The sequence below is a fragment of the Bradyrhizobium sp. IC4060 genome (assembly GCF_020193715.1).
Taxonomy (GTDB): Bacteria; Pseudomonadota; Alphaproteobacteria; order Rhizobiales; family Xanthobacteraceae; genus Bradyrhizobium; species Bradyrhizobium yuanmingense.
This window is the reverse complement of record NZ_JADYVJ010000001.1, coordinates 1-55,668: the sequence shown is the minus strand read 5'-3', so window position 1 is coordinate 55,668 and position 55,668 is coordinate 1. Positions and strand designations below refer to the sequence as shown.

Annotated in this window: 57 protein-coding genes and 2 tRNA genes (1 of these 59 only partly in view); 20 read left to right on the top strand and 39 right to left on the bottom strand. The window is 64.8% G+C overall.

Going from position 1 to position 55,668, the window contains the following annotated elements:
- The 22 genes from I6F16_RS00295 to pncA form a co-directional block, all read right to left on the bottom strand.
- A protein-coding gene (locus I6F16_RS00295) for a DUF1476 domain-containing protein (RefSeq protein WP_225112897.1) crosses the window boundary here: on the bottom strand, positions 1-3 show its 5' end (the start). It extends 318 nt beyond the left edge of the window; only the first 3 of its 321 coding nucleotides appear in the window; its start codon is at positions 1-3; its stop codon lies off the left edge, out of view.
- Positions 4-217: 214 nt separating this feature from the next.
- Positions 218-409 carry a hypothetical protein gene (locus tag I6F16_RS00290; protein WP_035999201.1) on the bottom strand — a complete coding sequence of 64 codons (192 nt, stop codon included), beginning with the start codon at positions 407-409 and terminating at the stop codon, positions 218-220.
- A gap of 170 nt (positions 410-579) precedes the next feature.
- Complete coding sequence (locus tag I6F16_RS00285; protein WP_057029206.1) at positions 580-1,254, bottom strand: endonuclease/exonuclease/phosphatase family protein; 675 nt, start codon at positions 1,252-1,254, stop codon at positions 580-582.
- Positions 1,254-3,287 carry a VTT domain-containing protein gene (locus I6F16_RS00280; RefSeq protein ID WP_225112898.1) on the bottom strand — a complete coding sequence of 678 codons (2,034 nt, stop codon included), beginning with the start codon at positions 3,285-3,287 and terminating at the stop codon, positions 1,254-1,256. The genes I6F16_RS00285 and I6F16_RS00280 overlap by 1 nt, the downstream gene beginning before the upstream one ends.
- Before the next feature lie 192 nt (positions 3,288-3,479).
- On the bottom strand, positions 3,480-3,776 hold the full coding sequence (locus I6F16_RS00275; RefSeq protein WP_035999192.1) for a hypothetical protein: 297 nt from the start codon (positions 3,774-3,776) through the stop codon (positions 3,480-3,482).
- A gap of 789 nt (positions 3,777-4,565) precedes the next feature.
- Positions 4,566-4,655: transfer RNA gene (locus I6F16_RS00270), tRNA-Ser, on the bottom strand.
- Positions 4,656-4,774: 119 nt separating this feature from the next.
- Positions 4,775-5,119 (bottom strand): hypothetical protein, encoded by a 345-nt coding sequence (locus I6F16_RS00265; protein ID WP_036028056.1) that lies wholly within the window; start codon positions 5,117-5,119, stop codon positions 4,775-4,777.
- Between the two features lie 122 nt (positions 5,120-5,241).
- The gene (locus I6F16_RS00260; protein ID WP_036028057.1) at positions 5,242-5,565 is read right to left on the bottom strand and encodes a hypothetical protein; all 324 of its coding nucleotides are present in this window, start codon (positions 5,563-5,565) and stop codon (positions 5,242-5,244) included.
- A 315-nt stretch (positions 5,566-5,880) separates the two neighbouring features.
- Positions 5,881-6,330 (bottom strand): hypothetical protein, encoded by a 450-nt coding sequence (locus I6F16_RS00255; protein ID WP_225112899.1) that lies wholly within the window; start codon positions 6,328-6,330, stop codon positions 5,881-5,883.
- A gap of 258 nt (positions 6,331-6,588) precedes the next feature.
- A complete protein-coding gene (gene ilvD / locus I6F16_RS00250; RefSeq protein ID WP_225112900.1) occupies positions 6,589-8,439 on the bottom strand; it encodes a dihydroxy-acid dehydratase in 1,851 nt (616 codons plus the stop codon).
- 291 nt (positions 8,440-8,730) lie between these two features.
- Positions 8,731-9,588, bottom strand: coding sequence for an ABC transporter permease (locus I6F16_RS00245; protein WP_225112901.1), 858 nt, complete (start codon positions 9,586-9,588; stop codon positions 8,731-8,733).
- Positions 9,585-10,514, bottom strand: coding sequence for an ABC transporter permease (locus I6F16_RS00240; protein WP_225112902.1), 930 nt, complete (start codon positions 10,512-10,514; stop codon positions 9,585-9,587). Before I6F16_RS00240 ends, I6F16_RS00245 begins: the two co-directional genes overlap by 4 nt.
- Positions 10,514-11,500 carry an oligopeptide/dipeptide ABC transporter ATP-binding protein gene (locus I6F16_RS00235; protein ID WP_225173353.1) on the bottom strand — a complete coding sequence of 329 codons (987 nt, stop codon included), beginning with the start codon at positions 11,498-11,500 and terminating at the stop codon, positions 10,514-10,516. The genes I6F16_RS00240 and I6F16_RS00235 overlap by 1 nt, the downstream gene beginning before the upstream one ends.
- Complete coding sequence (locus tag I6F16_RS00230) at positions 11,497-12,480, bottom strand: ABC transporter ATP-binding protein (protein WP_225173352.1); 984 nt, start codon at positions 12,478-12,480, stop codon at positions 11,497-11,499. Before I6F16_RS00230 ends, I6F16_RS00235 begins: the two co-directional genes overlap by 4 nt.
- A gap of 2 nt (positions 12,481-12,482) precedes the next feature.
- Positions 12,483-14,120, bottom strand: coding sequence for an ABC transporter substrate-binding protein (locus I6F16_RS00225; protein ID WP_225112905.1), 1,638 nt, complete (start codon positions 14,118-14,120; stop codon positions 12,483-12,485).
- Between the two features lie 30 nt (positions 14,121-14,150).
- A complete protein-coding gene (locus I6F16_RS00220) occupies positions 14,151-14,966 on the bottom strand; it encodes a sugar phosphate isomerase/epimerase family protein (protein ID WP_225112906.1) in 816 nt (271 codons plus the stop codon).
- Between the two features lie 455 nt (positions 14,967-15,421).
- Entirely contained in the window at positions 15,422-16,717 is a 1,296-nt protein-coding gene (locus I6F16_RS00215) for a DUF1236 domain-containing protein (RefSeq protein WP_225115029.1), read from the bottom strand.
- Between the two features lie 104 nt (positions 16,718-16,821).
- Entirely contained in the window at positions 16,822-17,001 is a 180-nt protein-coding gene (locus I6F16_RS00210) for a hypothetical protein (protein ID WP_225115030.1), read from the bottom strand.
- Positions 16,998-17,201 (bottom strand): hypothetical protein, encoded by a 204-nt coding sequence (locus I6F16_RS00205; RefSeq protein WP_225115031.1) that lies wholly within the window; start codon positions 17,199-17,201, stop codon positions 16,998-17,000. Before I6F16_RS00205 ends, I6F16_RS00210 begins: the two co-directional genes overlap by 4 nt.
- Before the next feature lie 30 nt (positions 17,202-17,231).
- Positions 17,232-19,265, bottom strand: a complete 2,034-nt coding sequence (locus I6F16_RS00200; protein WP_225115032.1) for an NAD(+) synthase — start codon at positions 19,263-19,265, stop codon at positions 17,232-17,234.
- A gap of 142 nt (positions 19,266-19,407) precedes the next feature.
- Positions 19,408-20,523 carry an alpha/beta fold hydrolase gene (locus I6F16_RS00195; RefSeq protein ID WP_225115033.1) on the bottom strand — a complete coding sequence of 372 codons (1,116 nt, stop codon included), beginning with the start codon at positions 20,521-20,523 and terminating at the stop codon, positions 19,408-19,410.
- A gap of 16 nt (positions 20,524-20,539) precedes the next feature.
- A complete protein-coding gene (gene pncA, locus I6F16_RS00190; RefSeq protein WP_036028076.1) occupies positions 20,540-21,166 on the bottom strand; it encodes a bifunctional nicotinamidase/pyrazinamidase in 627 nt (208 codons plus the stop codon).
- Positions 21,167-21,432: 266 nt separating this feature from the next.
- Here pncA and glk point away from each other — a divergent pair, with 266 nt between their 5' ends.
- A complete protein-coding gene (glk, locus tag I6F16_RS00185) occupies positions 21,433-22,404 on the top strand; it encodes a glucokinase (protein WP_036012393.1) in 972 nt (323 codons plus the stop codon).
- Between the two features lie 136 nt (positions 22,405-22,540).
- The gene (locus I6F16_RS00180) at positions 22,541-22,753 is read left to right on the top strand and encodes a hypothetical protein (protein ID WP_036012396.1); all 213 of its coding nucleotides are present in this window, start codon (positions 22,541-22,543) and stop codon (positions 22,751-22,753) included.
- 33 nt (positions 22,754-22,786) lie between these two features.
- Here the strand turns inward: I6F16_RS00180 and I6F16_RS00175 are convergent, their stop codons facing one another.
- Positions 22,787-23,164, bottom strand: coding sequence for a response regulator (locus tag I6F16_RS00175; protein ID WP_036012398.1), 378 nt, complete (start codon positions 23,162-23,164; stop codon positions 22,787-22,789).
- 112 nt (positions 23,165-23,276) lie between these two features.
- Complete coding sequence (locus I6F16_RS00170; RefSeq protein ID WP_036012400.1) at positions 23,277-24,080, bottom strand: Spy/CpxP family protein refolding chaperone; 804 nt, start codon at positions 24,078-24,080, stop codon at positions 23,277-23,279.
- Positions 24,081-24,556: 476 nt separating this feature from the next.
- Between I6F16_RS00170 and I6F16_RS00165 the strand changes: the two genes are divergently transcribed.
- The 6 genes from I6F16_RS00165 (at position 24,557) to I6F16_RS00140 (ending at position 30,671) form a co-directional block, all read left to right on the top strand.
- On the top strand, positions 24,557-25,897 hold the full coding sequence (locus I6F16_RS00165; RefSeq protein WP_036012401.1) for an extracellular solute-binding protein: 1,341 nt from the start codon (positions 24,557-24,559) through the stop codon (positions 25,895-25,897).
- A 117-nt stretch (positions 25,898-26,014) separates the two neighbouring features.
- Positions 26,015-26,953 carry a sugar ABC transporter permease gene (locus tag I6F16_RS00160; protein WP_057029220.1) on the top strand — a complete coding sequence of 313 codons (939 nt, stop codon included), beginning with the start codon at positions 26,015-26,017 and terminating at the stop codon, positions 26,951-26,953.
- Positions 26,953-27,864: a carbohydrate ABC transporter permease gene (locus I6F16_RS00155; protein WP_036012407.1), complete on the top strand. Its 912-nt coding sequence runs from the start codon at positions 26,953-26,955 to the stop codon at positions 27,862-27,864. The genes I6F16_RS00160 and I6F16_RS00155 overlap by 1 nt, the downstream gene beginning before the upstream one ends.
- 20 nt (positions 27,865-27,884) lie before the next feature.
- Positions 27,885-28,985, top strand: a complete 1,101-nt coding sequence (gene ugpC / locus I6F16_RS00150; RefSeq protein WP_036028079.1) for a sn-glycerol-3-phosphate ABC transporter ATP-binding protein UgpC — start codon at positions 27,885-27,887, stop codon at positions 28,983-28,985.
- A gap of 37 nt (positions 28,986-29,022) precedes the next feature.
- Positions 29,023-30,012 carry a hydroxyacid dehydrogenase gene (locus I6F16_RS00145; protein ID WP_225115034.1) on the top strand — a complete coding sequence of 330 codons (990 nt, stop codon included), beginning with the start codon at positions 29,023-29,025 and terminating at the stop codon, positions 30,010-30,012.
- Positions 30,013-30,179: 167 nt separating this feature from the next.
- Positions 30,180-30,671 carry a hypothetical protein gene (locus I6F16_RS00140; RefSeq protein WP_036012421.1) on the top strand — a complete coding sequence of 164 codons (492 nt, stop codon included), beginning with the start codon at positions 30,180-30,182 and terminating at the stop codon, positions 30,669-30,671.
- A gap of 4 nt (positions 30,672-30,675) precedes the next feature.
- Here I6F16_RS00140 and I6F16_RS00135 read toward each other — a convergent pair whose 3' ends face one another.
- A complete protein-coding gene (locus tag I6F16_RS00135; protein WP_225115035.1) occupies positions 30,676-31,173 on the bottom strand; it encodes a DUF1993 domain-containing protein in 498 nt (165 codons plus the stop codon).
- Positions 31,174-31,473: 300 nt separating this feature from the next.
- Here I6F16_RS00135 and I6F16_RS00130 point away from each other — a divergent pair, with 300 nt between their 5' ends.
- Together I6F16_RS00130 and I6F16_RS00125 are read left to right on the top strand one after the other, a co-directional pair.
- Complete coding sequence (locus I6F16_RS00130; protein ID WP_225154099.1) at positions 31,474-32,343, top strand: DUF2147 domain-containing protein; 870 nt, start codon at positions 31,474-31,476, stop codon at positions 32,341-32,343.
- Between the two features lie 178 nt (positions 32,344-32,521).
- A complete protein-coding gene (locus tag I6F16_RS00125) occupies positions 32,522-32,878 on the top strand; it encodes a hypothetical protein (RefSeq protein WP_225115000.1) in 357 nt (118 codons plus the stop codon).
- 139 nt (positions 32,879-33,017) lie between these two features.
- Here I6F16_RS00125 and I6F16_RS00120 read toward each other — a convergent pair whose 3' ends face one another.
- The gene (locus I6F16_RS00120; RefSeq protein WP_036012436.1) at positions 33,018-33,422 is read right to left on the bottom strand and encodes a cupin domain-containing protein; all 405 of its coding nucleotides are present in this window, start codon (positions 33,420-33,422) and stop codon (positions 33,018-33,020) included.
- A 23-nt stretch (positions 33,423-33,445) separates the two neighbouring features.
- On the bottom strand, positions 33,446-34,144 hold the full coding sequence (locus I6F16_RS00115) for a ribonuclease activity regulator RraA (protein WP_036012452.1): 699 nt from the start codon (positions 34,142-34,144) through the stop codon (positions 33,446-33,448).
- Positions 34,145-34,399: 255 nt separating this feature from the next.
- On the opposite strand from I6F16_RS00115, the gene I6F16_RS00110 reads away from it, so the two are divergent.
- The 3 genes from I6F16_RS00110 to I6F16_RS00100 are packed head-to-tail and all read left to right on the top strand — an operon-like array spanning position 34,400 to position 36,968.
- The gene (locus I6F16_RS00110; RefSeq protein ID WP_036012438.1) at positions 34,400-35,131 is read left to right on the top strand and encodes an allophanate hydrolase subunit 1; all 732 of its coding nucleotides are present in this window, start codon (positions 34,400-34,402) and stop codon (positions 35,129-35,131) included.
- The gene (locus tag I6F16_RS00105; protein ID WP_225114999.1) at positions 35,128-36,165 is read left to right on the top strand and encodes a biotin-dependent carboxyltransferase family protein; all 1,038 of its coding nucleotides are present in this window, start codon (positions 35,128-35,130) and stop codon (positions 36,163-36,165) included. Before I6F16_RS00110 ends, I6F16_RS00105 begins: the two co-directional genes overlap by 4 nt.
- A 32-nt stretch (positions 36,166-36,197) precedes the next feature.
- A complete protein-coding gene (locus tag I6F16_RS00100) occupies positions 36,198-36,968 on the top strand; it encodes a 5-oxoprolinase subunit PxpA (RefSeq protein WP_225114998.1) in 771 nt (256 codons plus the stop codon).
- 109 nt (positions 36,969-37,077) lie between these two features.
- On the opposite strand, the gene I6F16_RS00095 is transcribed toward I6F16_RS00100, so the two are convergent.
- From I6F16_RS00095 to I6F16_RS00070, 6 genes are all read right to left on the bottom strand, one after another.
- Positions 37,078-37,230 (bottom strand): hypothetical protein, encoded by a 153-nt coding sequence (locus I6F16_RS00095; RefSeq protein ID WP_036028094.1) that lies wholly within the window; start codon positions 37,228-37,230, stop codon positions 37,078-37,080.
- 225 nt (positions 37,231-37,455) lie between these two features.
- Entirely contained in the window at positions 37,456-39,072 is a 1,617-nt protein-coding gene (locus I6F16_RS00090; protein ID WP_036012449.1) for a sulfite reductase subunit alpha, read from the bottom strand.
- The gene (locus I6F16_RS00085) at positions 39,069-40,853 is read right to left on the bottom strand and encodes a NirA family protein (protein ID WP_225114997.1); all 1,785 of its coding nucleotides are present in this window, start codon (positions 40,851-40,853) and stop codon (positions 39,069-39,071) included. Before I6F16_RS00085 ends, I6F16_RS00090 begins: the two co-directional genes overlap by 4 nt.
- 334 nt (positions 40,854-41,187) lie before the next feature.
- Complete coding sequence (locus I6F16_RS00080) at positions 41,188-42,351, bottom strand: CmpA/NrtA family ABC transporter substrate-binding protein (protein ID WP_225114996.1); 1,164 nt, start codon at positions 42,349-42,351, stop codon at positions 41,188-41,190.
- Positions 42,348-42,938 carry an ANTAR domain-containing protein gene (locus I6F16_RS00075; RefSeq protein WP_036012463.1) on the bottom strand — a complete coding sequence of 197 codons (591 nt, stop codon included), beginning with the start codon at positions 42,936-42,938 and terminating at the stop codon, positions 42,348-42,350. Before I6F16_RS00075 ends, I6F16_RS00080 begins: the two co-directional genes overlap by 4 nt.
- 247 nt (positions 42,939-43,185) lie before the next feature.
- Positions 43,186-43,746, bottom strand: coding sequence for a hypothetical protein (locus I6F16_RS00070; RefSeq protein ID WP_225114995.1), 561 nt, complete (start codon positions 43,744-43,746; stop codon positions 43,186-43,188).
- A 161-nt stretch (positions 43,747-43,907) separates the two neighbouring features.
- On the opposite strand from I6F16_RS00070, the gene rimO reads away from it, so the two are divergent.
- Positions 43,908-45,227 carry a 30S ribosomal protein S12 methylthiotransferase RimO gene (gene rimO, locus I6F16_RS00065; RefSeq protein WP_225114994.1) on the top strand — a complete coding sequence of 440 codons (1,320 nt, stop codon included), beginning with the start codon at positions 43,908-43,910 and terminating at the stop codon, positions 45,225-45,227.
- A 100-nt stretch (positions 45,228-45,327) separates the two neighbouring features.
- Here rimO and I6F16_RS00060 read toward each other — a convergent pair whose 3' ends face one another.
- Positions 45,328-46,269 (bottom strand): hypothetical protein, encoded by a 942-nt coding sequence (locus I6F16_RS00060; RefSeq protein ID WP_225114993.1) that lies wholly within the window; start codon positions 46,267-46,269, stop codon positions 45,328-45,330.
- A gap of 123 nt (positions 46,270-46,392) precedes the next feature.
- Between I6F16_RS00060 and I6F16_RS00055 the strand changes: the two genes are divergently transcribed.
- From I6F16_RS00055 to I6F16_RS00040, 4 genes are all read left to right on the top strand, one after another.
- The gene (locus I6F16_RS00055; RefSeq protein ID WP_225173351.1) at positions 46,393-47,052 is read left to right on the top strand and encodes a tetratricopeptide repeat protein; all 660 of its coding nucleotides are present in this window, start codon (positions 46,393-46,395) and stop codon (positions 47,050-47,052) included.
- Between the two features lie 97 nt (positions 47,053-47,149).
- Positions 47,150-47,791, top strand: a complete 642-nt coding sequence (locus tag I6F16_RS00050) for a hypothetical protein (protein ID WP_036028106.1) — start codon at positions 47,150-47,152, stop codon at positions 47,789-47,791.
- Between the two features lie 270 nt (positions 47,792-48,061).
- Positions 48,062-49,252: an acetylornithine transaminase gene (locus I6F16_RS00045; protein ID WP_225173350.1), complete on the top strand. Its 1,191-nt coding sequence runs from the start codon at positions 48,062-48,064 to the stop codon at positions 49,250-49,252.
- Positions 49,253-49,368: 116 nt separating this feature from the next.
- Positions 49,369-49,444 (top strand) — tRNA-Arg (locus tag I6F16_RS00040).
- 1 nt (position 49,445) lies between these two features.
- Here I6F16_RS00040 and I6F16_RS00035 read toward each other — a convergent pair.
- The 3 genes from I6F16_RS00035 to pcsA form a co-directional block, all read right to left on the bottom strand.
- The gene (locus I6F16_RS00035; protein ID WP_036012480.1) at positions 49,446-50,420 is read right to left on the bottom strand and encodes a quinone oxidoreductase; all 975 of its coding nucleotides are present in this window, start codon (positions 50,418-50,420) and stop codon (positions 49,446-49,448) included.
- An 85-nt stretch (positions 50,421-50,505) separates the two neighbouring features.
- Positions 50,506-51,231 carry a TerC family protein gene (locus I6F16_RS00030; RefSeq protein ID WP_036012482.1) on the bottom strand — a complete coding sequence of 242 codons (726 nt, stop codon included), beginning with the start codon at positions 51,229-51,231 and terminating at the stop codon, positions 50,506-50,508.
- Positions 51,228-51,965, bottom strand: coding sequence for a phosphatidylcholine synthase (gene pcsA, locus I6F16_RS00025; protein ID WP_225114990.1), 738 nt, complete (start codon positions 51,963-51,965; stop codon positions 51,228-51,230). Before pcsA ends, I6F16_RS00030 begins: the two co-directional genes overlap by 4 nt.
- A gap of 129 nt (positions 51,966-52,094) precedes the next feature.
- Here pcsA and I6F16_RS00020 point away from each other — a divergent pair, with 129 nt between their 5' ends.
- Complete coding sequence (locus tag I6F16_RS00020) at positions 52,095-53,279, top strand: UbiH/UbiF family hydroxylase (protein WP_225131998.1); 1,185 nt, start codon at positions 52,095-52,097, stop codon at positions 53,277-53,279.
- Positions 53,280-53,506: 227 nt separating this feature from the next.
- Here I6F16_RS00020 and I6F16_RS00015 read toward each other — a convergent pair whose 3' ends face one another.
- Positions 53,507-54,460 carry an AEC family transporter gene (locus I6F16_RS00015; protein WP_109143702.1) on the bottom strand — a complete coding sequence of 318 codons (954 nt, stop codon included), beginning with the start codon at positions 54,458-54,460 and terminating at the stop codon, positions 53,507-53,509.
- Positions 54,461-54,566: 106 nt separating this feature from the next.
- On the opposite strand from I6F16_RS00015, the gene hspQ reads away from it, so the two are divergent.
- A complete protein-coding gene (gene hspQ / locus I6F16_RS00010; RefSeq protein WP_024341905.1) occupies positions 54,567-54,899 on the top strand; it encodes a heat shock protein HspQ in 333 nt (110 codons plus the stop codon).
- A gap of 73 nt (positions 54,900-54,972) precedes the next feature.
- On the opposite strand, the gene I6F16_RS00005 is transcribed toward hspQ, so the two are convergent.
- On the bottom strand, positions 54,973-55,668 hold a 696-nt coding region (locus I6F16_RS00005), incomplete at its 5' end, for an invasion associated locus B family protein (RefSeq protein ID WP_225114987.1).

The window sequence follows — 55,668 nt, the reverse complement described above, 5'->3', positions numbered from 1 at the left end:
CATGGTCAGCTCCATTCTGCGTCGCTGATGAGGATCGCACTTGCTGGGAGCGAACGTATCCATGGTTCAGGTCACTTTTGAGCTTCCTCCCGGAAGCGAAGCGCCGTCAAGCCTGCCGATGGGAAGCAGACACCCAAGCGGCATTGGCGGCCGACAATCAAATGCAGGCCGCCAGCAGATGCGATTTTTTGGTAATTGCGCGGCTAAGCGCGTTCGCTCAGCCCTTCGCCGCCGCCGCTTCGCGCGCCAGCCGCTCGGCCTTCAGCCGTTCCTTGTTGGCATAGAACGCCTTCTGCGCCGCTTCGTGATCGCGCATGGCCTTCTCGGCCTCGATCCGCCGAGCCGCATCGCGAGCGTGGCGCTGTTCGGGAGTCAGGGGTTTGCGTCGGAAGGAAAGGTCTTCAGTCATGCTGAATGAACGTGGCCGTGAGGAAAAAGTTCCGCATGGTCCTTTTCGAGACTGTCGGCCGCAGGCATAAAAGTTGTCTGAAAACAACCCCATGCACAGTAGCTAAGTTCCTCTAGCACAACGCTTTTCTCAATGAGGGCCAGAGATCCGCACTCCGGTCGCTGGAACCGTTAGATCGCGATGTCCGCGATCACGGGCAAATGGTCGGAATAGGCGCGCGCCGCATGGTCGGTCCAGACTTTCTCGATCCGGCTGTCACGCGTTGCGTAGATCCGGTCGAGCCGCATGAGGGGCAAGCGCGATGGGAAAGTCCGCAACCGCGTCCGGTTCGGGCAGGCCTGCGCGAGCACGCGCCGCACCGATTTCACCCAAAACCAATCGTTGAAATCGCCGAGGACGACGGTCCTTTCCGGCTTCACCAGGCTCACCACGGCCTGAGCCTGCGCATAACGCTCGTGGATGCTGAGGCCGAGATGAGTGGCGACCACGCGGACGTCGCCGAAAGGCGTCAGCAATCCCGTCGCGATCGCCCTGCGCGGCTCCCGCTCTCGATACGACACGTCTACGATCTCGGGCACGCTGGAGAACGGAAAGCGGCTCATGAGCATCTGGCCGTAGTCACCGTCCTCCGTGACGATCGACTTGGCATGAACGCGATGATCGCCGACGACGCGCGCCAGCTTCGCGAACGGATCGTCCGACCGCGATCGGGAATCCACCTCCTGGAGCGCGACGACATCCGGCGACCATTTGCGAATGATGGAGCAAACACCTTCCAGATCGAACGTCGGATTGAGATTGAACGTGCCGTGCACGTTCCACGTCATGAAGCGCATCGGCGCCATCAGCGCCTCCCGGCGAGCCACGTCGCGAGGAATTGAGCGCCCGCACAGACGCCGAGCCAGCCCAGAAATGCCAGCGTGAGCAGCAATACGCTGCTCCAGGACGCATTCCTGGCCAGATCGGCGATCTGCGCTCCCAGAACGGCCATGGCGAGAATGCCGGGCATCATGCCCAGCAGCGTTCCAACCAGGAAATCACGGAGCGGCAGCGTGCTCGCGCCAGCCGCGACGTTCACCAGCGAGAATGGTGCGATCGGAATCATCCGGATGACGACGACGGCCAGGATTCCCTTGCCGACAACGCGCTCCTGGATGCGCGCCGCACGGCGTCCCAGCAAGCGCTGAAGGCGCTCTCGGCCCAGGAACCGTCCGATCGCAAAAAGGAGGAGCGCGCTGAGCAAGACGCCCGCCATTGCGGTGACGAAACCCAGCCAGGGCCCCAGGGCGGCGGCAGTCGCAGCAATGAGCACGAGAACCGGAAAGATGACCAGCCCGCCGACGACAAAGGCCGCAATTGCGAATGGCGGTCCCCAAACGGACTGCGAATAGGCAGACAGGAACGACGAGATCCGGCCCGTATCGGCGTAATCGCTGAGGGACGTGTACGACCAGGCCAGCGTCAGTCCAAGAAGCGCCAGCGCGATCGAGGCGATCCCGATGATCGTCTTCGTGCTCCACATGCGCGATGCCGCCCGCTCGAGATGAAGAGGCAGCTCAGGGTCCGCCACCGGCTGAACCAGGGTGGCCAGCGTGCTGGTCAGAACCGAGGACTCCACTTTTCGCAGCGTCTTCGCCCCACCCTTTTTCGACACCTGGTCCAGCAGGGCGAACAGCCGATGCTCGTTTTGCGTGACGGCCTGCTCGTCGAGACCGCAGAAATGAGCGATGAGCCGACGGCGGACCGAGGCGATGAAATCCCGATGCTGCTCGGATTCAGCTTCAAAGATGAGGTCGCATTCGCTGTCGGCGCCCATGGAACGATTGTTCAGATTGGCCGAGCCGATCCGCAAGATCCTGTCATCGACGATCATGAGCTTGCTGTGCACCATCACCGCGGCTTCCTTATTGCCGCTGCGGGAGATCGGATAGACGAAGCGGATGCGATCGGCCACGCCAGCTGCGCTGAAGCAGTCGATGAAGGCGCCACGGCCGTTCTGCATGGCCTGGGACTCAAGCCACGAGGAATGCAGTTTCGGAGCGACGACCAGAACCCGAAGCGACGGCACGCGACACATCTGCTCCGCGAGTTCGTGCGCCATCCTGGTCGCGCTGGTGAATTGATTTTCGATGTACACGAAGCTCGTTGCCGACCGGATCGCCGCAATGAAGGAGCGTTCGACCTCCTTGATGGTCGATCCTGCGGGACAGACCACCTCGGTCCGGGCGATTCCGACCGGCAAGTGCTCGGCCTCGACAGGCACGTTCGCCGGCCAGCGACCGTTCCTCGGTGCGCGCCGTTCATCGGACTGTTGGCCTGCCGCACGCCAGCGTTGCTCCGCGAGGGCGAACAGCTGCTCCGCAGCATCCCCGTCGACCAGGCACTGAACGTCGTGAAACGGTGGATATGGCTTGCGCTGAGGGTCGCAGCGCATGGCATTGTCGGCGCGGTGGTCACTCGTGTCCCAGCGCCGGATCGTCAGATCGAGGCCGCCGACGAACGCCAGTGATCCGTCGACACAGACGATCTTCTGGTGTTGCGCCGAACCAAACGGAAGCGTGGCGTCAAGATGAAACCGGACGCGGCCATCGGTGTCGGCAGTGAATTTCGCCGCGGAACTCCACTCTCTCTCGGAAGCGTAGAACGAGACGAAGTCCCAGACGAGAATGTTGATGCGCAAGGCGGGCCGGCGCTGCACCAGGACGCGTAGGAAGGGACCAAGCTCGTCAGGCAGGCCATCATCGGCACGTCCGGAAGCTCCGACCAGACGTGTCCTGCTATGGATGTCCCATCCGACGATGTAGACGACATCCTGCGCCTCCAGCAGTGCCTCCCGCAGGGCGGCGAAATAGGCGGCGGCATCATTCAGTACCGCCACGCGCCGCGCCTTGCACCGCCGCCAGACGGTGTCGCCGGGAGTGAGTGTCGATGCGCTCTGAAGCAGGTGGACCTCGCAATTCGCGTTTGCGTCTAAACGCGCTGGAGGCTCAAGGGGTTCCAGGCGGTCAACGGCTGCGGTTCGATGCGAATGCCGAATGTCCGGCGCCCACTGCGCCCGTCGCACAAGTCGTCATTTGGTGCGGACAAACTTCGCGCCGGCGCTCCTCAACACATCGACAATTTTCTCAGGGGCATCGCCGTGAAAATCGACGGAAACCTCGATCAGGCCTTCCAGCTTCTGCCGCCCCTCCGGAGTGGGCGCTGTCTTGACGTCGGGTCCTGCCGCGCGTGTTCCCACGGTGTTCGCAGCGCCGGCAGGCTGGACGAAGACGTCGCCTCGCGGCACGCCGCATTCCTGCACGACATGCTCAACCGCAAGCTCGGCTCCGCGGCGCGTGTCGAATTCTCCAATGATGGTGCTTTCCAAGGCTGCTCTCCGTGTGCTCGAGACTGCGAACAACAGGCGAGCCGAGGCCAAGTTCCTGAGGGAGCATGCAAGAGGATGACGGTCGGATCCCAGGCGCTGATGATCAGAACCGAATGAGTCCAAACAGGAAGAGCAGCGCCACCGTGACCAGGCCGGAGATCAGCAGCGAGCCGAGACATCCCAGCCGGTTCGAGAAAAAGAAGAACATGCGTTGCCCGCTGTGAAGCTTGCTGTCGGGCTAATCTCTCTAAGTCAGTAGCGTTCCTGCGCAGTTTCGCGTGTCCGTGGCTCTAGCACGCAACGCTTCCTTCCACTGCATTTCAACCAGTCCCGATCCTCCTCTTGAAGACTGGAGATCCAAACGCAACATGGGTCTACGGCACCGCCGGAATCCGTCTCTCCAACATCGCGGGCCGGACTTGAGCGAGGAAGATTGAACAGATCCGTCGGGCTGCGGTGTTAGGAATGGGTCTCGGCCAAATGACCCGAGCGGCACCGGGGCGCCGCCAATCCAGACCTTGGGAGTGACGCGCCGAGGCGCCCCAGTCTTTCCAGCGCAGGCTAGTGCAACACGCGAGCGGCTTCGGCGAGCCGGACCCTTTCTCTCAGCTCCTCGAGCTCCTCGATCGCGTCCAGCAATCTCACCAGCTCGCGGGCAATATGTGTCAAACCGGACTTGGATTGCTTTAAGATACGAACTCGCTGTGCCATCGGTGCACGCCTCCATGGTCGGGCACGTCCAATTGGCAAGGAGCGTGCCAGCCCACGAGGGGAACTTATGGCGATTTCTGGCGGAAGGGGTGGGATTCGAACCCACGGTACCCTTGCGGGCACGCCGGTTTTCAAGACCGGTGCCTTAAACCACTCGGCCACCCTTCCAGTCCCGGGAATGGGTGTCGCTTAACGTAGTCGACCGCGCAAGGCAACGCCAAGTTGGCGCAAGTGCTCAAACCTTTGCCGGCCGGAGCGCGGCGCGTTCCTTTTCCTGCACAACCTGTCTAGCTCTTCGGGCAATCAACCAGGACGGCACTCCGGATGTACTTGGTCCCCTGCCGGTCGCTGACGTTGCGCCCGAATTGAGGGCTGTAGTTCAGGTCGTAGCGGCACCCTGCCTGCATTGCCTTGTAGATCGCGCCCCGTTCGATCACGTAACTCCCTTGTGGGAGCGTCTTGAGGCGGACCTGTGTGATGGTCTGCTCCTGGCCGTGGTCCGGGCCGAGATAGGTAACGCGATCGGTCGAGCCGACCGACCAGACCACCGCAACTGCGCACATCAGTGAAACGGCGAAAGCAGCGACCAGCCCGAGTTGCGGTCGCTCGACGGAGTCCAGAAACGAGCTCATGCCGTTTCGTGTCGTTCCGGGCCTTGCGGTTCAAAGGCTCCCTCACCTTTGCGTCGCGCAATAGAAAGCGCGGCGCCCCGCGAAGAGCGCCGTCCTGAAATTCTTTGTTGTTTGCGTCTAGCTCAGTAGCCGCAGGACGCGCAGTTCATCTGCACCGGGGCGTAATAGGAATAACCCGGCGAGACCATCTCGACGCGCTGCCGGGTGGCGTATTGCGGCGGGATGCGCTCGTACTGGACGCTGGGCGGCGCGACCATCACGGTCTGCGGCACCATCACGGTGCGGTACTGCGCCGGCGTGCGGTGCGCGACCACGGAGCCGGGCGAGACCATCACGGTCTCGTCGACGGTGCGGTATTGCGGCGGCACATATTGTTGCTGGTAGCAGGTCGTGCACGGCGGCGGCGTGTAGCAATTGTAGCAGCCGGCGGAGGCCGCGCCCGTCATGGAAATGGCGGCGACGGCCGTTGAGAAAACGACAGCGAGAGTACGAGACATTGCGGTGGTGCCCCAGTTGCCCGAAACGGATCTGCGAAGGTCGCGGGAGTATACGGCGCAAAACCTTGCCTTGCCGAACTTCGTCGAGGCATCCTTAATGCGAACGATCGATCGCGGCGGAGCGGTAAGAACTCATTGACCACGCGCATTAACGCGCGGGAGGTTTGCGCGGGGGTGCGCATGACAGCGAGTCCGCGATCGGACATCGCCGCGGCACTCGTTCGAGCATAATTTGCAGTTCATCCTCGTTCCATGTTCGAGCTTTCAACGCCTCGCTGCTCTTTCCAGAAACTCCAACAGCGAGGGATCGGTCTCCTCGAGTTCGACGAAGCGACGGCGCAGCTCATCGGCGATTTCAGCGGTGGCATCGCGCGACCATCCCTCCGCAGTATTGAAGGCCACGATACGTGCGGGATGGAGATATTGCCCTTCGGCGAGATGTCTGAGCAGGGTCGCGCGATTGGCGTCCTCCTCGGCCGTCTCGCACCAAGCCCGGCCCAGGCGGCGGCCGAAATCATCGAGCACAAGATAGACGTCCCGGTCTGTCGTGATTTGCGGCACGAGTGATGGAGAATGACTCATGGCTAACTCCGCTATTGGCAATCCGAACCTTTGCGGACGAACCTCGATACGGCGACCGCCTCGGCTGAATTCGGAAAAATGGATTTCGACGATTTTTCTTAGGATGGCACGATTAAATAAAAATAAAAACAAAATTAATAAAAATTAAATAGCAAAATGTGGACAATGCACTAAGTTGATGATGCCTGGCGGGCGAGCCCGCACGTCGGGTGCCCACTGAGCAAACGGCTCCCGCTCCCACCCCAACCAGCCCCACGCCCTAGGGAGGCGGGGGCCGTTCTTTCCCGATCTCCGTTCCGGCTACTTCCTGCAACGGCGCATCCGGGTGGTCGCACGGAGCCGCGAGGCGTTCCGAAGATCGCCGATCCAGGCCAGTGGCGCCGATGCCGCCTACTTCGGACGCCGCTTGACCTCGCGCACCGCACCGCGCGCGGCACTGGTGGTGAGCGCGGCGTAAGCCTGCAGCGCGGTCGAGACGTTGCGCTTGCGGCCTTGCGCCTGCCAGGCGGCATCGCCCTTCGCCTCCTCCGCGGCGCGGCGCTTGGCGAGCTCCTCGTCGGAGACCTCGAGGCTGATGCTGCGGTTCGGGATGTCGATGGCGATGATGTCGCCCGTCCGCACCAGGCCGATATTGCCGCCTTCGGCGGCCTCCGGCGACAGATGGCCGATCGACAGGCCGGAGGAGCCGCCGGAGAAGCGGCCGTCGGTGACGAGCGCACAGGCTTTGCCGAGGCCCATCGATTTCAGATAGCTGGTCGGATACAGCATCTCCTGCATGCCGGGGCCGCCGCGAGGGCCTTCATAGATGATGACCACGACCTCGCCGGCGACGACCTTGCCGCCCAAGATGCCTTCGACCGCCGCGTCCTGGCTTTCGAACACGCGCGCTGGGCCGGAGAATTTCAGGATCGAGGCATCGACGCCGGCGGTCTTCACGATGCAGCCGTCCTGCGCGAGATTGCCGTAGAGCACGGCGAGACCGCCGTCCTTGCTGAAGGCGTGCGCGAGATCGCGCACGACGCCCTTCTCGCGGTCGGCGTCGAGCTCGTCGTAGCGGCGCTCCTGGCTGAAGGCGACTTGCGTGGGGATGCCGCCGGGCGAAGCGCGATAGAAGGTCCGGACCGTCTCACTCTTGGTGCGCTTGATGTCCCAGCGCTCCAGCGCCTCGTTCATGGTCGGCGCGTGCACGGTCGTAACAGAGGTGTCGATCAGCCCGGCGCGGTCGAGCTCGCCGAGGATGCCCATGATGCCGCCGGCACGGTGCACGTCCTCGACATGCACGTCGGCGACGGAAGGCGCGACCTTGCAGAGCACGGGCACGCGGCGCGACAGACGGTCGATGTCCTTCATGGTGAAGGCGACCTTCCCCTCATGGGCGGCAGCCAAGAGATGCAGCACGGTGTTGGTCGAGCCGCCCATCGCGATATCGAGCGTCATCGCGTTTTCGAACGCCTTGAAATTCGCGATGTTGCGCGGCAGCACGGAGGCATCGTCCTGCTCGTAATAACGGCGGACCAGATCGACGATGGTGTGGCCGGCCTCGACGAACAGGCGCTTGCGGTCGGCATGGGTTGCGACCACCGAGCCGTTGCCGGGCAGCGCGAGGCCCAGCGCCTCAGTCAGGCAGTTCATGGAATTGGCGGTGAACATGCCCGAGCAGGAGCCGCAGGTCGGGCACGCCGAGCGCTCGATCACCTTGACGTCCTCGTCGCTGACCTTGCTATCGGCGGCGGCCACCATGGCGTCGATGAGGTCGACCGCCTTGGTCTTGCCGGCCAGCTTGACCTTGCCGGCCTCCATCGGCCCGCCCGAGACGAACACGGCGGGGATGTTGAGCCTGAGCGCGGCCATCAGCATGCCGGGCGTGATCTTGTCGCAATTGGAGATGCAGACGAGGCCGTCGGCGCAATGCGCGTTGGCCATGTACTCGACGCTGTCGGCGATCAACTCGCGCGACGGCAGGCTGTAGAGCATGCCGTCATGGCCCATGGCGATGCCATCGTCGACCGCGATGGTGTTGAACTCCTTGGCGACGCCGCCGGCCTGCTCGATCTCGCGTGCCACGAGCTGGCCGAGGTCCTTCAGATGGACGTGCCCGGGCACGAACTGGGTGAAGGAGTTGACCACCGCGATGATCGGCTTGCCGAAATCGGCGTCCTTCATGCCCGTCGCGCGCCAGAGGCCGCGGGCGCCCGCCATGTTGCGGCCGTGGGTGGTGGTGCGGGAGCGATAGGCTGGCATGGCGGTTTCCGTCCTCGGGTTTGCGTCGGCCGGGGCGGGAAAATGTGGAGCCACCTCAGGCCTTTCCGGCCGGATAGCGCACGGGGGCAGCCCGCGCAACGGGAACTTGGGTCGGACAGGGCTCCCCTGCTTCCGGCGCGGGGGGCTCGTCGCTCACTCTCTGTCATTCCGGGGCGATGCGCAGCATCGAACCCGGAATCCATCGAGCGGCAGCACCCGCGGGACAATGGATTCCGGGTTCGCGCCTTTCGGCGCGCCCCGGAATGACGGCGGGGGGCGTCGGAGCCCCTATTACAGCGTCGGATCGAGCCGATCGCGCAGCCAGTCGCCGATCACAGAGACCGCCAGGGTGGTGACCACGATGGTCGTCGCCGGCGCCAGCATGATCCAGGGGGCGCGGGTCAGATATTCCCGGCCGTAGCCGACCATGTTGCCGAGGCTGGTCATCGGCGGCTGCACGCCGAGGCCGAGGAAGGACAGGCCTGACTCCATCAGGATCACCTCGGGGAACACGAGCGTGGTCGAGACGATCAAGGTCGAGGCGATGTTGGGCAGGATGTGCCGGAGGTAGATCCGCGACGGCGTCGCCCCTAGCTGGCGGACGGCAGCGGCGTAGCCCTGCGCATTGGCGGAGATGGCAAGGCCCCGCGCGATGCGGGCGTAGCGCTCCCAGCCGAACAGGCCCATCAGCCCGACCAAGAGCGGCAACGAGTTGCCGAAGAAGGCCAGCACGGCCAGCGCCATGATCAGGAAGGGCATGCTGGCCTGGAAGTCGGTCAGCATCAGCACGAGCTGCTCGACGAACCCACGAAAATGCGCGGCGAGGAAGCCGAGTGTGGTCCCGACCACGGCCGAGATTGCGGTCGCGCCGAACGCGATCAGCAGCGAGATGCGGATCGAGACGAGCAGCCGCGACAGCACGTCCCGGCCAAGCTCGTCGGTGCCGAGCCAGTGCGCGGCATTGCCGGGCGCAGCAAGCCGGTTGCGCAGGTCGAGCTGCGTGAAGCCGTAGGGGGCGATCGTCTCGGCGAAGGCCGCGATCAGCAGCATCGCGACGATCCAGGTGACCGCCAGCGCGACCGACAGCGGGATTGCCGGAAGGCTGATGCGGCGACGTGTGGCGGTGTCCTTCAACGTCGCGTCGGTCATGCATGCGCTCCCTTGCTGCGCAGGCGCGGGTCGAGGAAGCCGTAGAGGAAGTCGACGATCAAATTGGACGTCACCATGGTCATCGCAACCAGCAGCAATATGCATTGCACGACCGCGAGATCGCGGTTGGCAACCGCCACGACAAGAAGCCGCCCTACTCCCGGCCAGGCGAACACGCTCTCGACCACGACCGCGCCTGCGATCAGCGTGCCGACCATGAAGCCAAGGATGGTCACGGTCGGGATCGCCGCGTTCGGCAGCGCATGCGAGGTCACCACCTTGCGCCACGGCACGCCTTTTGCGGATGCGGTGCGGATATAGGGCTGGCCCAGCACCTCCAGCATGGCGCTGCGGGTGAAGCGCGCCAGCACCGCCGCGCCGCCGAGGCTGAGCGTTGCGATCGGCAGGATGGCGTGGCGCCAGCTGTCCTGCCCGCCCGAAGGGAGCCAGCCAAGCTGCACGGCGAAGATCAGCACCAGCAGCAGCGCCAGCACGAAGCTCGGGACGGTAAAGCCGGCGACCGCCGTCATCATCACGGCGCGGTCGATTCCCGAGCCGCGATGCAGCGCGGCGTAGATGCCGGCGGGAATGCCGAGCGCCACCTTGAAGAAGAACGCCGGCAGGGTCAGCGCCAGCGTTGCCGGGATGCGTTCCAGCACCAGCTCGATCGCGGGCCGGCCGTCGCGCATGGAGCGGCCGAGCTCGCCCTTGGCGATGGCGCCGAAATAATCGAAATATTGAGCCCAGATCGGGTCATCGAGGCCCCAAGCCTTGCGGAATGCCGCGAGCACCTCCGGCGGCGCCTCCGGTCCCAGGATCATCAGTGCGGGATCGCCTGACAGCCGCAACACGATGAAGGCGAAGGTCACGACGAGCACGATCGTGAGCGCGGCGCGTCCGATCCGAATAGCGAAATAACGTCCCATCAGGCGGCGTCCCGTGTCGCAGCGCCGGTGACGAGATGGCAGGCGACCTGCCGGTCGCCGCCGACGGCGGACAGCGCCGGCACCTCGCTCGCGCAGCGCGCGACGGCGCGCGGACAGCGCGGATGGAAGGCGCAGCCCGTGGGGCGCGCGGCCGGATTCGGCGGATCGCCCGACAGCACGATCCGGCCCGCACTGCGGCGGCCCGGCGCGGGCGAGGCCGAGACCAGCGCCTGGGTGTAAGGATGCTCGGGCCGTGCGAACAGATCGTCCGCGCTGCCGATCTCGACGATGCGGCCGAGATACATCACGGCGACGACGTTGCTGATCTGCCTGACGACGCGCAGATCGTGGCTGATGAAGAGCAGCGTCAGCGACAGCTGCGCCTGCAGATCGCAGAGCAGGTTCACCACCTGGGCCTGGATCGAAACGTCGAGCGCGCTGACCGGCTCGTCGCAGACCAGGAAATCCGGCTTGGTGGCCAGCGCCCGCGCCAGCACGATGCGCTGACGCTGCCCGCCGGAGAGCGCGCCGGGATAGCGTGCGCCATGCGCCGGCGTCAGCTCGACGGCGCGCAAGAGCTCGCGGATGCGCTCGTCGCGCTCCGCCGGCGTACCGAGGCCGTGAATGTCGAGCGGCTCGCGGATCTGCGTTGCAACCGGCAGCCGGCGGTCGAGCGCGCCGAGCGGATCCTGGAAGATCATCTGCATCCGCGCGCGCTGCGCACGCCACGCCGTCGTCCCCGGCGCGGCCATCGGCTTGCCGTCGAACCGCACTTCGCCGCTGTCAGGCGGCTCGAGGCCGAGCACGATGCGGCCCGTCGTGGACTTGCCCGAACCGGATTCGCCGACGAGACCGAGCGTCTGGCCCCTTGGAATCGTCAGCGACACGCCGTCGACGGCATGCACGGCCGCAGCTCTCCCGAACATTCCGGAGCGCATCGCATAGGTGCGCGAGATCGCGGAGACCTCGACGAGCGGCGGACTCATTCGGCGGCCATCCCGAGCAGCGCGCGGCGCGAGGTCTCGGCACGGACGCAGGCCACGCTGCGGTCATCCGCGATCGGCGCCAGCGTCGGCGCCGCAAGGCCGCATGCTTCCGCGACCAGCGCGCAGCGCGGCGCGAAGGCGCACCCCCCGGGCATGTGCGCGTGATCGGGCACCGTGCCCGGAATGGCGGTGAGGCGCCGCCGCGGGCCATCGAGCGGCGGCAACGCGCCGATCAATCCTTGCGCGTAGGGATGCAGGGGATCGGCGAACAGCTGGTTGCTCGGGGCCTGCTCGACGATGCGGCCGGCATACATCACCGCGATGCGGTCGCAATTCTCCGCGACGACGCCGAGGTCGTGGCTGATCAGCACCATGGCCATGCCGAGCTCGCGGCGGACAGTTGAAAGCAGCTCCAGGATCTGCGCCTGAATGGTGGCATCGAGCGCAGTGGTCGGCTCGTCCGCGATCAAGAGATCGGGATTCCCGGCCAGCGCCATCGCGATCATGATGCGCTGGACCTGGCCGCCGGAGAATTCGTGCGGATAGGCCTCGAGCCGGCGGCCAGCGTCGGGAATGCCGACGAGATCGAGCAGCCGCCGCGCCTCCGCCTTCACGGCGTTGCCTTGGAGATCGCGATGCAGCGCCAGCGCTTCGCAAAGCTGCCTGCGGATGGTCAGCACCGGGTTGAGCGCGCTCGCCGGATCCTGGAAGATCATGGCGATCCGCCCGCCCCTGACCTGATCGAGCTCGGTGGCCGGCGCGCCGAGAATCTGGCGCCCGTCGAGCCGCACCGAGCCAGAGACTTGCGCATGGCGCGGCAACAGGCCGAGCGCGGCGAGCCACGTCACCGATTTGCCGGAGCCGGACTCGCCGACGAGGCCGACGGCCTCGCCCTTCTGCAGGGCAATGTCGACGCCGCGCAGGACCGGCACGCCATTGAAGGCGACGCGCAAGTCCTCGATGCTGACCAGCGGCTTCACCTTCAGACCTCGAAATTGCCGGCGCGGAAATCCATCGCGAAGGCGGGCGCTGCCTTCCACTTGATCGACTTCGGCTTGGCCGTGAAGGTCGCGTTCTGGTGCAGTACCGTGTAGGCGGGATCTTCGCGCTCGGCGATCTCCAGCATGCGGCGGAACGCCTTCTTGCGCGCGGCCCGGTCGGTCGAGGTCTCCAGGAATTCGGAGAGCGTGTTCAGCTCGGCATTGGTCCATTCGCCGATCTGCTGCTGCTGGCCGTTCGGCCCGTGCTGGGCGACCAGCGACGACACCGGATCGTTGAAGGCGGCCGAGTTCGACCAGTCGCGCACGGCGCGTGCCGGCCCGCGCTCCATGATCTGCGACCAGTTCTCCTTGGTCTCGATCTGCACGTTGAGCCCGACCGATTTCCACATCTCGACCAGGATCTGCGCGGTCGCGACCTGGTTGGTGTAGTAGTTGTTGAGCAGGCGGTACGGGATCGGGTCGCCCTTGTAATTGGCCTGCTTGAGCAGATCCTGCGCCAGCTTGGGATCGTAGGCCGGCACGTTCCAGTCGGTGTTGAACATGTCGCCGTAGAACTCCCATTGCAGACCCTTCGGCACACGGGTGCGGCCGGCCCACAGGCTGTCGACGATCGCCTGGCGATCGATCGCATGGGTGAAGGCGCGCCGCACCAGCGGATTGGCGAGCACGGCGTGGTTCTTGTCGAACACGGTAAGGCGATGATTCTGAATCGTGCCGCCCTGCACCTCGAAGGCGGAATTCTTCTCGATGCCGGCAATCTGGTCCGGCGGGATGTCGCAGGCGAACTGGTATTCGCCCGAGAGCAGTCCGTTGATGCGGCTGGCGACCTCAGGCACTTCGAGGAAGCGGATGCGCTTGAGCGGCGGCCGGCCGCCCCAATATTCGTCGTGGGCTTCCAGCGTCAGCGAGACGTCGGGCTTGAGCTCGACGACCCTGTAGGGGCCGGTCGTCACCGGCTTGCGGGCCCAGTCGAGATAGCTCGCCGCCTCTTCCCAGGCGCGGCGGTTCATGATGTCGGAGCCGTAGCGCGACAGCCGGCCTTCGATCGTGACGTCGGGTGTCGCGTTGTAGAAGCGCACCGTGTACTTGTCGACGGCATCGACGCGCACCAGGTCCGGCCAGATGCGGCGGGCGACCGCGGGGACGTCCGGCGGCAGCTCCTTGCCCGGGCGCGGCGTCGGGATCTTCTCGAACGCCTTGATGGTGGAGCGGTTCTTGGCCTCGGTCTCGCCGAACATGCGCTCGCGGCTGAAGGTGAAGACGACGTCTTCCGCCGTGAGCTCGTCGCCGTTGTGAAACTTGACGCCCTGGCGCAGCTTCACCTCGACGGTCTGGTCGTCGATGCGGCGCCATTCGGTGGCAAGGCCCGGCACAGCTTCGAGCTTGCCGCGCCAGTTCTTGGAGATCAGGCCTTCCCAGATCGAGGAGAAGAACACGCGCTCGCCGACATTGGACTGCTCACGCAGCACGTCGAGCACGTTCGCATTCGTGACCTTCTGCACGGCGACCGTCACCGACGGACGGTTGTCGGCTTGCGCGATGGCAAAACGCGGCAGCAGCAAGGTGCTTGCGGCGGCGCCGCCGGATTTCAGGATGGTGCGACGGGTGAGCTTGCTCATGAGGATAACCCCTGCCCTGTGTGATGTCGGTTATTCGGCGAGACCGAGCGCGGCGAGATGCGCCGCGCCCTTGCGGACATCGTCGTGGTTGCGGAGTTCGAGGATCAGCCGCGGATTCGACGTCAGCCGTCCTAGCGTGCGGAATACGGCGGCCCAGGGAATGTTGCCCTCGCCCGGCGCCCAGTGCCGGTCGGCAAAGCCGTCGGTGTCCTGCAGGTGCACATGCGTCAGCATGTCGCCGGCGGTCTCGACGTAATAGTCGACCGGCGGCGCGCCGGTGGAGATGTGCGCATAATTGGCGTGCCCGGTGTCGAGCGAGACGCGGACCTTGCTGCTTTCCAACGCCTTGGCGAGGCGCACGCGGTCGCGTGGATCCTTGTCCTCGATGTTCTCGATGACGATCTCGCAGCCGATCGTCTCGGCACGCGCAATCACCTCGGCGAGCGTCGCCTTGACTCGCTCGACGATATTGGCGCGGTTGTCGGGATAGAGATCGAGATTGTTGTGGTCCCAGGTCGTGAACGGCGAGTGGATCACCATCTGCGTCGCACCGAGGAACTCGGCGGCCTCGAGGCCCTGCAGCAGGCGCTTCGTTACGGCCTGGCGGATCATCGGATCGTGGCTGTCGATCTTGAAGCCCCAGAACGGGCCGTGGATGCCGAGCCGGCCGGTGTGCCCGGTGAGCATCTGCTTGATCTCGCTAGCGGTTGCGCGCCAGTCGCTATCGAGCAGATCGGCGCGGAAGAAGTCCTGGATTTCCAGATCGCGCTGCTTTTCGAGAAGCCAGTCACGATGCGCGGGGATCGATTTGATGGACAATGCGGCGCCCAGCACCGGCTTCGACATGGCATGCTCCTTCGTCGTCAGCGATGACGGGAGCAGCGCTAGACCAGTTCAATGACAGGCCCGTGAAATGCGCCTTCCGCAGCGTGGACGAGATGTGGACATCCTGCCCGCGCGTGCTGCGGTTCAAGCAAAAGCGATCGCTCCGAGCGATGCCGAATGGGCACATGGCAAGCGCCATCGTGTCCGTAGTGATCCGGAATGGAATCCTAGCCGTCCTTCGCGTACATCGCGGGACATCGATCGGCGGCCACTTCCACGGGCATCACCCTCTGATCGCGCTACATGGGGTTGGGGGACCACATGGGGCGGGGGATTGAAGGCTGGGGCAAGGTGACGAGGTCCGGACTCCTAGGCACTCCGGACCTCGAAACTTTTTAGATTGAACGCAGCAACGCGCCGTCCGGTGGGGCATCCGGGCGGCGCGTTGTCGTTTCAGAGCCTCTTTGTTTCGGCGCTTAGCGTGTCTGCGGCTCCAGCGTCACCGTGCAATCGCCCTGCCCTTGCGTCGCGACCACGATGTTGCCCGCGGGAGCGCCGAGAGCGATCGGCGCGGACGAGCCGCCGCCAGGCATCTGGACGATCACGCTGAGGGAATCGGTGCGCGCAGTCGAGCCCACGGTGGTCGGCTCCGCCTGGGCGACGTTGCCGGAAGCATCACGTCGCATGATCTGGCAGTTCACCATGGTGTTTCCGCCGGCCGCCGCCATGCCTGACGACGAGGAGGTGCTGCCACCCATTTGGGCCCGGGCCCGCGACGGATCGCGGGGTACCTGGCTGACGATGCGATGCGAGCGCGGCTCCACGATAATGACCTCGTCTTCCGTCGTGAAATATTCGTAGCCCCGATATGCAGGCTCGATCGAGACGATCTCGGGCGGCAGCCGATGCAGACGCACGCGCGAGGGAATCGTCTCGCCAACCCGGATCGAGATGTTCAGATTGCGCTCCGGCTGCGCCAGGCGTGCGCGGCTCACCGTTTCGGAGATCCGCACCTGCCTCTCGGTGGTCACTTGGGCCTGCTGGTTGACCTGCGTGTTGGTCTGCGTGGTCTGATTGGCCTGGTTGGTCTGCGTGCCCGTGGAGCCGGGCGCGGTCTGTGCGTTGTTGGTCGGAGCCGCGCGGCTGGTATCCGTCGCAGTGGCCGGCTGGTTGCTCTGTTGCGCCGGCGGCTGCTGCTCGGCGGCACTGCGCGGCGGCTGGGCCTGGTTGCGCTCGTTCTGGTTGGCCGTAGCTCCCGTGCGCTCGTTCTGCTGGCCAGCCGGACCAGTCGTCGGGCCAGTCTTGGATCTCTCGGATTCGGCGGTTGATTTCTGCGGCGCAGCCTTGTCCTGCGCAGCCTTGTCCTGCTTGGTTTCCGCACCGCTCTTGCCCGCATCGCGTCCGGGCTTGGTGCTCTCGGCCTCCCGGTTGCGATCGCGCGAAGGCTCACGAGAGTCTTGTGCCTGGTCCCTCGCCTTCGGTTGATTGCGCTCCGAGGCCGTCGCCGGCTGGCGCTTGTCGTCACTTGCTTCGCTCTTGGCAGCGCCGCCTCGATCCTCGCGGCCTGCGCCCTGAAGCCGCTCTTGGGCGCCTTGCGCGCGCTCTTGAACGCGTTCTTGAGCCGCACCACCGCGCTGCGGAGAAGCGCCCTTGGCCGGCTCCTCGGTCCGTTTCGGCTCGTCCCTGCGCTCACCGGGCGCCTGGGCATAGGCAAGGCCGGATGCGAGCATGAGCCCGACGGCCGCAGTCGATAACATCAAATGTTGACGCATGGTCCCTCTCCTCGACAATTCGCAACAATAAACGCGAACGTTCTGTTCGTACGAAGGTTCCTGAGCAGGAACGCAGTCGTGGAGTTGAGCCAATCAAGTCGCCATTACATCGCATCCTTCAGCGTCAGCCGCGCCGTGAACGTCACGCTGGTCTTGCCGACCAGCGCCATGCCTTCGACTTCCGCACCGCCCGGGAAATAGTCGCCGGAAAAGCCGCAGGTGACCTCCCTGCCGCCGAATGCGAGCGTCCTGCCGACCGCCTCGGTGTGCTGATTGACGATCATGTCGCCCCGCCACTTGCCGTTCCGGTGTAGCTGCCGGTGTAGTAGAAGTAGCTGTCGCCGCCCATGATGCGGCCGTCGCTGAGCACGACCACGCCCCTGGCCTGCCCACGCTTGCCGTCCCGCATCTCGATGTCGAAGATGTAGAGGCCGTTGACGACCCTGGCCTCCTCACCCGCTTCCGCTTCATCGCCAGCTGACATCCGATCATCCCCACCGATCCGCTGCCCCGATCAGTTCGGCACGTTCCGCTCAAGATCCTCGAGCCATGCCGCTGCACTCGAATCCGAGGGCGCGCGCCAATCGCCACGCGGCGACAATGAACCGCCGGCCGAGACCTTCGGCCCGTTCGGCATGGCCGAGCGCTTGAACTGGCTGAAGGCGAAGAAGCGGCGCAGGAACACTTCGAGCCAGCGGCGGATCTCCGGCAGATCATAGGCCCGGCGCCGATCGCTCGGGAAGGCCGGTGGCCATTCGCCCTTGGCAACGTCCTTCCATGCCTGAAGCGCCATGAAGGCGATCTTGGACGGCCGCATGCCGAAGCGCAGCGTATAGAACAGGTTGAAGTCCTGCAGTTCGTAAGGCCCGACGGACGCTTCCGTGCTCTGCGGCTTCTGGCCGGCCTCGACGGGCACGAGTTCCGGCGAGATCTCGGCCGCAAGGATCGAGCCGAGCGTCCGGTTGACGTCGTCGCTGAACTGCTTGGAGGAGATCACCCAGCGGATCAGATGCTGGATCAGCGTCTTCGGCACGCCGGCGTTGACGTTATAATGCGCCATCTGGTCGCCGACACCATAGGTGCACCAGCCGAGCGCGAGCTCGGAGAGATCGCCGGTTCCAATCACGATGCCGCCGTGATGGTTGGCTAGCCGAAACAAATAATCCGTGCGCAGGCCGGCCTGCACGTTCTCGAAGGTGACGTCGTAGACCTTCTCGCCCTTGCCGAAGGGATGGCCGATATCCTTCAGCATCTGCGTCGCCGTGGTGCGGATGTCGAGCTCCTGCCAGCTCGTCTGCAACGCCTTCATCAGCGCGAGCGCGTTGGTCTTGCTCTCGCTGCCGGTGGCAAAGCCCGGCATGGTGTAGGCCAGGATGTTCTCGCGCGGCAGGCCGAGCAGGTCGACCGCCTTGGCGGCGACGATCAGGGCGTGGGTGGAATCGAGGCCGCCCGACACGCCGATCACCACGCGCTTGGTACCGGTGGCGCGCATGCGCTGCACCAGCCCGGCGACCTGGATGTTGTAAGCCTCGTAGCAGTCCTGCTCGAGCAGGCTCTCATCGCTCGGCACGAATGGAAAGCGCTCGACCTTGCGCAGGAAGCCGATATCGGCGGCCGGCGGCTTCAGGGCAAATGTCACCTTGCGGAAAAACGCCTCGCGCTGCCGCCGGTTGTCGTCGAACGTTCCCATCAGCGCGCGCTCCTGCCGGAGCAGGTCGAGGTCGACGTCAGCCAGCGTGATCTGGCCGCCCTGGCGGAACCGCTCACCCTCGGCCAGCAGCACGCCGTTTTCGTAGATCGAGGTCTGACCGTCCCAAGCGAGATCGGTGGTGGATTCTCCGGCCCCGGCCGCGGAATAAACGTAAGCCGCGAGGCAGCGCGCCGAGGTCGATTGGCACAGCAACGCGCGCGAGCGCGCCCGGCCGATCGTGATCGGGCTGCCCGAGAGGTTGATCAGCACGCTCGCGCCCGCAAGCGCGAGCTCCGAGGCCGGCGTCACCGGGATCCACATGTCCTCGCAGATCTCGACGCCAATGGTGAGGCCCGGAACGTCCTCGGCCGCGAACAGGAGATCAACGCCGAACGGCGCATGCAGGCCGCCAAAGGCGATGGTCTCGCCGGCGATGCCGGCGCCGGAGGCGAAATGCCGTCCCTCGTAGAACTCGCGATAGGTCGGCAAGTAAGATTTCGGCACGACGCCGAGGACGTTGCCGCGATGAATGACGACGGCGCAGTTGTAGATGCGATTGCCAAAGCGCAGCGGCGCCCCGACGATCAGGACCGTCATCAGCCCCGCGGAGGCCGCAACGACGCTTGCAAGCCCGCGCTCGACCGCATCAAGCAGCGGATCCTGCTTTACCAGGTCCTCGATCGCATAACCGGACAGGCACAGCTCGGGAAACACCGCGACCGCGACCGACTGCTCATGGCAGGCATTGGCCGCCGCCAGCACGGCCTTCACGTTGGCGCTGGGATCGGCGACGTGGGAGGTGGTCACGCAGGCTGCCACGCGCGCAAATCCGTGGGCGTAAATCGAGTGGAACGTCATCGAGCGCAGTACCCTCAAATCTCTCGCCGGCGGCCAAAGCCGTCAGCTCCGGTCATATTTAGCCCATCGATCTGGCCCCGTGCAGGCCATCCGCCGTCATGCATAACGGATTTGCGCCCCATCCGGTCCAGTGCCGGCGAGGTCAGGCGCTGCGGGCCAGCACGCCGGGCAGATCGCCGCGCAGCCACCCGGCGATCCGGGGCCAGGCATGCGCATGGGTGCGCGCGCCCATGAACAGGCCGAGGTGGTTGCTGGGCTCGGATGCCGCTGCAACGAAGGCAGGTGGCGTACCGACGAGCCCCGCGGTGGCCAGCGCTTGCGTCGCTGGCACTACATCGTCGTCGAGGCCGGCGAGCAGGAAGATCGGCGCCTTGACGTCCTTCAGATCGATCGGGTGCCCGAGCGCGACGAAACGGCCCTCGGCGATGCGGTTCTCCCGGAAGATCGCGTTGACGATCTCGAGATAATAAGTGCCCGGCAGGTTGAGCGTCTCGGTGTTCCAGCGGTCGAACCGCGCCAGCAGCTCGGAGCCCTGCTCGTCCGAGAGATCCCGCTGCAATGCCGTCCTGATATCGTCGTTGTCAGGGGTTTTGGACCAGAAGCGCAGCATCTCCTCGCCGCTGACATTACCGCCGCCGCGCGCGACGAGCTGGTCATAGACCAGCTCGGGCGCGTTGCGGGCGAGCCGGGCCAGCGAGGACTCGATCGACAGGTCCACGGGAGCACCGACCAGAACCAGCCGCCGCACCTTGCCTGGAAAGCGCGCGGCATAGAGCAGCGACAGCCACCCGCCCTGGCACAGCCCGACGAGATCGACCGGCGCGCCGATCTCGTCGATGGCGACGTTGAGATCGCCGAGATAGCTGTCGATCGAGAGATAGCGCATGTCCGGCGTCGCTGACCGCCAGTCGGTGAGATAGATCCGGTCGATGCCGCCGTTTTGCAGCGACTGCACCACGCTGTGGCCTGGGGCGAAATCGGCGATCAGGGCCCGGTGCAGCGCATAGGGCGCGCAGACCAGCGCCGGCTGGCCGGACCGGGTCTGCGAGCAATCGCGCAAGTCCATCGTCGGGAGCTCCAACGCAACGCGGCTCGGCGTCGTCCAAGGCAGGCTGCTGTCATCCTGTTGCTCGGGTGCCCGCTCCAGCCACCAGAAGCAGGCATCCATGGCGAGCTGCGCTGCCGCAAACGGCCAGAGCCGTGGATCATCATGAGCCTGGGCTGACCTGCGTGGCGGTTTGGAGGTCTTGTCCACCATGGCTACCTCGACATCCTCACAGAAACGCCTCGAGGCTCACGACGGCAATGCCGAGGTCCCGAAAACTCCGATGGGTCGCCGCGACCGAGCCGTCGAGATCGATGCCGCGACAGGCATCCTCGATGACGGCAACCTCCAACCCTGCCTTCCGCGCATCTTCCGCCGAGAAGCGGACGCAGAAGTCCAGCGCCAGACCTGCGACAAAGACGGTCTTCAGCTCGCGTTCGCGCAAATAACCAAGCAATCCGGTCGGTGTCCGATGGTCGTTCTCGAACAACGCCGAATAGGAATCGATGCCGCGGCGAAAGCCCTTGCGCACCACGAGGCTTGCCCGTGTCACGTGGAGATCGCGATGAAATTCCGCGCCGGCCGTGCCTTGCACGCAATGCGTCGGCCACAGCACCTGCCGGCCATAGTCGAGCTCGATGGTCTCGAACGGCTGCTTGCCGGCATGGTTCGGCGCGAACGAGACGTGGTCGCTCGGATGCCAGTCCTGGGTCAGCACCAGATTGGCGAATTTTTGGGCGATCCTGTTGATGGCGGGTACGACCTTCTCGCCCCCTGGTACCGCCAGCGCCCCGCCGGTGCAGAAGTCGTTCTGCACGTCGATCACCAGCAACACGTCGCGGTCGGAAATCTTCATCGCCGTCCCATTTCGATCTGCCGGGCGCGACGGCGCCGGGCGACCACCTCAGTGTCGGCCTTCCCGCGCGGCTTCGCAACCACTGGCACGCGCGGCAGCTGCGCGAATTGGTCACCCTGGCCGCCACGATGCAACGGTTTGACCTCGTCCGTGTTGACTAGGCGCACCCAAGGGCAGATTCTCGCACCGCCCGCGCCAGGCGGATCGGGTCGAAGCAGCGGAGGACAGGGCTGCCAAGGCCTGAAGGTCGTGGCGGCGATGAGGCCATGAATATCGGCAAGACCGGAAAAATTCTTCTCGCCGATATCGGCGGCACCAATGCGCGCTTCGCGCTGAGCCCGAGCGGTCAGACCGGACCGATCGACTATGTCAAGGTCGCCGACTTCCCGACCGTGCGTGAAGCCATCGCGGACGTTTTGGCGCGCCGGTCCAACGGCGAGCAGCCCCATCGCGCGGTGCTGGCCGTGGCGGGTCCCGTCACCAACAATCGCTGCGTCATGACCAACAGTCCCTGGGTCATCGACGGCAACGAGCTGCAGTCCGCGCTCGGCTTCGACAGCGTCCATGTGCTGAACGATTTCGAGGTGGTGGCCTGGTCCCTGCCTGCCTTGGAGCCTTCAGACCTGGTCCCACTCGGCGGCGGCGACGGCCTGGCCGGCGAGCCGTTGCTGGTCGTGGGGCCCGGAACCGGATTTGGTGTGTCCTGCCTGGTCGACCGCCATGGTTCGCGCCTGGCCGTCGTTACCGAGGCTGGACATGCGACCCTGCCGGCGGAGAACGAGCGCGAGGAGCGCGTGATCGCCTGCTTGCGGCAGCGCCTCGGCCATGTCTCGATCGAGCGCGGTGCCCTCTCGGGCTCGGGGCTGCAAAACCTGTATGAAGCGTTGGCTGAGATCGACGGCGTCCAGGTGCCGCATCGCGATGCCGCCGGGATCACCAAGGCGGCCCTGGAGAACAGCTGTCCGGTCAGCCGCGCGACGCTCGAAATGTTTTGCGCCATCCTCGGCTCGGTCGCCGGAAATCTCGCGGTGACCTTCGGCGCCCGCGGCGGCGTCTACGTCGCCGGCGGAATCGTGCCGCGCTTCCGCGAGTTCCTCGCCGCCTCCGCTTTCCGGGCGCGCTTCGAAGCCAAGGGACGGTTCCAGGATTATCTTCGCAACATCCCGACCAGGCTCGTGATCAAACCCGATGCGAGCTTCCTCGGCCTGACGATGTTTGCCGAGCACAATTCTGGCTGAGGGCGCCCCCGCGGCGAGTTCCCGTTATGCACAGCTGATTGCGGCACATCTGCGGTTCCACGCAGGTTCGTGCTTGCCTACCTGTTCCCGATGAGAAACAATCTGTCCGTGTGTGGCGTAGTTGCGGGGGCGTGACATGCGTAAGCAGGATTCGGGTTTCGACTATCACCGCTATCACCGCCTGTTGCGCGAAGCGGACAGCGAAGACAAGCGGCTGGCGCTCATCGAGCTCCTGATCGAGGAAAAGGCCCGCGACCAGCTGGCTGCCCAGCGCGCTTCGGACCGCGCGGCCATGACGGCTCATACCATTGCCAGGGTGCTGAGGAACGGCCGCAGCCCTGGCGGTTGAGTTCTTCCCGCCAGGCGGCAAAAGCGCGGTCGGTCAGCTCGGGATAGTGGCTGACGGCTCGGGAAACATCGAATCGATCATCGCCTTGAGCTGATCCATCGCGATCGGCTTGCGCAGGATCGGCCTGCGCCGGAGCAAGGACGGCAGCAGTTCCGGACCGTAGCCTGTGGCGAACAGAAACGGTTTTCCACGACGTTCGATCAAATCGGCGACGGGGTCGACATAGACGCCCATCAGATTGATGTCGAGGATGGCCAGATCGTACTGCGCGGTCATGGCAAAGGCGCTGGCGTCGCGCACATTATCTGCTTCCGCAACGACGTGGTGGCCGAGTTCCTCCACCATGTCGGCGATCATCATCCGGATCAACGCCTCGTCTTCGACCAGGAAAACGGAGAGTCCGTCCGCCATATCAACCCCGCAATCAGCCGTGCGAAGCTAAGCATAACTGAATTGCGCTGTAGATACACGAATTCGTGGCGGGCGCCGTTAATTCACACGCGCCCGAACCGATTCAACTTGATCAATCCAGTCCGCGCTCGTGGCTGAGCCGCACCATTGCCTGGATGAACACCTGCTTCTGCTTGTCGTCGAGGCTGGAAAAGAGCGGCTCGGCGGCATCGGCGACGTTGCGCTGATCGCCGGCGCGATCGATCAGGAACTGGGCCTCGTTGCGCATCTGCTCGATGATGTCGTCGGGCGGATCGCGCTTGGCGCGCGCAATCCGCAGGTTGAGCCGCTCTGCGCCATTATGCCCAAGGTAGTGCATCGCGCTTGAGAAGCCGTACCAGTGCTTCTCCTGATCCGGCGTGAGGTTCAGCTCGCTCTTGATCCGCTCGATGTAGGAATCGCTGTTCGCGACGATCTGCTCGGCAGTCAGCTGCGGCGCACCGGGCTGGGTCAGAACCGTGACTTCCTTGTTGTCTTTACCCTTGTTGTCCTGCGGCGCGTTCTTCGCCTCCTTGGTCGCCTTGGCGCTCTTGCCCTTGGCGCTCTTGGCATCCTTGTCCTTGGCCCCGCCCTGCTGCTTGGAATCCTTCGCCGCGTCCTTGCCGGCCTCCCGGGGCGGCGGCGCCTGATTGCTGGTGTTGGTGTTGCCGACACCGAGCACGCCGGTGAAGACGCCGACCACGCCGCCGATGGCGCCACCGAGCACACCACCGACCGGACCTGCCGCCTTGTTGCCGGCCGCGGCGCCTTCCTGAACGCCCTTGACCAGACCTTGAGCATTCGCCACCGCGCCGGCCCCGAGCAACAGCGCGAGCATAGACCCCAGCGCCAGGCATCGCCGCAGATGAAGCCGCGCTGGTGCCGCCGGTTTGATCATTCTCGTCTCCATCATCGATCTGGCCTGTCAGCGAGGATCAGCCGCCAGGCGCAACTCTATCGTTTCCGCCACTTCGAGGTCCAGACGCGGCCGATTGCTGTCCACGCTCGAAAGGTCTTTCACGCGAAGCGGTTATCCAGCCTCTTGCGAAACTGAGGCGCAATTGCGCACGGCAGCGTTCGAGGCCGTTTGGCGCGAAGTGTGCGTCGCAAAAAAACACCGTGCGCTGCGCCTGCGGCCCTATCGCCTTGCCAGACGTTGCGACCTTTCCGGGCACAACATGAGTTTTGGACGCGGAGCCGTTCGGCTTTCTCGACAGACGCGATCAATCATGATCTGATCGCGCTACCAATTTGCTGCGACCGGCGTGAATTGCCCACGCGGGCCGACGGCACCAACAAGAAAATCGACAACAAGAACTCAAGAAAGAAGTCTCAGAGGAAACTCCAACAACAACACCCAAGCGAGGAAACGAGATGTCACGCAAGACACTGACGCGACGTCAATTTGTGGCTGCCACTGCAATGTCCTCCGCGGCGCTGATCTCGGCGCCCTATGTCCGGGGCGCTTACGCCGCCGGCAAGCTCTCGATCGGCTTCTGGGACCATTGGGTGCCGGGCGCCAACAAGGCCTCGACCGAGCTCGTCAACGAATGGGCGGCGAAGGAGAAGGTCGAGATTTCCATCGACTACATCACAAGCCAGGGCAAGAAGATCGAGCTCACCATCGCGGCCGAGGCGGCGGCGAAGTCAGGTCACGATGTCCTGGCGATGCCGACATGGTGGCCGCACGCCCATGCCGAACTGCTCGAGCCAGTCAATGACATCATGGAGCCGATCATCAAGCAGAACGGCGACGTGAACGGCACCGTCAAATATCTGGGACGGGCCGGCAACAAATGGCTTGCGGTGCCCGCAACAATCGGAAGCCAGATCAAGGGGCCCTGCTCCCGCATCGATCTCCTGAAGAAGTTCGCCAATATCGATATCCAGGAAATATATCCGGCCGGCAGCCAGCCCAAGGCCGACAACTGGAACATGGAGACATTCCTGAAGGCGGCCGAGGCCTGCCAAAAAGGCGGCGTGCCCTTCGGCATCGGCCTGGGCGAGACCACCGACAGCACCGACACTGCCGGCGCCATCTTCCAGTCGTTCGGCGCTGAGCTGGTCAATGCCAAGGGCGATCTCACGGTGAAGACGGACGCGGTTCGCCAGGCGCTCGAATTCTACAAGAAGCTTATCGCGGTCCTGCCGCCCGACGTCGCCGCCTGGGATGACGCCTCCAACAATAAGTGGCTGATCTCCGGCAAAGGCGCGCTGATCATGAATCCTCCGAGCGCGTGGGCGGTCGCCAAGCGCGACGCGCCGCAGGTCGCCGAGCAGTGCTGGACCCACGGCATGCCGTCCGGTCCGAAAGGCCGTTATGCGCCCTACCTGCCTTATTTCTGGGGGACCTGGAGCTTCTCCAAGAACAAGGAAGCGGCGAAGAGCCTGCTCACGCATCTGTCGCAGCCGTCATCGATCGAGAAGTTCGTGGCCGCGAGCGGCGGTTACGACCTGCCGGCCTACGCGAACATGACGACGCTGAAGACCTGGCAGGAGGAAGGGCCGCCGAAGGGCACCCTTTATCACTACCCCAATCCCCACAATCACCAGACGCTGTCGATTGCGGCCTCTCCGGCTCCGCCCAAGATCGCCCAGCAGATCTATGCGCAGGCCACGCTGACCAAGATGTGCCTCCGCTACGCGCAAGGCGAGAAGATGGAGGCGACGCTCGCTTGGGCGGAGGGTGAGTGCGAAGGCTTCATGCGAAGCTGAGACCGAGACCGGCGGCTCACGCTGGACGTGAGCCGCCCGGTCTGGCTGCCGCCACAAGCTTCAATTTCTGAAGCCGGGTCCGCCGGCTTCCGAACGATCCTGCGAGGAAGATGCATCATGGCTGATGCCGTAGTTCGGCAACCCGGCGTCGCCCGGCCTGCGAGCGCCCACAAACGTGCAAGCCTGCACAACGCCCTGAGGCGGAAATCGACCGTGGCGTTCCTGATGACGCTGCCGCTGATCCTGCTGATCACGCTGCTCGTGGTCTATCCGGCCTTCTATTCGCTGCATCTGGCAACGCTGAACAAGTCGATGCAGAAGTTTGTAGGCTTCGGCAATTTCGAGTTCCTGTTCAGGCGCGACACATTCTGGCTGGTGGTCAAGCAATCCTGCATCTTCGCCATCACGGCCGTGGTCTTCAAGGCCCTGATCGGATTCGTCGTCGCGCATTTCGTTCACAACATTCCGGCCAAGGGCCAGCGCAAATGGCGCGGCATGCTGCTCGTGCCCTGGGTGATCCCGCCCGCGATGAGCACGCTTGCCTGGCTCTGGCTGTTCGACCCGTCCTACAGCGCCTTCAATTACACACTTGCATTCTTCGGTATTGGGCCCATCCCGTGGACCGGCGACGCCGCCTGGGCGCGTTTCGCCGTGATCCTGGTCAACGTCTGGTATGGCGCGCCCTTCTTCATGATCATGTATCTGGCCGCCCTAAAATCGGTGCCCGATCAACTCTACGAGGCCGCCGCCATCGACGGCGCCAATTGGTGGCAACGCATCTGGTATGTGACGCTGCCGATGATGCGCAACATCATCGCGATCACCACGCTGTTCTCCCTCATCGTCACCTTCGCCAATTTCGACATCGTGCGCATCCTGACCGCGGGAGGCCCGCTGGATCACACCCATATCTTTGCGACATGGGCGTTCCGGGTCGGCATCGAGGGCAGCGACATTCCGCTCGGCGCCAGCGTCTCGCTGTTCATGGTGCCGATCCTGGCGGTCGCCGCAATCTTCATCCTTCGCGACGTCAACAAACGAGGGAACGAGGCCTGATGAGCACCATGACAATCGACAAGGCCGGACCGCGCCGCAACGTCAAATACGGCAGCATGAGCCGCGACCGCGCCTGGGCGCTGCGCTGGTCCTACTTCTTCCTCGTGCTGTTTGCGATCTTCTCGCTGACGCCGCCCCTCTACATGCTGATCACCTCGCTGAAGAGCAGCGCCGAGATTTCGGCGGCGACCAACCCTTGGTGGGTGTTCCATCCGACGCTGGACAACTATGCAGAGCTGCTGACGTCCAACCAGTTCCTGCGCTTCTTCTGGAATTCGGCGTGGGTCTCGATCATCGTGGTGACCCTCACCATGCTGATCAGCGTGCCGGCCGCGTTCGCGCTGGCGCGCATGAAGTTCTGGGGCTCGGCGACACTCGCCACCGGCGTATTCCTCACCTATCTCGTCCCCGACAGCCTGCTGTTCATTCCGCTATTCAAGATGTTCGCGCTGATCGGCGACTGGACGGGAGTCCAGCTGATCAACAGATGGTACGTGCTGCTCTTCATCTATCCGACGCTGACGGTCCCGTTCTGCACCTGGATCATGATCGGCTACTTCGCCTCGATCCCCAAAGAGCTCGACGAGGCCGCCATCATCGATGGAGCGTCCTGGTTTCAGACACTGACGCGGATCTTCATTCCGGTCGCGCTGCCCGGGCTGATTGCCGCCACCATCTTCGCCTTCACCGTATCCTGGGCGCAATTCCTCTATCCACTCGTGTTCACGACCTCAACGGACCAGCTCGTTCTGCCGGTCGGCATCATCACCACGCTGATCAAGGGCGACGTCTTCAATTGGGGACAGATCATGACCGGCGCGCTGCTCGGAGCCGCGCCGCCGCTCATCATCTACGCCTTCCTGATGGACTACTACATTGCCGGCCTTACCGCCGGTGCGACAAAGGGTTGAAAGCGAGGGGTTGAACTGAAATGGCCGACGTTTCCTTGCGGAAGGTAGTCAAGCGTTACGACGATGTCGAAGCCGTGCGCGGCATCGACCTCGACATCGCCGACCATGAGTTCATTGTGCTGGTCGGCCCCTCCGGCTGCGGCAAGTCGACCACGCTGCGCATGATCGCAGGCCTCGAGGACATCAGCGACGGCGACATCATGATCGGCGGCGATATCGTCAACGACGTGCCGCCGAAGGACCGCGACATCGCCATGGTGTTCCAGAACTACGCGCTCTACCCGCATATGACGGTCGCGGAGAACATGTCGTTCGGGCTGCGGCTGAAGCACTATCCCAAGGCCGAGATCAAGGCGCGGGTGACCGAAGCCGCCCGCCTCCTCGACATCACCGATCTGATCGACCGCAAGCCGAAGCAGCTCTCCGGCGGCCAGCGCCAGCGCGTCGCCATGGGCCGGGCCATCGTGCGCAATCCCAAGGTCTTCCTGTTCGACGAGCCGCTGTCCAATCTCGACGCGAAGCTCCGCGTGCAGATGCGGATCGAGATCAAGAAGGTGCACCAGAAGGTGCGCACCACGACGGTCTACGTCACCCACGACCAGGTCGAGGCGATGACGCTGGCCGATCGCGTCGTTGTCATGAACAAGGGCAAGATCGAGCAGATCGGCACGCCGAACGAGCTCTACCACAAGCCGGCGACGCGCTTCGTTGCCGGCTTCATCGGCTCGCCCGCGATGAACTTCATCCCGTGCCGGCTCGAGGACGTCGGCGGCACGCTTCAGATCCGCCTCACCGATCGTCTTGCCTTTCCGCTGCCGCCGGCCCGCGCCGCGCGCTACAACGCGCTGCCACGCACCGACAAGCTGCTGCTCGGCCTCCGTCCCGAGCATCTCACGGAGTGGCATGCGCATCTGGCGCCCGGGGTCGAGACCTTCGACACCGTGCTCGACGTCACCGAACCGATGGGCATGGAGACGCTGGTCTATTTCGGGCTCGAGGGCACGCCGGTCTGCGGCCGCGTCGATCCCAATGCCGGCGCCAAGGACGGGGCACCCATGCGCCTGGCGATGGACCTCAACAACATGCACCTGCTAAATGAGGAGACCGGCGTCGTGTTGTGACGCCGCGATCCAAGAAAAGCGAGCAGGTAGGGGAGCGATGGCGACCAACAAGAAGAAGATTTTCGTTACGCAGACTTTGTCGCAAGGGGCTCGCGCCCTCCTCACCCAGCGGGACGATATCGAGCTCGTCGAGTTTCCGAACCTGATCTCGGCGAAGGATTTCGAGGCCTTGTTGAAGAGCCATGCGCCGGTCCATGGCGTGGCGCTGGGCGCCACCGCCTTCGGCGAGACCGAGCTCGAGGCCGCGCGTGACATGAAGGTGGTAACCCGCATCGGCGTCGGCTACGACGCCGTCGACGTGCCCGCCCTCTCCCGCCGCAAGGTGCCGCTGATGGTCGCCGGCAGCGCCAATTCGCCCTCGGTTGCGGAGGCGGCGCTGTTCATGATGCTGACGCTGGCCAAGCGCGCGCAGGAGCTGCATTCCTGCGTCAAGGAGGGCACCTGGGCCGACCGGCTCGGCATGCTGCCGTTCGACCTCTACGGCAAGACCGTGCTGATCATCGGCTTCGGCCGCATCGGCAGCCGCACAGCGAAGCGCTGCCTGGCGTTCGAGATGAAGGTGCAGGTCTACGATCCCTACAAGGACGCCGCCGACATCAAGGCGGCCGGATGCGAGCCGGTCACCGACTTCGACGCCGCGCTGCCTCACGCCGACTTCGTCACCATCCACTGCCCGAAGACGCCGGAGACCGTCGGCCTATTCGATGCCGACAGGATCCGCCGCATGAAGGATAGATCCTACCTCATCAATACCGCGCGCGGCGGCATCGTGAAGGAAGCGGCGCTCTATGACGCACTGACGTCCGGAAAGCTCGCCGGCGCCGGCATCGACGTGTTCGAGGTGGAGCCGCCGCCGGTCGGCAACGCGCTGTTCGCGCTGCCCAACGTCATCATGGCCCCGCATGTCGCCGGCGTCACGGTCGAGGCGGTGAGCCGCATGAGCGAGCAGACCGCGCGCAATATTTTGAGCGTGCTGGACGGCGATCCCATCAGGCAAAACGTCATCAACCAGGACGTGCTGGGCTGAGATTATGAAGGTCGGCGGCGCGCTCGCCCGCCTTCGGAAGGCCAGAAAGCGTCCCATTTTGGTGCAGATCGGGCCCCAACTCAGCCTTAATCAAACGCGCGTAATGGGCTTGAAACGCCGCGGCGGTGGGACAGACTGGCCGGCGCGGCGAGCTGGAGGATGGACCCTTGTCAGAGATCGACCCGACCGACCACGCGCTGGCGACCATCGCCAGCATCCTGGAGCACCCCGAGCCCGTTCTCGTCATTCGCCAGACCGAGACCGAAATCGTGGTCGCCGGAGAGCGTGAGCACATCGCGTCGGACGAGCCGCCGATCGTGGATGAGCATCCGGTGATCGACGAGCATCCCGTGGTCGAGGAGCAGCCGCTGGCGCCGGAGCACACCGATGCCGACGGCTACAGCAAGGTCGGTCCGGGACCCATGGTCGCGATCCGTCTGAAATGGACGGTCCACCGCGGCGATGACGGCCAGTACTACGTCCACGAGACCATCGGCGAGCAATCCGCGCCCGTGGTCAGCGGTCCCATGACGAGCGAGGCCGCGGTGCGCTTCGTCGACACCCAACAAGATGAGGCGAACAGGCGCTTCGAGCTGCTGCGTAGCGAAATCGCCGGCCGCAGCTCGCTCGCCGACTACGAGCGCAAGGGCGAAGCGTAAGACCTCACTTCCTGCCGAGATAATTCTTCTTCACCAGCTCGACGCCGGCGTGGCGGAGCAGGTCGTAGGCGGTGGTGACATGAAAGAAGAATTGCGGGACGCTGAACGTCAGCAGCAGCGTCCGGCCGGTGAAGGGCAGCTCGGTGCCGTTCTTCAATTTGAAGAAGACACTCCGATCCGCCGCCACATCGATCTCCGCGCGCGGCAGGCTCTCGATGAACTCGATCGACGTCGCTATGCGCGCCTGCAGCCCGGCCATGTCATGCTCCAGCGCCGGCAGCGTCACCGGCTCGCACTGCGCCAGCAGGGCCGGCGCGACCGTGGCATGGCGGCAGGCCTCGCCGACCTGCTGGGCGAGGTCATACATGTTCGGCGCAAGGCGCATGCCGAGCAGAATCGCCGGATCAAACTTCCGGGCCTCGGCATACGCGACGCCCTTGTCGAGCAGCGCCGACAGGTTACGCAAATAGGGCACGAACAGGCCGACCGAGGCCTCGTAGATCGAGATCGTCACTTCAAGGATTCCCTTCGATTTCTGCCTTCCGAGTTGTCCGCTTTTCGGTCGACCAGTGGCTGCACATTGCCATGGAAGACGGCGCCTGCAAGGGATCTACCCGGCCTGGTTCGATAAGGCCGTGTCCTTCCGTCGCTTTGCCTCGCCAAACTTTGGACCGGCTCCGGGCCTATTGAACCCGGAACCGCCGGCAGACGACTCACAGCAACGACAGTGATCTAGATCACTTTTTGCAAGCGAGCCGGCGCGTAAGCGTCGGTGCGGGGACCACCTGTTCAGGAGACGGAAATGAGGAAGCTGTTGGCCACGGCCGCATTCCTTTTGGCGAGCACTGCCGCGCAGGCGCAGTACACGTTTGAATATGGCGGGCGCACCATCCGCATCGATCCGGACCGTGGCACGGTGCAGATCCCCGGCGTCTACGACAACACAGGCCAGAATAAGCCCAAGAAGGCCAAGAAGAACGAGACGGCGCCGCAGCAGGCTACGGTCGACCCGCAAGCGCCGGCTGCTCCGGCCCCAGCCCCCGCTCCTGCTGCGCCGCCCGCAGCCGTGCAGGCGCCCGCGGCCGTACAAGCGCCCGCGGCCGCCGTCGCGCCGCCTCCTGCGCCGCCGGCTCCGCCGACGGCCGCGACCGCGGCCAATACACCGGCCCAAACGGCGGTTGCGCCGCCACCTGCACCACCTCCGGCTCCTGCGCCGGTCGAGCAGCAAGCCGCGCCCGCCGTGGCCCCGCCGCCCGCCCCGGCCGTGGCTGCGGCTCCGCCGGCCCCGCCTCCGCCACCTGCGCCTGCTCCCGCGCGCGTTCAGGCGGCCGCAGCGCCGCCTGCACCTGCAACTGCGCCGACGCGCGACCTCAATTCGCCGGTCGGCGTCTGGCTCACCGAGGAGAAGGAAGGCAAGGTCCGCATCGAGCAATGCGGCACCAACCTCTGCGGCTATTCGGTCGACAGCAAGTCGAACCAGAACGGCGAGCAGGTGCTGATCAACATGAAGGCGGGCAAGGACCAGAAATGGTCGGGCCGCATCCTCGATCCCAACTCGGGCTCGACCTACGATTCGACGATCGCCATGAAGGGCACCGACCGGCTGCGGGTGCAGGGCTGCGCCTTCGGCGGCATGTTCTGCGGCGGCCAGACCTGGACGCGGGTGAACTGAGATCCACCTGATCGTTCTTACTCAGACAAGGGGCCCGCGATGCGAGTCCTTTGCTTTTGCGCCTTGGCGTGCCGGCGTGCGCAGGCTCACACCGCCTTCTGCGCACGTGACAGCCCTCACATCGCCGGTTCCGCACGCGTGTCACGGTCCCCCGCATGGTCAACCACAGGGGCGTGTCATGAACGTGTTTCGCAAGGCTCTATTCTCCACCGCCGTCGTCATCGCTGTCCCGCTCGCGCAGGCCGACGCTGCGACAAGCACGTTCGATGGCGCGTGGAACGTCCGCATTGCTTCATCAAGCCAGGCCTGCGGCAACGGCGCGACGGTCTCCATCGGCATCAATAATGGCCAGATCGCCTCGAGCAGCGCCGCAGTGACGGCGTCGGGGCGCGTCGCCGATGCCGGCAACATCAAGGTCACCCTGAGCACCGGCATCAAGCGTGCCGTTGGCTTCGGCCGGCTCAGCGGCGCGTCCGGCTCCGGCACCTGGCGCGGCGCCATGTGCACGGGCACGTGGACCGCGGAGAAGATTTAGGTGCCGTGTCCCGGACAAGCGGCAGCGCGAAGCGTTGCCGCGCAGAGCCGGGACCCAGTGCTCTCAGTGGGTCGAAGATCTGGGTCCCGGATCGGCGACGCATCGCCTTGGACGATGCGTCTTGTCCGGGACACGAGAGTCAGCCCACCGCCGCGCCATACTCCGCGTCGGTGACCGGCTCCAGCCAGGTCGAGTAGACGCCGTCGAGCGCTTCCTGCATGGCGATGTGGCACATGCCGTTGGTCGGCGATGCGCCGTGCCAGTGCACTTCACCCGGCGGAATCCAGACGGTGTCGCCGGGACGGATTTCCTGGACCGGGCCGCCCTTGGTCTGAACGCGGCCGACGCCCGAGATCACGTAGAGCGTCTGCCCGAGCGGATGGTGGTGCCAGTTGGTGCGCGCGCCCGGCTCGAATGCGACGCGCGAGACGTTCAGCCGTGCAGGCGCCGGCGCCATGTTGATGGGGTCTTGCCACACGGTGCCGGTGAAGTGTTCCTTCGGCGCGCGGCGGGTCGGCCGCGTGCCGGCGAGCGTGATGTCCATGAGGGTCCTCGTTCCTTTGTCCGTTACTTCTTGCTGGCGGCGTAGCGCGCCTTGGTTTCGGCGTTCATGGGATAGAGGCCCGGCAGCACCGCGCCGTTGTTCACCTCGTTGACGATCCAGGCTTCCATCCGCTCCTGCTCGACGCCCTCATTGAGGACATGATCGAGCATCGCCTGCGGGATCAGCACGCAGCCGTCCTGGTCGGCGACCACGATGTCGTTCGGGAAGACGGCAACGCCGCCGCAGCCGATCGGTTCGCCCCAGCCGACGAAAGTGAGGCCTGCAACCGACGGCGGCGCGGCATAGCCGTCGCACCAAACCGGCAAATTGGTGCCAAGCACGCCCTCGACGTCACGCACCACGCCGTCGGTGACAAGCGCGGTGACGCCGCGCTTGACCATGCGCGCGCACAGGATGTCGCCGAAGATGCCGGCATCGGTGATGCCCATGGCATCGACCACGGCGATGCAGCCCTCCGGCATCGCCTCGATCGCGGTGCGGGTCGAGATCGGGGACGACCAGGATTCCGGCGTCGCCAGATCCTCGCGCGCCGGCACGAAGCGCAGCGTGAAGGCCGGTCCCACCAGCCGCGGCAGGCCCGGCCGCAACGGACGCGCGCCGCGCATCCACACATTGCGCAGCCCCTTCTTCAGCAGGACCGTGGTGATGGTGGCGGTGGTGATGCCGGCGAGGGTCTTGCGGGCTTCGGGGGACAGCGACATGGACGAGAACGAGCTCCAAGGTGCGGGACAGAACGCGCGCATCTTGCGAGCCGCGAGCTTTGCGTCAAGGGCCAAGAGTAGCAATTACGCAGGGCCGCAGCGCCGTTATGCGATGCGATAACAAGGCTTTATCGCTTCCCCTTGCATTAATTTATTGGACTTGCGGGCACATTTACGCGAAGCAGGGACAAGCGGAACTCAAGGTCGAGCCCGCATCCCCGAGAAGCCCGATTACGACAGCGCTCTGACAGCTCAATGGCCGCGACGCTTCCCCCGCCCCGCCTTCTGCCCAGCGGCGACAGTGCCGTCACGGTCGAGTTCAGCCGCACCATCGACGACGATGCCAACCAGCGCGTGTTGGCGCTCGACAAGGCGCTCGCTGCGACACCCATCGACGGCATCACCGAGACGGTGCCGACCTATCGCTCGCTGCTGGTCCATTACGATCCCGGCAAGATCGGCTTTGAGGCGCTGGGCGAAAAGATCCTCCCGATCGCCACCCGGCCGCTGCCGCCGGTCACCAAAGCGCGCCGCTGGCGCGTTCCCGTCGCCTATGGCGGCGAGCACGGCATCGACCTCGAGGACGTCGCCAAGACGTTGGGCACCACGCCCGATGACATCGTCATCAGGCATTCTGGCGGCGATTATAAAGTCGCCATGATCGGCTTCACGCCGGGCTGGTCCTATCTCAGCGGTCTCGACAAATTCCTGCACATGTCGCGGCGGCAATCGCCACGGCTGCTGACGCCATCAGGCACGATCTCGATCGGCGGCGTCCAGGCCGGCATCCAGTGCCTGGCCGCCCCGAGCGGCTGGCACCTGCTCGGCCGCACCCCGGTGCGAACCTATCAGCTCCACCGCAATCCGACCTTCCTCACCGAGCCCGGTGACCGCGTCACGTTCTACCCGATCGACCACAAGACATTCGAGGACATGGACCGCGCTGCGGAAGCCGGCGAGATCGTCGCCGAGCAGGTGGACGCATGAGCCGGCTCGTCGTTGCCAGCATCGGCCCTGCCAGCTCGGTCCAGGACGGCGGCCGCCACGGCGCGCAGCGCTACGGCTTGACCGTGAGCGGAGCGATGGACCGGCTGTCGCTTGCGGCGGCGAACACGCTGGTCGGCAACGAGCCGTTCGCGGCCGCCATCGAGATCGGCCCGTTCGGTGCCTCCTTCACCGCCGGCGACGGCGCCGTGCGCGTGGCGATATCGGGCGCGCCGCGCAATGCGGACATCGCCGGCAGCCCGGTCGCGATGGACACCTCGGTGACGCTCAAGGATGGCGAGACGCTGACGCTCGGCTTTGCCCGCGGCGGCGCCTTCACCTATCTCGCGATCGAAGGCGCCATCAAGGGCGAGGCAGTGTTCGGCAGTCTCGCCGTGAATGCCCGCGCCGGCCTCGGCAGCCCCTACCCACGCCCGCTCCAGGCCGGTGACGAGTTCACTGTGGATGCCGCCAGCGGCGCACCGGAGCTGCGCATCGAGCTGCCGAAGCCGGCGAGCGGCCCGATCCGCGTGCTGCTGGGTCCTCAGGACGACGAATTCGACGACGCCAACAAGGCGCTGTTCTTGGACAGCGAATGGAAGATCTCGGCGACCTCCGACCGCATGGGCTACCGCCTCGAGGGCCCCGCGATCAAGCATCTGCACGGCCACAACATCGTCTCCGACGGCACGGTCAACGGCAGCATCCAGGTGCCCGGCAATGGCGCGCCGATCGCGCTGATGATGGATCGCGGCACCTCGGGCGGCTATCCGAAGATTGCAACCGTAATCACGGCCGATATCGGCCGCCTCGCCCAAACCTCGACAGGAACCGCGTTCCGCTTCAAGGCGGTCAGCATGGCCGAAGCGCAGGACGAGGCGCGCAAGTTCGCGCAAGCGATCCGCAGCCTGCCCGATCGTCTGCGCTCCTCCGACATCGTCGCCCTCAACATCGAGGCGCTCAGCGATGCTAACGTGGCGGGCTATGCGGTGAGCGCGGTCGATGCCGGGACGTGGCAGGTCACGGCGGAGCCGTAAGCGACAATAAGACCAGAGGCGGAGAGCAACCCATGAAGACAGTCGATCTGAATTGCGACCTCGGCGAAGGTTTTGGCGCGTGGGAGATGGGCAACGACGCCGCGATGATCGAGCTGGCAAGCTCGGTCAACGTCGCCTGCGGCTTCCATGCCGGCGACCCCGACATCATGCGCCGGACGGTGGAGCTTGCGAAGGCGCGCGGCGTCTCGGTCGGCGCGCATCCCGGCTATCGCGACCTGCACGGCTTCGGCCGGCATCCGATCGCAGGGCTCAAGGCCTCCGAGATCGAGAACCTCGTCGCCTATCAGATCGGCGCGTTGCAGGCGATCGCGACCGCGGCCGGCTACAAGGTCACCCATGTGAAGGCGCACGGCGCGCTCTCCAACGTCGCCTGCGAGGACGACATGACGGCGAAGGCGATCGCCGCCGGCATCAAGGCGGTGGATCCCAGCCTGATCTTCGTCGTGCTCGCCAATTCGAAGCTGGTGAAGGCCGGCGAAGACGCCAACCTGCCGATGGTGCACGAGGTGTTCGCCGACCGCGCCTATGAGGATGACGGCAACCTCGTCTCGCGCAAGAAGCCCGGCGCGGTGCTGCACGACGCCAAGGCGATCGCCGAGCGCGTGGTACGCATGGTGCAGGACGGCGCGGTGGTGTCGGTCACGGGCAAGGTCATCAAGATGCGCACGGATACGGTGTGCATCCATGGCGATACGCCCGGCGCGGTCGAGATCGCGCGCGGCGTGCGGCAGGCGTTGAAGGCTGCGGGGATCGATGTGGCGCCGTTCAAGCGCGGGGCGTGAGCAGGGTTCGGTGTCGTAGGGTGGATTAGCGAAGCGTAAGCCACCTCTTCTGCTGCAGCCATACAAGTGGTGGGTTACGCCTTCGGCTAACCCACCCTACGCAGACACATCAAAACGGATGCACCGAGAGGGTCCCGAACACGATCGCCGCGATCACCGCAAACGCGCTGTACATCGCAACGTGGTGCATGCTCGCCCCGGTCCGGCGCGAGAGCGAGCGCGCGTAGAAGTGCAGCCTAGCTTCCGCCGATAGTTCGCGCATGGTCGATCTCCAACGCCCCATTTGCGGGAGTATGAAGGATCAACCAGGGCGGGAGGCAAGACGGTGGCGGAAATAGCGATGGGGGTTCTCCGGAGGCCCCCCATCGCAGGTGCAAATTCTCTTCACCAGCAGGTTCCGAGAATCTTATTCGTTAGAATCCAACCCAGTTGGAACCGGGACGGATGACAATCGGATGACGCCCAACCCCGAGAGGGAGTCGTCCGACTAATACACGTCAGCCTGGAAGCGGCCGGTCTTCTTGAGTTCGGCGACGAAGCTGACGGCCTCATCGGTCGAACGTGCCCCGAACTGGGCGACGATGTCGACCAGCGCGCGCTCGACGTCCTTGGCCATGCGCTTGGCATCGCCGCAGATGTAGAGATGCGCGCCCTCGGCGAGCCAGGTCCACAATTCGCGGCCGACCTCGCGCATGCGGTCCTGCACGTAAAACTTCTTCTCGCCGTCGCGCGACCAGGCCAGCGACAGGCGCGTCAGAAGCCCGGAGGTCTTCATGGCGTTGAGCTCGTCCTGATAGAAGAAATCGCAATCGCTGCGCTGATGGCCGAAGAACAGCCAGTTCTTGCCGGGCGCGCCGGTCGCCTTGCGGTCGAACAGGAAGGCGCGGAACGGCGCGATGCCGGTGCCGGGACCGACCATGATGATCGGCGTCTTCGGGTCTTGCGGCAGGCCGAAATTGTGCGCCTTCTGCACATAGACCTTGAGCTTCTCGCCTTCGTTGATCCGCTCGCCGAGGAAGGTCGAGGCGACGCCGAGCCGCCTGCGCTTGCCGATGACGTAGCGCACCGAGTCCACCGTCAGTGACAGCTTTCCCGGCGTCGCATTGTGCGAGGACGAGATCGAGTAGAGCCGCGGCTGCAGCGGCTCCAGCGCCTCGACGAAGGCCTCGGGATGCGGCCGCGTGCCGGAAAACTTCTGCAGTGCCGCCATCACGTCGAGCGTCGCGGCATCCCCATCGGGATCCTCTCCCTGCGCCAGCGCCCGCGCCTTCTCGCGCTGCGCGCCGCCGGTGATGAAGGAGATCAGCTCGAACAGCGTGTCGGGCGCCGGCGACAGCGAGACGTCGTCGATCAGCACCTCGCGCAACGTCTTGCCGTTGACTTTGGTCGTGTGGGAGGCGCCGAGCAGCGCGATGATCTGGTCGACGAGGCCGACGTCGTTGCGCGGGAAGACGCCAAAACTGTCACCAACCACATAGTCGAGCTTGCCCTCGGAGAGATCGAACTCGATGTGATAGGTCTCCTTCTCCGACTTGCCCTTGTTGAGAAGACGGCGCGACAGGAAGGTCGCCTGGATCGGATTGTCCCGCGAGCGGCCGGGCTCTGCGATCGTCACGGTCACAGCCGGCGCCGGAGCGCCGGCCTTGTCGGTGCTCTTGTCGGTGGTCTTGGCCGCGGGCGCCTTGTCGAGCTCCTCGTACAGCGATTTCAGCATCCGCGCGGTTTCCTTGCCGCCGGGGACGCACAGATTGAGCCGCGCTTCGCTACGGCTCGCGATTGCTTCCGAATAATCGTGGCAATTGTAGCCGCACTGGCCGCAATCCTGCTGTGCCATCGCCGCCATCATCTTGCGGCGCAAGGGACGGCCTTCGGCAAGCTTCATCCGCTCGGCGATCGGCATGGTCTGGTCGTGCCACGGCGCTTCGCCGTCGTCGCCGTCACCGGCCTGCATGACGGCGGCGCCCTGCTCTGCCGACAGCGGCGTTGCGACGTCAGGCGACAAAAGCCCGGCAAAGAAGCCGTTCAGCCAGGAGCGCTGCGCATCCGAGAACGGGGCGCTGGCGGGGATGATATCGAGTTTCGGCGGAGGCGTGATCTGGTTCATGCGGACACCTGTGCATCGGCAAGCTTGCGCAGCGTTTCGCCGTCATGGCGGCGCGCGAAGGAGAGGAAGGTTTCGTCGGGCGAGGCGCGGTGGGCGAGATAGGCCTTGAGCAGCGCCTCGACCGTCTTCGGCGCGTCCTCGGCCTTGAGGTCGTGATAGACCTCCTGCCCGACATCGGCGTCGGGGCCGAACCCGCCGCCAGTGAAGAGGTGATAGCCCTCGACGGTGTCCTCCTCATTGATCGGCACGCGCGCGCCGATCAGTCCGATGTCGCTGATGTAATGCTGCGCGCAGGAATGATGGCAGCCGGTCAGGTGGATGTTCACCGGCTTGTCCATGGCGACGCGCGGTTCGCACCAATCGCCGATCTCGGCGGCATTGCGCTTGGTGTTGGACGCCGCGAAACGACAGCCGGCGTTGCCGGTGCAGGCGATCAGGCCAGCGCGGATGTGCGAGGCCTCGACCGCGAGCCCGATCTGCTTGATGGCGGCAATGGCGAGCTCGACATTCGCGTCGCGCACGCCCGGGATCAACAGGTTCTGCCAGACCGTGAGCCGGATCTCGCCGTCACCGAGATCTTGCGCCACCTTGGCGAGGCCCCGCATCTGATCGGAGGTGAGCTTGCCGAGCGTGAGCGATACGCCAATCCAGTTGAGGCCGTCCTGCTTCTGCTTGTGCACGCCGATATGTGCCATGCGATCCGCCGCGGGGCGCGGCGCGAACGCCTCTTCCGGCACGCGCGTGAACGGCGTCTTCAACCGCTCCTCGACCAGCTTGAGGAAGCCGTCATGGCCCATCGCGTCGAGCACGTATTTAAGCCGTGCCTTGTTGCGGTTGGTGCGGTCGCCATGCTCGATGAACACGCGCACGATGGCGTCGGCGACGGCGGTCGCCTGCTCCGGCTTGACGATGATGCCGGAATATTTCGCAAAGTCTTTGTGACCGGTGATGCCGCCGAGGCCGAGCCGGAACCAGACGCCGGGTTCGACGCCGAAACCGTCCTTCACCTCATAGGCCGTGAAGGCGATGTCGTTGGTCTCTTCAAGCACCGCGATCCGGCCGGCGCCGTCGAAGGCGACGTTAAACTTGCGCGGCAAACCGTAGAGCGAGCGGTCGTTGAGGATGTGGTAGTGCCACTCGCGGGCATAGGGCCGCGTGTCGATGATTTCCTGCGGATCGATGCCAGCGGTCGGCGTTCCCGTCACGTTGCGGATGTTGTCGGCGCCGGAGCCGCGCGAGCACAGGCCGAGCTCCTGGATGCCCTCGATCATTCTGATCGCGTGCTTCGGCGGGATCTCGCGCAGCTGGAGATTGGCGCGCGTCGTCACGTGGCTGTAGGGGCCGCAGAGCTCGTCGGCGAGATCGGCAAGGCCCGACAGCTGCCAATGCTTCATGATGCCGTTCGGGATGCGCAGGCGGCACATGTAGGAGTCCTGCGTCGGCGCGACATAGAAGATGCCGTAATAGCGCCAGCGGAAATTGTCCGCCGGGCTCGGCGGGGTGTTGTCGAGCGCCTGCTGGCGCAGCCGCGGGTAGGCGTCGAAGGGGTGCTCGTCGCGCTTGAACTTCTCCTGATCGGCGAGCTTCTTGCCCGACGCGATCACCTTGTCCTGCGCCTTGATGTGCACGGCATCGGGACCCACAGGCTCGGCATTCGCCTTGCCGCTGCCGCCACCACCAAGGCCGCGGCCGACGCGGCTGATCTGCAGGCCGGTCGTGAAGCCTTCGAGATAGCGTTTCTGCTCGTCGGTAAAGTCGACTGAGACCGTATCGATTTTCATGGTGTGTAACGAAGCTCCTGCGGCCACCTTCGGTGGCTTCGACGGATTGCGCGACCCGCGAGGAACGTCAGGCTGGCTCAGGAGCCGGCTTCGTCACTCGCGGTCCGATCAGCTTCGTTGCTGCGGGACTTGGCTCAGCAGGCACCTATGACAAGCTGGCCGCAGCGCAACATTCAAGTTGCGTGCCAGCTTGGTCGAAATAAAAACCAATGAAGTTTCAGATAATTAGGGCGTCACCCGCAAACTGCCGGCTTGGGAACTCTCCCGAAATACGAGCAGCCAGCTCAAACATTAGCCAAGGATCTTAGATGCTCAAAAGCGAAGCAACCGCGAATCAGGCCCTCCAGCGCCCGACCCCGAAGGCCTCGAGATGCCCGCGGATATCGTTGGGGTCGAAGGCCGGACCGGCAAAGGCGCCGAACGCTGCGGGAGCCTCAGGCGGCGCCCTGTTGCCGAGCGCCGCGTCGTAGAGATCGGGCCTGAACACCGCCATGGCCGTCTTGACCCCGTCAGGGGTGAGCGCCGTCTGGCCCCAGCGCACCATCTGCGCATAGAGCCAGGCGGCCTGGACCGGATCCGGCCGCCCTGCCCCTTCGCGTCCGACCAGCAGGTAGCGGCCGCTTTCGCGGAAGGTGCCATCGGGCGAGATCTTCAGGCGCCCGGTGAGGGTGCGTTGGATGACCTCGGCGTCGACGCCGATCCGTTCGGGTTGCGCCAGGATCTGCGCCGCCTCGGTCCGGTTCTCGGGATGCTCGATGAACTCGGCGGCCTTCACGGCTGCCCGCACCAGGGCTGCAACCACGTCCGGGTTCTTGTCGGCCCAGGTCTGGCGGATCGCCAGCACCTTCTCCGCCGCACGGACCAGAATGTCGGCGACGAAATGCAGGATATGGCCTATACCGAGATCGACCGCGACCGAGTTCCAGGGCGCGCCAACGCAGAACGCATCGACATGGCCGTTCTTGAGACTGTCGACCATATAGGGCGGCGGCAGCACCACGAGGCGCACGTCCTCGTCGGGATCGACGCCCGCCGCCGCCATCCAGAACCGCAATTGATAATTGTGGGTGGAGAACGGGAAGGTCATGCCGAAGGTGAGCGGCTCGGCCCCTGCCGTGCGGCGCTTGGCAACCACCTTCGCCAGCGCTTTCGCCGTCGCCATCGGGTCGAAGCGATCGCCGTCGATCTCCTCCATCAGCGCGGCATGGAGCGCCGGCGACACCGTGATGGCATTGCCGTTGATGCCGAGATTGAAGGCCGCGGCGATCGGCACCTTGACGTGGCCGAGGCCGAGCGAGGACGCGATCGCCACCGGCGCGAGCAGATGCGCGGCATCGAACAGGCCGATATTGAGCTTGTCGCGGACGTTGGACCAGGAGACCTCGCGCACCAGCTCGACCTCGAGCCCCTCGGCGGCGGCAAAGCCCTTGTCGACCGCGACGATCAGCGCGGCGGCATCGACCAGCGGAATGAATCCGATGCGGAGGGGGACGGTCATTTCAGCATCTCCGACGCGGTGATGATCGACTGCGCGATCTCGCCGATTTTCTTCTTCTCGCGCATCGCGGTGGAGCGCAGCAGCACATAGGCCTCGTCCTCGGTCAGGCCCTTCACCTTCATCAGAATGCCCTTGGCGCGCTCGATGATCTTGCGGTCCTCGAGCTGCGACTTGGTGCGCTCCAGTTCCTCCTGGAGCTTGGCGAAGGCGTTGAAACGGGACACGCAAAGGTCGAGGATCGGCTTGATGCGCTCCTTCTTCAGCCCGTCGACGATATAGGCCGACACCCCCGCCTCGACCGAGGCCTGGATCGAGGCTGAATCGCTCTGGTCGACGAACATGGCGACCGGCCGCTTCACCGCGCGGCTGACCTGGAACATCGCCTCCAGCACGTCGCGGCTGGGGTTTTCGAGATCGATCACGATGATGTCGGGGTCCGCCGCATAAATACGGGCCAGCAGGCTCTGCATCTCGCTGATATGGACGACTTGGGTAAACCCGGCCTCGCGCAATCCCTCCTCCAGGATCGCGGCCCGGATCGGGCTTTCGTCGACGATCACGATTTTGGGCGACTGTTCGGCGCTCATGGCTCACTCACGGCAGCTGATTCATCCATAGCACGCCGGATCGCCCTGCAAAGGGTTGTAATTATGGGCAATTGGGACTAGCTCAGGCCGGTCAATCAGGCAGATTAGATATGGATCAGACGGCTGCGCCCAAGGTCAGCTTCGGGTCGCTCGGGTGTCCCTGACACGACGAATGTAAACTCTCCGTGCCGCCCTCCCGCAAGAAAACGCTCGCGCAGCCTTCAGCTGCGAAGCAGAACTCATGCTCTCACGGAATCTTCGCGCCAACGATCATCTTGTCGAGAAGTGGCACCGCGGCCAGCACTGCCGCCTCAGTGCGGCCGGAGACCGCTAGCCGCACGACGTAGGAATTGCCGTCCTTGTCGCGGTCGGCGTAATGCGCGATGACTTCGATCGGCTGGTCCTTCAAGGACGGATTGTCGTAGCGGTTGATGATGACCTTCGGGTTGACCGAGGGAAGCGTAGTGATCTTGGCATGGTCGCCGGATGTCGTCGCCCAATCCTTATCACTCGTTGCGATCCATTGAACCAGTTCGGTCCGGTCCTCGTTATAGCGACCTTCGGCATAGATGATTGCTTCTGCTTTACCGAATGTCTTCCCTTTAGGAACGAACATCGATGCGCCGTATTTGAGACTCGCGGCCTCATCCCTCGTCCACCCGTCGGGTGCCTTCACGCGAGGCCTGAATTCCGGACACAATCGTTCCTGCCGATCGCAGACATGGATGATCTTGTCGACTTCAGCGCGGGCCGGGAACATTGCGCAGGAAGCGGTAACGAAAGCCAAGCCGAAGATGAAACGACGCATCGTGGTCAAGCTCCGTGAAATTCCGTGAAATTCGGTGAAATCAAGCAACGCGCGAAGACTGCTTTAGCTTCGCGCCGCATACGTTAGTTGTTGAATTTCGCCATCGGTTCAATTACTTGGATCGCAAATCCAGACAATTCAGATAGGCTTCAGGCGATACCATGGACAGAGCGCCGCGCATTTCATTCACGTCACTCGGCTGCCCCAAGGCCTTGGTGGATTCCGAGCGCATCATCACGCGCCTGCGCGCGGAGGGCTATGAGCTCGCCCGCAAGCATGACGGGGCGGACATCGTCATCGTCAACACCTGTGGCTTCCTCGACAGCGCCAAGCAGGAATCGCTCTCGGCGATCGGCGAGGCCATGGCCGAGAACGGCAAGGTGATCGTGACCGGTTGCATGGGCGCGGAACCGGAAGCGATCGAGCAGGCCTATCCGGGCGTGCTGTCCATCACCGGCCCGCAGCAATATGAGAGCGTGCTGAACGCCGTGCACCGCGCGCTGCCGCCGGCGCACAATCCGCATCTCGACCTGGTGCCGCCGCAGGGCATCAAGCTGACCCCGCGCCACTACGCCTATCTGAAGATTTCAGAGGGCTGCAACAACCGCTGCACCTTCTGCATCATTCCGAAGCTGCGCGGCGACCTCGTCTCGCGCCCCGCCGATGACGTGCTGCGCGAGGCCGAGCGCCTCGTCGGCGCCGGCGTCAAAGAGCTCCTGGTGATCTCGCAGGACACCTCGGCCTACGGCGTCGATCTCAAATATGCCGAGAGCCCGTGGAAGGACCGCCAGGTCCGCGCCAAATTCCTCGACCTCGCGCGCGAGCTCGGCGAGTTGGGAGCCTGGGTCCGGCTGCAATATGTCTACCCCTACCCGCATGTCGACGAGGTCATCGCGCTGATGAACGAGGGCAAGGTGCTGCCCTATCTCGACATCCCGTTCCAGCATGCGAGCCCCGAGGTGCTGAAGGCGATGAAGCGCCCGGCGGCGCAGGACAAGACGCTGGCGCGGATCAAGCGCTGGCGCGAGGAATGCCCCGATCTCGCCTTGCGCTCGACCTTTATCGTCGGCTTCCCCGGCGAGACCGATTCCGATTTCGCCTATCTGCTCGACTGGCTCGACGAGGCCGAGATCGACCGCGTCGGCTGCTTCAAGTACGAGCCGGTCGCCGGCGCCACCTCGAACGCGATCGAAAACCCGGTGCCCGAAGAGGTCAAGCAGGAGCGCTACAACGCGCTGATGGCCCGGCAGCAGAAGATCTCGGCGCGCCGGCTGAAGCGCAAGATCGGCACGCGGCAGCAGGTCATCATCGACGAGGTCGGCCCGACCGTCGCCAAGGGCCGCTCCAAAGCCGATGCGCCGGAGATCGACGGCGCGGTGTACCTGACGAGCCGCCGCCCGCTGCGCGTCGGCGAGATCGTCACGGCGAAGATCGAGCGCGCCGACGCATACGATCTGCACGGCAGCGTCGCGGGGTTCTGACCGCGTTCCGTCATTGCGAGCGTAGCGAAGCAATCCAGAATCCCTCCGCGGGAACAGTCTGGATTGCTTCGCTACGCTCGCAATGACAGTGTGGAGACAATCACGCCAGCCATTTCGGCACCCAGCGCTCCGGGCGTGGTGCGCGGGCGAGATCGGCTTTCGCCTCGGAGAGCAATGCCGGTTCGCCGTCTATGGTCGGGCGCGCCTCGTATTCGAAGCTCGGCATGACGCGGCCGTCGGTGTAGAGTCCGAACCTCATCGCGTACCATAACCCGAGCTCAGGCTGAGCCTTCCACATCTGTTCGCGCAGCTCGCGCAGCAGGGATTCGATCGAAGCGGCTTCCTCGAACGGCTGCGGCCCGCGCGTCAGCACGCGCGCTTGGTATTGCTTGCCGACGATTGCGACCTCGAAACGCGTCTTATCCCAGGCATTCTTGCCCTTGGGCAGATGGGCGGCCAGCCGCCAGCCGAGTTCGGCCATCATGCGATGGTTAGCCCAATAGTCCTCGCGGTCCCGGCTCCATTTTTCCATGAAGCCGCGGAAATCAGGCAGCTCCGGGGGCCCGTCGTCACACGCCGCCTTGTCGCCAACGGGCTGTCCAGCGAGCCATTGCGCAAGTTCGAGGGTCTGAGGCTCGACATCGTCATGCGGCTTCAGATCGCTCCAGGCCCTGTCGAATTGCTGCGACGTCAGCCTCGTCAGCAGCGCATCGAGGCTCGGCGCCAGCAATTCGTAGTCACCCTCGGATCCCAGCCCGACGATCGGTGGATTGTCACGATCAAGACCCGCGCCATACCAGCCGCCGACGACCGAGCCGTCAGGCAGGCGCATGAACAGCGAGAACCGGTCGCGCAAGGGACTGCCGTCGACGATCGGCGCGGAGTCCGAGAATTGGCCCTGCAGCGAGAAGCAGCCGACGCTGCCCCACGGGCGCCCTTTCAGCCAGGCCGCAAAGTCGACCAGCAGCGGCGGCGCCTCGATGCCGGGCGGAAACGCGCCGCGAATGCTGTCGAGGTCGATCGGATAGGGCGTATCGGACAAGGCTTTGAGCTATCTGGTTGGTCCCGCCTTCTTGGTCTGGGCGGTGGCGCATTCGGTTCGAACCAAGTCGCGTCCTTCGATCACAAACACGCTAGAGGCGCAATGGTTTCGACGCGAGAAACAATGAAACACGATGAAACGTCAGGGATTCTCCTCAAGCTGTCCGCACTCGGCCTGACGATAACCCTGCTCCCGCTGCCGGCCCCCGCCGACGCGCGATCACCATCCACCGCGCAGGCCCGCCAGTGGTGCTTCGCAAACGACGGCGGAGGCAGTGACGACCGGCGCTTCGCCGGCTGCTCGGCCCTGCTCAAGGCCAATCCCGACGATGTGCACGCGCTCGCCAATCGCGGCGAAATGTTTCGGCGACGTGGCGAGCCCGAGCGCGCCGTGGCGCTGGCGCTCGACGATTACGACCGCTCCATCAGAGCGAATGCGAACCGCGCGGACGTGTTCAATTCGCGCTGCTTCACCCGCGCGATCGTCGGCCGCCTGCAGGAGGCGCTGGCCGATTGCGAGCAGTCGCTCAAGATGGCTCCCAACGATGCCTACACGCTGGACAGCCGCGCCCTTGCCCATCTCAAGCTCGGCAACCTCGACGCGGCGATCGCCGATTACGATGCCGCGCTGAGCATCAAGCCGGGGCTCGACGGCTCGCTCTACGGCCGCGGACTGGCGAAGCGCAAGAACGGTGACAGCGAAGGCGCCGAGCGCGACATCGCGGCCGCAAAGGCGATCAACGCCGGCATCGCCGATGTGTTCTCGCACTATGGCGTGGAGTAAGTGTCACGTTAGGAATGTGACACTATAATGCATTCACGCAGCGGTCACGGACTCGGCCTAACTCTGCCCGCGTCTTCAACGCGAGCGAGGGATGAGGATGAGCCGCCTCTCGGACATGCTGCGCACGCAGCGCTTCGACGATTACCGCTTCTACCACCAAAGCACCGTCAACCAGACGCTGCACCTGATCAGCGCCGTCATCTTCCTCGGCTGCTATGCCCTGCTGTTCAAGGACCCTGCTCTCGCCGGCATCGTCGGCTGGCTCGCGATGCTGACGCGGCAGACCGGGCATTTCTTCTTCGAGCCGAACGGCTATGACGCCGTCAACGGCGTCAGCAACGAACACAAGGAAGCGATCAAGGTCGGCTACAATCAGGCCCGCAAGATCGTGCTGCTGCTGGTCTGGGGCAGTGCGCCGCTAGCGCTGTTCGCCTTTCCGACGCTGTTCGGATTGTTCGATGCGCCGGCGTCCCGCCTCGATTTCGTCCGGCATGTCGGCGCGCTCTGGCTCGCCATCGGCATCGGCGGCGGACTTGCGCGCATGCTGCAGCTCTTCGCCACCCGCGACGTCACCACGGGCTTGGTCTGGGTGTTCAAGGTGCTGACCGACCCCTTCCACAACATCGCGCTGTACTGGAATTCGCCGCTCAAGCTGCTGCGGGGCGAGCTGATCGACACCGCAATCGCGGACGCGGATTGGGGCGATGCAGAGGCCGAGGAAGCCGCGCACCCGACCTGACCGATGCACGCTCGGCGTGCATCTTGAAAAAAGCCTGCTTGACAAGTCCTGCCATTCGGCTGTACGGACGCGCCCCATGATCACCGCCCGGACCAACCAGCGCACCGAAATGCTCCGCCGTCGCTCCCGCGACGACGAGAGGGTGCGCCATGTCCGAGGACGCCGCTGAACCACTGAATTCAGCTAGTTTTCGAGAAAGGCCGCACCCGCAAGGTGCGGCCTTTCTGCTTTTTGCGCCCTTTTTTCCACCCGCCTCCAGAGGAGTACGACATGACCACGCATCCGTATGACGCGCTGATGGACATCACCGCACGGCCAAAGACCGTGTTCGTCCGCGGCGCCGGCTCCTACCTCTGGGACGACAGCCGCAAGCGCTATCTCGACTTCGTGCAGGGCTGGGCCGTGAACTGCCTCGGCCATTCCCCGCCCGCGATCGCCGATGCGCTCGCAGCTCAGGCCAAGCGGCTGCTGACGCCGAGCCCGGCCTTCTACAACGAGCCGAGCCTGAAGCTGGCGCAGGCGCTGGTCGAGAACAGTGCCTTCGATCAGGTGTTCTTTGCCAATTCGGGCGCGGAAGCCAACGAGGGTGCGATCAAGCTCGCGCGCAAATACGGCAGCCTGCACAAAGGCGGCGCGTTCGAGATCATCAGCTTCGAAGGCGGCTTCCACGGCCGGACGCTGGCGACGATGTCGGCTTCGGGCAAGAAGGCGTTTGAGCCGCTGTTCGAGCCGAAGGTCGCGGGCTTCAAGAAGGCGAAGCTGAACGACATCGCCTCGGTGGAAAAGCTGATCAACGCCAACACCGTCGCCGTGATGCTCGAGCCGATCCAGGGTGAATCCGGCGTGTGGCCTGCGACCGATCAGTTCCTGCAGCAGCTGCGCGCGCTGACCGAGGCGCACGGCCTCTTGCTCATTTTCGACGAGATCCAGACCGGCATGGGCCGGACCGGAAAGCTCTTCCACTATGAGCATACGGGGATTGCGCCCGACATCATGACGCTCGGCAAGGGCATCGGCGGCGGCGTGCCGCTCGCGGCCCTGCTCGCGACCGAACGCGCCTCATGCTTCGAGCACGGCGACCAGGGCGGCACGTTCAACGGCAATCCGATCATGTGCGCGGCGGGCCTTGCCGTGCTGGAGGAGGTCAACAAACCGGACTTCCTGAAGGCAGTCACCGAGACCGGCCTCCTGCTTGAAAGCGAGCTGCAGAAGGTCTCGGCCCGGCATGGCCTCGGCGGCGTGCGAGGACGCGGCCTGTTGCTCGCGCTCGACCTCAAGCTGCCGATCGCACCCGGCATCGTTGCACAGGCGTTCGAAGCCGGCGTGCTGCTGAATGCCCCACAGCTCGACAGCTTGCGCTTCATGCCGGCGCTGAACGTCACGAGGAGCGAGATCGCCGAGATGATCGAATGTCTCGACGCGATCTTGACCAAGGCCGGCGCGGCAAGACGCGTCGCGTAGTGCTGTAGGGTGGGCAAAGCGAAGCGTGCCCACCATTCAAACTGTCGTTGCGAATTGGTGGGCACGGCGCGTTGCGCCTTTGCCCCACCCTACGACAGCCAGTTCGAAGGTGGTAGGGTTCCGTAGCTCAATGGACAGAGCACCGCGTTGCGGGCGCGGAGGTTCGAGGTTCGACTCCTCGCGGGACCACCATCTACGGCTTCAAGATCGAAGCCCCCGTGGTCTTGCGGCTTTCGAGATCGATATGCGCTTTCGCAGCGTCCTTGAGTGCGTAGGCGTGGTTGATCGGCACGTGCAGCTTGCCGTTGATGACCGCGGCGAACAGGGTGTCGGCGCCTTCGAGCAGTTCCTTGCGCGTGCCGACATAATCGTTGAGCTTCGGCCGCGTCGCGAACAGCGAGCCGTGATTGTTGAGCTCGGCGATCGCGAACGGCGGCACCGGGCCCGAGGCATTGCCGAACGAGACGAACATGCCGCGCGGCTTCAGGCATGACAGCGAGCCCGGGAACGTCGCCTTGCCGACGCCGTCATAGACGACGTCGCAGCCCTCGTTGCGGCTGATCTGCTTCACGCGCGCAACGAAATCCTCCTCGTTGTAGAGGATGACGTGATCGCAGCCATTGGCCTCCGCAAGCTCGGCCTTCTCGCGCGAGCCGACGGTGCCGATGACATGCGCGCCAAGCGCCCTGGCCCATTGGCAGGCGAGCAGGCCGATGCCGCCGGCGGCGGCGTGGACCAGCACGCGATGATGCGGCTCGACCTTGAAGGTCTTGTGCAGGAGATACCAGACCGTCAGCCCCTTCAACATCAGCACGGCACCCTGCTCGTAGGTGATGTGATCGGGCAGTTTGACCAGCTTCTCCCAGGGGATGTTGCGCTCGCCGGTATAGGCGCCGAGATTGTGGTAATAGGCGACGCGGTCGCCGGGATGAAAATTCGTCACGCCTGGCCCGACCGCGACCACCTCGCCGGAGGCCTCATTGCCGGCGATGAAGGGCAGCCCCGGCGCCTTGTAGAGGCCGGTGCGGTAATAGACGTCGATGAAGTTGAGGCCGACCGCGTGCTGGCGGATGCGCACCTCGCCGGGCCCGGGCGCCGGCACGTCGACGCTCTCATAGACCAGGGCTTCGGGGCCTCCGACCTTGTGCACACGGATGGCTTTCGTCATCACCTGACCTCCTCTTCGTGCGGCTGAGCGAAAGCTATCGCGCCCGCCTTGTCAACTCGACGCCGACTGGAACGACCCAACGCGACTACTTGGCGGCTTTCCGGCGGTTGCGCCTGGCCAGCACGTTGAAGAACTCCACCGCCGCCGAGAACGCTATTGCGAAATAGATGTAGCCGCGCGGAATGTGGAAGTGGAATCCGTCCGCAACCAGCGCGACGCCGATCAACACCAGGAAGGCCAGTGCCAGCATCTTGGTGGTCGGATGCTCCGCGACGAATCGCGCCACCGGACCCGCCGAAACGTACATGACCGCGCATGCGATCACGACCGCCGCGATCATGATCTTGATGTCCTCGGCCATGCCGATCGCAGTGATGATCGAGTCCAGCGAGAACACGATGTCGATGATCACGATCTGGACGATCACCCAGAAGAAGGCGCTGCCTGTGGAGTCCTTCTCGCTCGCGTCGTGATCGGATTCGACCTCGCCGTGAATCTCATGTGTGGCCTTGGCGATCAGGAAGAGGCCGCCGCCGATCAGGATGAGATCGCGCCAGGAAAAAGCATAGCCCTGAATCGAGAGCACCGGAGCGGTCAGGCCGATCAGCCAGACCAGGAGACTGAGCAGGATGAGGCGAAAGACCAGTGCCAGCGCAAGCCCGATCTGGCGGGCGCGCTGCGCCGGTTTCTCGGGAAGGCGCGAGACGAGCACCGAGATGAAGATGACGTTGTCGATGCCGAGCACGATCTCGAGCGCCGTCAAGGTGAGCAGCGCGGCCCAGGCTTCCGGGCTGGTCAGCAGCTCCATCACGCCGATAATCTCGCCAGGGATTTCGCCAACCGGATCAAGGCATCGCTGAAACTGATCCAGAGCGCGATGGCGCAGAGCACGATGGTCACCCCGGTGCCGACGCGAAAATCCATTTGCAGCGTGTAGAAGGCGAGCAGCGCCCAGACCGCGATCAGCGACATCGTCAGCCAGCGCAGCCGCACCACTCTGACAGGGTGCAGCACATGGAAAGGCACGAACGTCAGCACGACCAGCGCGGCGACCAGCAGCGTCGCCCACAGCGGCGGCCAATGCAGCAGGAACAGATAGAACGCGGCCGCGTTCCAAAGCGCCGGGAAGCCGCGGAAATGATTGTCGTCGGCCTTCATGCGCTGGTCGGCGAAATACAACGCGCTGGTCACGATGATGGCGATGCCGAGCAAGGGAGCCGCTACCGGCAGCAGCATGCCGCTCGCGACGATCGCATAGGCCGGCACGAAGACATAGGTGCAGAAGTCGACCACGAGATCGAGCACGTCGCCCGACCAGTTCGGCTGCACGTTCTTGACGTCGAGCCGCCGCGCGATCGGCCCGTCGATCGCGTCGATGATCAGGGCGACGCCCAGCCATTGAAACATCGCCGCCCAGTGCTCGCGCACGGCCTCCAGCATCGCCAGGAGCGCGATTGCCGCGCCGAAGGCGGTGAAGATGTGCACCGAGAAGGCTGCGGCGCGGATCACCGGTCTCGGCTTCAGGGAATCCTGCTGCGTATCCATGGCTTCTGCTATCAGAATGCGACCGGTTTGCACATCCGCCATTGCGGCGCACGATCGCAAAATTCGCCATAAAATCAGGGAAATATAGGTAGGCTTGAATTTGCCGCCCGGCGTGTCAAATGTCGTTCCATGATAGACGCATCGACACTCCATGACGCGGCCGTGATCGGCGGCGGACCTGCCGGCCTTGCCGCGGCGATCGCCCTGGCGCAGGCGGGTGCCCGGACCGCACTGGTGGCGCGCCGCGTTCCCTATGCCGACAATCGCACCACCGCATTGCTCGGCGCCTCCATCGATCTACTGGAAGGCCTCGACGTCTGGTCGCGCTGCAGGGACAAGGCGGCTGCGCTGGAAGTCATGCGCCTCGTCGACGACACCGGCCGGCTGTTCCGCAGCCCCGAGGTGCGCTTCTCCTGTCACGAAATCGGCCTCGATGCGTTTGGCTACAACATCGACAACCGCTCGCTGATGCTGGCGCTGGAAGCGCGCGCGGCCGAGCTGCCCAATCTCGTCCGCTTCGACGACGAGGCCGAAAGCGTCGTCATCGAGGCCGACGACGTCGCGCTGCGCACGGCGTCCGGACAGTTTCTCTCGGCGCGCCTCGTGGTCGGCGCCGACGGCCGGCACTCGCTGTGCCGCGAGGCTGCTGGCATCGCCGTGACTCGGCGCGAGCTGAACCAGACTGCGCTGACCTTCAACATCAGCCATGCCCGGCCGCATCGCAACGTCTCGACCGAGTTCCACACGCCGCACGGGCCTTGCGTGTTCGTGCCCCTGCCCGGCGACCGCTCCAGCATCGTCTGGGTCGCAGCGCCTGCGGAGGCTGAACGGCTGCGCGGCTTGAGCGACGAGGCGCTGTCGGCGGCGATCGAGAAACAGTCGCATTCGATCCTGGGACGGATGAATGTGGAGCCTGGCCGCAACCTGTTCCCGCTCGCGATCGAGCGTCCGAAATGCTTCGGCCGCGACCGTATCGCGCTGGTCGGCGAAGCCGCCCATGTGGTGCCGCCGATCGGCGCCCAGGGCCTCAATCTCGGCCTGCGCGATGCCGCCGACATTGCCCGGCTCGCGGGCGAGGCCATCGCCGCGGGACAGGATCCCGGCGCCGACGATGTGCTCAAGCGCTATGACCGCGCGCGGCGTCCGGACATCTTGAGCCGTACCTTTGCGATCGACATCGCCAACCGCTCCTTGCTCAACGACTTCCTGCCGCTCCAGCCCGTCCGCGCCGTCGGCATGCACCTCCTCGGCGCCATCGGCCCGCTCCGGCGCTTCGCCATGCGCGAAGGCCTGACGCCGACCTGGCGCAGGTAGCTCCGAAGCGCGTTAGGTTGGACGACTTCACCGCTGGCTCGTTGCAATCTCTCCCGCTTGCGGGGGAGGTCGGCGCGAAGCGCCGGGTGGGGGCTCTCTCCGCGACGGGATTTTTTCTGCACTCTCGACAATCCCGACGCGGAGAGAGCCCTCTCCCCGACCCTCTCCCGCAAGCGGGAGAGGGAGCGCACCGGCCCGCGGAAGAGATCAAGCCAATCTCATCACCATCAAGGAAACGCCAACCGTCCCGTCTGGATCGCCCACATCACGCTGGTCAGCGTGACCACCGACGCGAAGGTGCCGAGCAGGACCGCGACCGAGGCGGACTCGATCCAGGCATCGTTCTGCCGGGCGATGACGAACACGTTGAGCGCCGGCGGCAGCGCGGCCATCAGCACGGCGGTGGCGGCCCAGGGTTGCGCGAACGGGCCGAACGCCAGCATCAGGGCGAACGCCGCGAACGGATGGATCAGCAGCTTGACCGCGATCACGCCCGGCACCTCCCACGGCACCCGATCGAACGGACGGAGCGCCACGGTGACGCCGAGCACGAACAGCGCGGTCGGCGCGGCCGCGTTCTGCAGGAAGGTGATGGTGCGGTCGAGCGCGACCGGCAGCTCGATATGCAGCGCCGCCACCGCCGCGCCGAAGCAAGCCGACATGATCAGCGGATTGAGCACGATCTGCTTCAGCACGACGCCGAAAGCATGGACGAGCGAGGGATGGTCGCGGTCGGAAAGCTCGATCAAGAGCGGCACGATCGTGAACAGGAAGATGCTGTCGCAGCAGAAGATCAGCGCGGTCGGCGCAGCCGCCTTCGGCCCCAGCACTGCGAGTGCGAGGCCCGGGCCCATATAGCCGATATTGCCGTAGCCGCCGGAGAGGCCCGCGAGCGTCGCTTCGCGCAGCGTCAGCCGTCCGAATAGCTTGCCGACCACCAGCGCCAGCGTGAATGCCGCGACCGTCGCCAGCGTCGTCGCCACCAGGAACGGCGGGTTATTCAATTCCGAAAACGGCGTCTTCGACATGATCGCAAACAGCAGCGCCGGCAGCGACACGTAGAGCAGGAAGAAGTTCATCCAGGCGAGCCCCGATTCCGGGATGGACTTGACCTTTCCGCAAGCGAAACCGACGAAGATCAAGCCGAAATAAGGCAGCGCCAGATTGAGGATATCGACCATTGCTGAAGTTTTTTCTGAAGGCTTGGGGGCTATCCGCCCCGGAGACGAAGGTTAATTCCAGCTGAGGGCACTAGCATCGGCCACAATCCTGGTCTATCGACGGGGGATGATTAAAGCGCGGACCGCCAAATTCCAGATCGGACAGGTCGTTCGCCACCGGATCTTCTCGTTCCGGGGGGTGATTTTCGACATCGATCCGGAATTCAACAACACCGAGGAATGGTGGTTGTCGATTCCCGAGGAAGTGCGGCCCCACAAGGACCAGCCGTTCTATCACCTGCTCGCGGAGAACGCGGAATCCGAATACGTCGCCTATGTCTCTGAGCAGAACCTGTTGCCGGACGATTCCGGCGAGCCGGTCCGGCATTCCCAGGTCGCCGAGATCTTCGTCAAGGACAAGGCCGGCGGCTATCGCCCGCGCAATCCCTCGCTGAACTGATCGTCGTGATCGTCGGCCAGCAAAAAAGGCGCTCGAACCGAGCGCCTTTTTCACGTCCGGGATTTGCTCCCGATTACTTCTGACCGGTCGGAGCCGCGCCCGGTGCGCCACCACCCTGCTGCTCGAGCTTCTTGCGCTGCTCTTCGGCCTTCTTCTGCAGCTCTTCCTGCAGCTTCTTCTGGGTTTCCTCGAACACCTTCGGATCGGTCGGCGGACCGTCATAGGCCTTCTGGAATTCGCCGGCGAGCGGCAGCGGCAGCGTCAGCGGCGCGCCGTTGGCATTGATCGCCTGGACAACGAGATTCTGGCCCTTCTTCATGTTGTTGATGAGCTCGGGCGTGGCCTCGTAGTCGGACATGCAGCCGTTCTGGAAGCAGATCACATAGGGCTGCTGCAGCGGCGCGTTGCTGTCGACGATGATGCGGGTGCCGTGCACGAGCTGCATGCCGAGCGGCAGCGTCACGCGCAGGATCTTCTTGGGCTCGCCTTCCGGCTCGATGATCACGGCCGCGATGACCGGCTGGCCCGATTCGATACGGCCGTCCTTGCCGGTGAAGCAGACCTGCTTGGCATTGGCGTCCTGGCCCTTGAGGCAGAACTTGGTCCAGGGCGCATAGATCAGCTGGATCTGCTGATCGGCGGGCTGAGCTGCGCCCTGTTGCGGGGCGCCTTGCTGCGGGGGAGCCTGCGGGGATGCTGCGGGCGCCGGAGCCTTGGGAGCTGCCTTGGGAGCAGCCGCCTTCGGAGCCGGGGCCGGGGAGGCCTTGGG

Bases quoted from the DNA above. Each gene is read 5' to 3' on its own strand.
- I6F16_RS00155 (WP_036012407.1), top strand. From the start codon at position 26,953: ATGAGCACCATGACAATCGACAAGGCCGGACCGCGCCGCAACGTCAAA.
- I6F16_RS00095 (WP_036028094.1), bottom strand. From the start codon at position 37,230: ATGCGCGAACTATCGGCGGAAGCTAGGCTGCACTTCTACGCGCGCTCG.
- I6F16_RS00105 (WP_225114999.1), top strand. From the start codon at position 35,128: ATGAGCCGGCTCGTCGTTGCCAGCATCGGCCCTGCCAGCTCGGTCCAG.
- I6F16_RS00245 (WP_225112901.1), bottom strand. From the start codon at position 9,588: ATGACCGACGCGACGTTGAAGGACACCGCCACACGTCGCCGCATCAGC.
- I6F16_RS00240 (WP_225112902.1), bottom strand. From the start codon at position 10,514: ATGGGACGTTATTTCGCTATTCGGATCGGACGCGCCGCGCTCACGATC.
- I6F16_RS00110 (WP_036012438.1), top strand. From the start codon at position 34,400: ATGGCCGCGACGCTTCCCCCGCCCCGCCTTCTGCCCAGCGGCGACAGT.
- I6F16_RS00020 (WP_225131998.1), top strand. From the start codon at position 52,095: ATGATAGACGCATCGACACTCCATGACGCGGCCGTGATCGGCGGCGGA.
- I6F16_RS00175 (WP_036012398.1), bottom strand. From the start codon at position 23,164: ATGGCGGACGGACTCTCCGTTTTCCTGGTCGAAGACGAGGCGTTGATC.
- I6F16_RS00200 (WP_225115032.1), bottom strand. From the start codon at position 19,265: ATGACGTTCCACTCGATTTACGCCCACGGATTTGCGCGCGTGGCAGCC.
- I6F16_RS00265 (WP_036028056.1), bottom strand. From the start codon at position 5,119: ATGAGCTCGTTTCTGGACTCCGTCGAGCGACCGCAACTCGGGCTGGTC.
- I6F16_RS00125 (WP_225115000.1), top strand. From the start codon at position 32,522: ATGAACGTGTTTCGCAAGGCTCTATTCTCCACCGCCGTCGTCATCGCT.
- glk (WP_036012393.1), top strand. From the start codon at position 21,433: ATGAATATCGGCAAGACCGGAAAAATTCTTCTCGCCGATATCGGCGGC.
- I6F16_RS00170 (WP_036012400.1), bottom strand. From the start codon at position 24,080: ATGATCAAACCGGCGGCACCAGCGCGGCTTCATCTGCGGCGATGCCTG.
- I6F16_RS00055 (WP_225173351.1), top strand. From the start codon at position 46,393: ATGAAACACGATGAAACGTCAGGGATTCTCCTCAAGCTGTCCGCACTC.
- I6F16_RS00235 (WP_225173353.1), bottom strand. From the start codon at position 11,500: ATGAGTCCGCCGCTCGTCGAGGTCTCCGCGATCTCGCGCACCTATGCG.
- I6F16_RS00145 (WP_225115034.1), top strand. From the start codon at position 29,023: ATGGCGACCAACAAGAAGAAGATTTTCGTTACGCAGACTTTGTCGCAA.
- I6F16_RS00180 (WP_036012396.1), top strand. From the start codon at position 22,541: ATGCGTAAGCAGGATTCGGGTTTCGACTATCACCGCTATCACCGCCTG.
- I6F16_RS00050 (WP_036028106.1), top strand. From the start codon at position 47,150: ATGAGCCGCCTCTCGGACATGCTGCGCACGCAGCGCTTCGACGATTAC.
- I6F16_RS00205 (WP_225115031.1), bottom strand. From the start codon at position 17,201: ATGTCAGCTGGCGATGAAGCGGAAGCGGGTGAGGAGGCCAGGGTCGTC.
- I6F16_RS00115 (WP_036012452.1), bottom strand. From the start codon at position 34,144: ATGTCGCTGTCCCCCGAAGCCCGCAAGACCCTCGCCGGCATCACCACC.
- I6F16_RS00225 (WP_225112905.1), bottom strand. From the start codon at position 14,120: ATGAGCAAGCTCACCCGTCGCACCATCCTGAAATCCGGCGGCGCCGCC.
- rimO (WP_225114994.1), top strand. From the start codon at position 43,908: ATGGACAGAGCGCCGCGCATTTCATTCACGTCACTCGGCTGCCCCAAG.
- I6F16_RS00215 (WP_225115029.1), bottom strand. From the start codon at position 16,717: ATGCGTCAACATTTGATGTTATCGACTGCGGCCGTCGGGCTCATGCTC.
- I6F16_RS00080 (WP_225114996.1), bottom strand. From the start codon at position 42,351: ATGACCGTCCCCCTCCGCATCGGATTCATTCCGCTGGTCGATGCCGCC.
- pncA (WP_036028076.1), bottom strand. From the start codon at position 21,166: ATGAAGATTTCCGACCGCGACGTGTTGCTGGTGATCGACGTGCAGAAC.
- I6F16_RS00165 (WP_036012401.1), top strand. From the start codon at position 24,557: ATGTCACGCAAGACACTGACGCGACGTCAATTTGTGGCTGCCACTGCA.
- I6F16_RS00015 (WP_109143702.1), bottom strand. From the start codon at position 54,460: ATGGTCGATATCCTCAATCTGGCGCTGCCTTATTTCGGCTTGATCTTC.
- ilvD (WP_225112900.1), bottom strand. From the start codon at position 8,439: ATGCCAGCCTATCGCTCCCGCACCACCACCCACGGCCGCAACATGGCG.
- pcsA (WP_225114990.1), bottom strand. From the start codon at position 51,965: ATGGATACGCAGCAGGATTCCCTGAAGCCGAGACCGGTGATCCGCGCC.
- I6F16_RS00045 (WP_225173350.1), top strand. From the start codon at position 48,062: ATGACCACGCATCCGTATGACGCGCTGATGGACATCACCGCACGGCCA.
- I6F16_RS00290 (WP_035999201.1), bottom strand. From the start codon at position 409: ATGACTGAAGACCTTTCCTTCCGACGCAAACCCCTGACTCCCGAACAG.
- I6F16_RS00160 (WP_057029220.1), top strand. From the start codon at position 26,015: ATGGCTGATGCCGTAGTTCGGCAACCCGGCGTCGCCCGGCCTGCGAGC.
- I6F16_RS00090 (WP_036012449.1), bottom strand. From the start codon at position 39,072: ATGAACCAGATCACGCCTCCGCCGAAACTCGATATCATCCCCGCCAGC.
- I6F16_RS00195 (WP_225115033.1), bottom strand. From the start codon at position 20,523: ATGGTGGACAAGACCTCCAAACCGCCACGCAGGTCAGCCCAGGCTCAT.
- I6F16_RS00210 (WP_225115030.1), bottom strand. From the start codon at position 17,001: ATGATCGTCAATCAGCACACCGAGGCGGTCGGCAGGACGCTCGCATTC.
- I6F16_RS00120 (WP_036012436.1), bottom strand. From the start codon at position 33,422: ATGGACATCACGCTCGCCGGCACGCGGCCGACCCGCCGCGCGCCGAAG.
- I6F16_RS00130 (WP_225154099.1), top strand. From the start codon at position 31,474: ATGAGGAAGCTGTTGGCCACGGCCGCATTCCTTTTGGCGAGCACTGCC.
- I6F16_RS00220 (WP_225112906.1), bottom strand. From the start codon at position 14,966: ATGTCGAAGCCGGTGCTGGGCGCCGCATTGTCCATCAAATCGATCCCC.
- I6F16_RS00085 (WP_225114997.1), bottom strand. From the start codon at position 40,853: ATGAAAATCGATACGGTCTCAGTCGACTTTACCGACGAGCAGAAACGC.
- I6F16_RS00075 (WP_036012463.1), bottom strand. From the start codon at position 42,938: ATGAGCGCCGAACAGTCGCCCAAAATCGTGATCGTCGACGAAAGCCCG.
- ugpC (WP_036028079.1), top strand. From the start codon at position 27,885: ATGGCCGACGTTTCCTTGCGGAAGGTAGTCAAGCGTTACGACGATGTC.
- I6F16_RS00100 (WP_225114998.1), top strand. From the start codon at position 36,198: ATGAAGACAGTCGATCTGAATTGCGACCTCGGCGAAGGTTTTGGCGCG.
- I6F16_RS00035 (WP_036012480.1), bottom strand. From the start codon at position 50,420: ATGACGAAAGCCATCCGTGTGCACAAGGTCGGAGGCCCCGAAGCCCTG.
- hspQ (WP_024341905.1), top strand. From the start codon at position 54,567: ATGATTAAAGCGCGGACCGCCAAATTCCAGATCGGACAGGTCGTTCGC.
- I6F16_RS00285 (WP_057029206.1), bottom strand. From the start codon at position 1,254: ATGGCGCCGATGCGCTTCATGACGTGGAACGTGCACGGCACGTTCAAT.
- I6F16_RS00260 (WP_036028057.1), bottom strand. From the start codon at position 5,565: ATGACGGGCGCGGCCTCCGCCGGCTGCTACAATTGCTACACGCCGCCG.
- I6F16_RS00070 (WP_225114995.1), bottom strand. From the start codon at position 43,746: ATGCGTCGTTTCATCTTCGGCTTGGCTTTCGTTACCGCTTCCTGCGCA.